The sequence below is a fragment of the Bacillus sp. FSL M8-0350 genome, assembly GCF_038593345.1.
GTDB classification, from domain to species: Bacteria; Bacillota; Bacilli; order Bacillales; family Bacillaceae; genus Bacillus; species Bacillus safensis.
On record NZ_CP151985.1, the window covers coordinates 3,795,048 to 3,837,677 of the forward strand.

40 protein-coding genes (1 of these 40 cut by a window edge) are annotated in these 42,630 nt (G+C 41.8%); 12 read left to right on the forward strand and 28 right to left on the reverse strand.

Going from position 1 to position 42,630, the window contains the following annotated elements; all coding sequences use genetic code 11:
• The 7 genes from NSS80_RS19735 to NSS80_RS19765 form a co-directional block, all read left to right on the forward strand.
• A protein-coding gene (locus NSS80_RS19735) for an amino acid adenylation domain-containing protein (RefSeq protein WP_342498387.1) crosses the window boundary here: on the forward strand, positions 1-6,683 show its 3' portion. 466 nt of this gene lie to the left of the window's left edge; only the last 6,683 of its 7,149 coding nucleotides appear in the window; its start codon lies off the left edge, out of view; its stop codon occupies positions 6,681-6,683.
• 20 nt (positions 6,684-6,703) lie between these two features.
• On the forward strand, positions 6,704-6,931 hold the full coding sequence (locus NSS80_RS19740; protein WP_211044099.1) for an MbtH family protein: 228 nt from the start codon (positions 6,704-6,706) through the stop codon (positions 6,929-6,931).
• 123 nt (positions 6,932-7,054) lie between these two features.
• Positions 7,055-8,680, forward strand: coding sequence for a helix-turn-helix domain-containing protein (locus NSS80_RS19745; RefSeq protein ID WP_211044100.1), 1,626 nt, complete (start codon positions 7,055-7,057; stop codon positions 8,678-8,680).
• A gap of 98 nt (positions 8,681-8,778) precedes the next feature.
• Positions 8,779-9,744 carry an iron-hydroxamate ABC transporter substrate-binding protein gene (locus tag NSS80_RS19750; protein WP_034283615.1) on the forward strand — a complete coding sequence of 322 codons (966 nt, stop codon included), beginning with the start codon at positions 8,779-8,781 and terminating at the stop codon, positions 9,742-9,744.
• 94 nt (positions 9,745-9,838) lie between these two features.
• Positions 9,839-10,573, forward strand: a complete 735-nt coding sequence (locus NSS80_RS19755; RefSeq protein ID WP_034283617.1) for an alpha/beta hydrolase-fold protein — start codon at positions 9,839-9,841, stop codon at positions 10,571-10,573.
• 72 nt (positions 10,574-10,645) lie between these two features.
• Positions 10,646-10,792, forward strand: coding sequence for a YycC family protein (locus NSS80_RS19760; protein WP_064498621.1), 147 nt, complete (start codon positions 10,646-10,648; stop codon positions 10,790-10,792).
• A 22-nt stretch (positions 10,793-10,814) separates the two neighbouring features.
• Positions 10,815-12,029, forward strand: coding sequence for an MFS transporter (locus NSS80_RS19765; protein WP_034283619.1), 1,215 nt, complete (start codon positions 10,815-10,817; stop codon positions 12,027-12,029).
• A 40-nt stretch (positions 12,030-12,069) separates the two neighbouring features.
• Here the strand turns inward: NSS80_RS19765 and rplI are convergent, their stop codons facing one another.
• The 3 genes from rplI to NSS80_RS19780 are packed head-to-tail and all read right to left on the reverse strand — an operon-like array spanning position 12,070 to position 15,464.
• On the reverse strand, positions 12,070-12,519 hold the full coding sequence (gene rplI, locus NSS80_RS19770; protein ID WP_008359128.1) for a 50S ribosomal protein L9: 450 nt from the start codon (positions 12,517-12,519) through the stop codon (positions 12,070-12,072).
• Complete coding sequence (locus tag NSS80_RS19775; protein ID WP_041118447.1) at positions 12,516-14,495, reverse strand: DHH family phosphoesterase; 1,980 nt, start codon at positions 14,493-14,495, stop codon at positions 12,516-12,518. Before NSS80_RS19775 ends, rplI begins: the two co-directional genes overlap by 4 nt.
• Positions 14,496-14,525: 30 nt before the next feature.
• Positions 14,526-15,464 carry a YybS family protein gene (locus tag NSS80_RS19780; protein ID WP_034283621.1) on the reverse strand — a complete coding sequence of 313 codons (939 nt, stop codon included), beginning with the start codon at positions 15,462-15,464 and terminating at the stop codon, positions 14,526-14,528.
• 303 nt (positions 15,465-15,767) lie between these two features.
• Here NSS80_RS19780 and NSS80_RS19785 point away from each other — a divergent pair, with 303 nt between their 5' ends.
• On the forward strand, positions 15,768-16,694 hold the full coding sequence (locus NSS80_RS19785) for a manganese-dependent inorganic pyrophosphatase (protein WP_024424048.1): 927 nt from the start codon (positions 15,768-15,770) through the stop codon (positions 16,692-16,694).
• Between the two features lie 54 nt (positions 16,695-16,748).
• On the opposite strand, the gene NSS80_RS19790 is transcribed toward NSS80_RS19785, so the two are convergent.
• The 3 genes from NSS80_RS19790 to NSS80_RS19800 all read right to left on the reverse strand — a co-directional run bounded on the left by NSS80_RS19790 (position 16,749) and on the right by NSS80_RS19800 (position 18,909).
• Positions 16,749-17,606, reverse strand: coding sequence for a DUF3298 and DUF4163 domain-containing protein (locus NSS80_RS19790; RefSeq protein WP_034283623.1), 858 nt, complete (start codon positions 17,604-17,606; stop codon positions 16,749-16,751).
• Positions 17,607-18,101 carry an RNA polymerase sigma factor gene (locus NSS80_RS19795; protein ID WP_034283625.1) on the reverse strand — a complete coding sequence of 165 codons (495 nt, stop codon included), beginning with the start codon at positions 18,099-18,101 and terminating at the stop codon, positions 17,607-17,609.
• 148 nt (positions 18,102-18,249) lie between these two features.
• Positions 18,250-18,909 carry an aspartate/glutamate racemase family protein gene (locus NSS80_RS19800; RefSeq protein ID WP_041118448.1) on the reverse strand — a complete coding sequence of 220 codons (660 nt, stop codon included), beginning with the start codon at positions 18,907-18,909 and terminating at the stop codon, positions 18,250-18,252.
• Between the two features lie 105 nt (positions 18,910-19,014).
• Between NSS80_RS19800 and katX the strand changes: the two genes are divergently transcribed.
• The gene (gene katX, locus NSS80_RS19805; protein ID WP_041118450.1) at positions 19,015-20,604 is read left to right on the forward strand and encodes a catalase KatX; all 1,590 of its coding nucleotides are present in this window, start codon (positions 19,015-19,017) and stop codon (positions 20,602-20,604) included.
• Positions 20,605-20,653: 49 nt separating this feature from the next.
• On the opposite strand, the gene wrbA is transcribed toward katX, so the two are convergent.
• The 10 genes from wrbA to NSS80_RS19855 all read right to left on the reverse strand — a co-directional run bounded on the left by wrbA (position 20,654) and on the right by NSS80_RS19855 (position 28,566).
• On the reverse strand, positions 20,654-21,268 hold the full coding sequence (gene wrbA / locus NSS80_RS19810) for an NAD(P)H:quinone oxidoreductase (protein ID WP_034283654.1): 615 nt from the start codon (positions 21,266-21,268) through the stop codon (positions 20,654-20,656).
• A 72-nt stretch (positions 21,269-21,340) separates the two neighbouring features.
• Positions 21,341-21,949 carry an alpha/beta hydrolase gene (locus tag NSS80_RS19815; protein WP_342498388.1) on the reverse strand — a complete coding sequence of 203 codons (609 nt, stop codon included), beginning with the start codon at positions 21,947-21,949 and terminating at the stop codon, positions 21,341-21,343.
• The gene (locus tag NSS80_RS19820; RefSeq protein WP_041118452.1) at positions 21,946-22,917 is read right to left on the reverse strand and encodes a ring-cleaving dioxygenase; all 972 of its coding nucleotides are present in this window, start codon (positions 22,915-22,917) and stop codon (positions 21,946-21,948) included. The genes NSS80_RS19815 and NSS80_RS19820 overlap by 4 nt, the downstream gene beginning before the upstream one ends.
• Before the next feature lie 191 nt (positions 22,918-23,108).
• The gene (opuFB, locus tag NSS80_RS19825; RefSeq protein ID WP_025093672.1) at positions 23,109-24,626 is read right to left on the reverse strand and encodes an osmoprotectant update ABC transporter permease/substrate-binding subunit OpuFB; all 1,518 of its coding nucleotides are present in this window, start codon (positions 24,624-24,626) and stop codon (positions 23,109-23,111) included.
• A complete protein-coding gene (locus tag NSS80_RS19830; RefSeq protein WP_041118478.1) occupies positions 24,619-25,584 on the reverse strand; it encodes an ABC transporter ATP-binding protein in 966 nt (321 codons plus the stop codon). The genes opuFB and NSS80_RS19830 overlap by 8 nt, the downstream gene beginning before the upstream one ends.
• 203 nt (positions 25,585-25,787) lie before the next feature.
• A complete protein-coding gene (gene rpsR / locus NSS80_RS19835; RefSeq protein WP_008359105.1) occupies positions 25,788-26,027 on the reverse strand; it encodes a 30S ribosomal protein S18 in 240 nt (79 codons plus the stop codon).
• 40 nt (positions 26,028-26,067) lie between these two features.
• The gene (ssbA, locus tag NSS80_RS19840; RefSeq protein WP_342498389.1) at positions 26,068-26,610 is read right to left on the reverse strand and encodes a single-stranded DNA-binding protein SsbA; all 543 of its coding nucleotides are present in this window, start codon (positions 26,608-26,610) and stop codon (positions 26,068-26,070) included.
• A 36-nt stretch (positions 26,611-26,646) separates the two neighbouring features.
• On the reverse strand, positions 26,647-26,934 hold the full coding sequence (gene rpsF / locus NSS80_RS19845; RefSeq protein ID WP_024424058.1) for a 30S ribosomal protein S6: 288 nt from the start codon (positions 26,932-26,934) through the stop codon (positions 26,647-26,649).
• Between the two features lie 108 nt (positions 26,935-27,042).
• On the reverse strand, positions 27,043-28,143 hold the full coding sequence (ychF, locus tag NSS80_RS19850; protein ID WP_024424059.1) for a redox-regulated ATPase YchF: 1,101 nt from the start codon (positions 28,141-28,143) through the stop codon (positions 27,043-27,045).
• Positions 28,144-28,359: 216 nt separating this feature from the next.
• On the reverse strand, positions 28,360-28,566 hold the full coding sequence (locus NSS80_RS19855; protein WP_008347561.1) for a DUF951 domain-containing protein: 207 nt from the start codon (positions 28,564-28,566) through the stop codon (positions 28,360-28,362).
• Between the two features lie 295 nt (positions 28,567-28,861).
• Here NSS80_RS19855 and NSS80_RS19860 point away from each other — a divergent pair, with 295 nt between their 5' ends.
• Both NSS80_RS19860 and NSS80_RS19865 read left to right on the forward strand, forming a co-directional pair.
• Entirely contained in the window at positions 28,862-30,181 is a 1,320-nt protein-coding gene (locus NSS80_RS19860) for a hydrolase (protein WP_317222438.1), read from the forward strand.
• A 15-nt stretch (positions 30,182-30,196) separates the two neighbouring features.
• On the forward strand, positions 30,197-30,607 hold the full coding sequence (locus NSS80_RS19865) for a hypothetical protein (RefSeq protein ID WP_024424061.1): 411 nt from the start codon (positions 30,197-30,199) through the stop codon (positions 30,605-30,607).
• A 25-nt stretch (positions 30,608-30,632) separates the two neighbouring features.
• On the opposite strand, the gene NSS80_RS19870 is transcribed toward NSS80_RS19865, so the two are convergent.
• Entirely contained in the window at positions 30,633-31,688 is a 1,056-nt protein-coding gene (locus NSS80_RS19870; RefSeq protein WP_080769841.1) for a hypothetical protein, read from the reverse strand.
• 72 nt (positions 31,689-31,760) lie between these two features.
• Here NSS80_RS19870 and yyaC point away from each other — a divergent pair, with 72 nt between their 5' ends.
• Positions 31,761-32,387: a spore protease YyaC gene (gene yyaC / locus NSS80_RS19875; protein WP_317222434.1), complete on the forward strand. Its 627-nt coding sequence runs from the start codon at positions 31,761-31,763 to the stop codon at positions 32,385-32,387.
• A 25-nt stretch (positions 32,388-32,412) separates the two neighbouring features.
• Here the strand turns inward: yyaC and NSS80_RS19880 are convergent, their stop codons facing one another.
• From NSS80_RS19880 to rpmH, 11 genes are all read right to left on the reverse strand, one after another.
• Positions 32,413-33,267, reverse strand: a complete 855-nt coding sequence (locus NSS80_RS19880) for a ParB/RepB/Spo0J family partition protein (protein ID WP_065215036.1) — start codon at positions 33,265-33,267, stop codon at positions 32,413-32,415.
• Positions 33,260-34,021 carry a sporulation initiation inhibitor protein Soj gene (soj, locus tag NSS80_RS19885; protein ID WP_008360890.1) on the reverse strand — a complete coding sequence of 254 codons (762 nt, stop codon included), beginning with the start codon at positions 34,019-34,021 and terminating at the stop codon, positions 33,260-33,262. The genes NSS80_RS19880 and soj overlap by 8 nt, the downstream gene beginning before the upstream one ends.
• Before the next feature lie 212 nt (positions 34,022-34,233).
• Positions 34,234-34,368, reverse strand: a complete 135-nt coding sequence (locus NSS80_RS19890; RefSeq protein WP_254964772.1) for a hypothetical protein — start codon at positions 34,366-34,368, stop codon at positions 34,234-34,236.
• A 109-nt stretch (positions 34,369-34,477) separates the two neighbouring features.
• Positions 34,478-35,353: a nucleoid occlusion protein gene (noc, locus tag NSS80_RS19895; protein ID WP_024424067.1), complete on the reverse strand. Its 876-nt coding sequence runs from the start codon at positions 35,351-35,353 to the stop codon at positions 34,478-34,480.
• A gap of 105 nt (positions 35,354-35,458) precedes the next feature.
• A complete protein-coding gene (gene rsmG, locus NSS80_RS19900) occupies positions 35,459-36,178 on the reverse strand; it encodes a 16S rRNA (guanine(527)-N(7))-methyltransferase RsmG (RefSeq protein WP_024424068.1) in 720 nt (239 codons plus the stop codon).
• Between the two features lie 13 nt (positions 36,179-36,191).
• Positions 36,192-38,078, reverse strand: coding sequence for a tRNA uridine-5-carboxymethylaminomethyl(34) synthesis enzyme MnmG (mnmG, locus tag NSS80_RS19905; RefSeq protein WP_039182934.1), 1,887 nt, complete (start codon positions 38,076-38,078; stop codon positions 36,192-36,194).
• 17 nt (positions 38,079-38,095) lie between these two features.
• On the reverse strand, positions 38,096-39,475 hold the full coding sequence (gene mnmE / locus NSS80_RS19910) for a tRNA uridine-5-carboxymethylaminomethyl(34) synthesis GTPase MnmE (RefSeq protein ID WP_024424070.1): 1,380 nt from the start codon (positions 39,473-39,475) through the stop codon (positions 38,096-38,098).
• 401 nt (positions 39,476-39,876) lie between these two features.
• Positions 39,877-40,500: an RNA-binding cell elongation regulator Jag/EloR gene (gene jag / locus NSS80_RS19915; protein ID WP_024424071.1), complete on the reverse strand. Its 624-nt coding sequence runs from the start codon at positions 40,498-40,500 to the stop codon at positions 39,877-39,879.
• Entirely contained in the window at positions 40,497-41,279 is a 783-nt protein-coding gene (spoIIIJ, locus tag NSS80_RS19920; RefSeq protein WP_087976621.1) for a YidC family membrane integrase SpoIIIJ, read from the reverse strand. Before spoIIIJ ends, jag begins: the two co-directional genes overlap by 4 nt.
• Positions 41,280-41,437: 158 nt before the next feature.
• Positions 41,438-41,797 (reverse strand): ribonuclease P protein component, encoded by a 360-nt coding sequence (gene rnpA, locus NSS80_RS19925; protein ID WP_024427652.1) that lies wholly within the window; start codon positions 41,795-41,797, stop codon positions 41,438-41,440.
• A gap of 78 nt (positions 41,798-41,875) precedes the next feature.
• Positions 41,876-42,010, reverse strand: a complete 135-nt coding sequence (rpmH, locus tag NSS80_RS19930; RefSeq protein ID WP_073208224.1) for a 50S ribosomal protein L34 — start codon at positions 42,008-42,010, stop codon at positions 41,876-41,878.
• Positions 42,011-42,630 lie beyond the last annotated feature (620 nt).

Consider the following 42,630-nt stretch of genomic DNA (forward strand, 5'->3'; position numbering starts at 1 on the left):
CTGAGGTCTATTCAGCCCTATCGAAAGGGACACCAATGCCCCCTCAAACATTTGGATCCTTACATGACGTAGTCCAAGAGGAGCTCACCTATCAACAGTCTAATCGATATGAAGATGATCAAGCGTTTTGGAAAAATCGCTTTGCTGATCAACCGGAAATTGTCAGCCTTGCTGAGCTTGCCCCAAGAACGTCGGATCATTTTATCCGAAAAACGGCTGGCTACGATGCAGAAAAGGTAAGCAAAATGAAAAAAAATGCTCAAGCCTTCGGTGGTACGTGGCATGAAATGATCCTTGCTGCATCCGCTTTATATATGCATCGTATGACTGGTGCACATGATATTGTTTTAGGGCTTCCTGTGATGATGCGCCTTGGATCGTGCGCCTTACAAACACCCGGAATGGTCATGAACCTGGTACCGCTTCGTTTAACATGCAAACCAGAAATGACGCTATCAGCACTTGTTCGCCAAGTATCTGAGGAACTAAAAGCCATTCGCCCTCATCAAAGATATCGTCACGAGGACATGCGGAGAGACTTTAAACTCATCGGAAGAAATCAGCGATTATTTGGCCCACAGATCAATATCATGCCATTTGATTATGATCTCATGTTCGATCAGAGCATGGGTCAAGCACATAACCTCTCAGCAGGACCCGTGGATGATATATCGATCAACATATACGACCGCGCGGATGGGAACGGATTTCAAATCGACTTTGATGCAAACCCTGCCGTTTACAAAGAGCAAACAGTTGACGCTCATCAGCAGCGTTTTCTTCAATTGCTGGAGGAAATAACCGGACTAGAGCAAGATCAAACGATCAGTCAATTCAACCTTCTTTTGTCTGAAGAGAAAGAGAACATCCTCAAGCACTGGAATGATACAAAACGAGAATTACCAAAGGAATCTTTACGAGAACTATTTGAAAAACAGGTGAGCAAAACACCACAAGCAAAAGCATTACAGTTTGAAGGAATTACTTTGACCTATGAGGAGTTGAATCAGCGGGCTAATCAATTAGCTCATTATTTGAAAAAACATGACATTGGACCAGAACAATTTGTCGCAATTGCTCTGCCTCGGTCCATCAATATGGTCGTAAGTCTATTAGCCGTCGTCAAAACGGGAGCCGCATATCTGCCACTAGACCCTGATTATCCTAACGATCGTGTCGCCTATATGCTAGAAGATGCCAAACCAGCGTGCTTGCTCACAGTCAAAGAGACAGCAGACGGTTTGGACCATCCGCACATCGTTCAGCTGGATGATTCAACTGTTCATCAGGACATAGCAGACAGTCCGCACATCAATCCGGCTTGGAGCGAGGGCTCTCCACATCACCCAGCTTACATCCTCTACACGTCAGGATCGACAGGCAAACCAAAGGGTGTTGTTGTAACAAAACGAAATGTGATCAACTTTATATTGTCCATGCAAGATTCATTTTTATTAGATCAAAAAGACCAGCTTTTAGCGGTAACGACCATTGCCTTTGATATTTCTGGGCTGGAAATGTTCCTACCGCTTTTACATGGGGCTGCTATTTTATTGGCAAAAAAAGAAACCATACAAGAACCAGCAAAGCTTTCAGACATGATTCGTTCTCATCATGTCACAATCATGCAGGCAACGCCAACGTTGTGGCATGCGCTAGCAGATGAGTACCCTGATGTGATCACAGGTATGCGTGTTCTTGTTGGAGGTGAAGCACTCCCTGCCTCCCTTTTGCACACATTGCAATCTCTTCAATGTGACATTACTAATTTGTACGGACCTACAGAAACGACGATCTGGTCTACGATGGAAAATGTCACAGCACATCGAGAAAATAGTGGACCGGCAATTGGTAAACCCATTTGGAATACGAGCATTTACATTTTAGATGAAGGACTAAACCCAGTCCCAGCAGGATCAATCGGTGAGCTTTATATTGCAGGTGAAGGAGTATCCAGAGGATATCTTGGACGATATGATTTAACGGCTGAACGCTTTGTCGCTGATCCATTCGGCACAAAAGGCACGAGAATGTATCGCACTGGTGATTTAGCCAGATGGCGTGAAGATGGTTCAATTGATTATATCAGCCGTGCCGATCATCAAATTAAAATCCGCGGCTTCCGTATTGAACTAGGTGAAATTGAAACCGTAATGATGCAGCATCAAGCCATAAAACATACATCTGTTATCGTTCGTGAGGATCAACCTGGGCAGCAGCTGCTTTGTGCATATGTTGTGCTGACAGATGGGTCTTCTCTGCACCCTTCAGAGCTCAGGCAGTTTGCGGCTTCATTACTTCCTGACTACATGGTGCCCTCTGCTGTTGTCGTTTTGCCAGAACTTCCACTTACACCAAACGGCAAAATCGACCGCAAAGCATTACCAGCACCAAATATGTCTTTAGTTAGTTCTGAGCGTACACCTAGAACACCACAAGAAGACATGTTATGTAGTTTATTTGCAGAAACCCTTGGTCTATCTCAAATTGGCATAGATGATAGTTTCTTTGACTTAGGAGGACATTCCTTACTCGCCGCTCGTCTGCTTCGACGTATACGCGATACACTTGGTGCAGACCTAAGTATGAGTACCATTTTTGAATCGCCTCGGGTTGCTGAGCTTGTGCAGCACATTGACAAAGCGAAGGACATTCGGCCGCCGCTTCAGGTAGAAGACAAACCAGATGAGATTCCGTTATCCTTTGCCCAAAAACGGCTCTGGTTCCTTCATTGCCTTGAAGGGCCAAGTCCAACTTACAATATTCCACTTGTCATTCAGCTGACAGGTAGACTAGATCAAACAGCTCTCATTGGTGCTTTGGCAGATATCACTGAAAAACACGAAACCCTTAGAACCATTTTTCCAAATAATAACGGCATGCCAAGACAGGTCATTTTACACCCGAAAAGTGTTCAGCCTGAACTCCATGTCACAGCTTCAAGTGATCAACAAATTGAGAATCAGTTAAACGAAGCCATTCGGTATAGCTTTCAGATTGAAGAAGAACCTGCACTTCGAGCTGAATTATTCACGCTTGATGCAAACCGTTCCGTACTGCTTCTATTGCTGCATCACATCGCTGGTGACGGCTGGTCACTTGCACCATTGACACGAGACTTAGCTGCTGCTTACGAAGCCCGTATACAAGGAAAATCCATCTCCTTGCCAGCAGAACCTGTTCAATATGCTGACTATGCTATTTGGCAGCAGAAGCTGTTGGGCAGTGAAGAAAAGGCGGATAGTCTATTTGCCAAGCAGCTCAACTATTGGAAAGGTGCCTTACATGACCTGCCTGAAGAACTTGAACTGCCTTATGACTTCCCGCGTCCACAGGAAGGAAGCTTCAACGGTGCGACGATAGACTTTACGATTGAACCCGCTTTACATCAGAACCTCCTTGAGCTTGCAAAGCAGCATCAAGTGAGTTTGTTCATGGTGCTTCAAGCATCTCTTGCGGCATTACTGACACGCCTTGGGGCCGGTACAGATATCCCAATCGGCAGTCCAATTGCTGGACGGAATGACGATGCACTTGACGATATTGTGGGATTATTTGTGAACACACTAGTATTACGTACAAATACAGCTGGTAATCCAACCTTTAGTGAGCTATTGAAGCGAGTGCGAGACGTTGACCTAGCAGCCTATGAGCATCAGGATCTGCCATTTGAAAGACTAGTCGAAATTCTAAATCCAACCAGGTCCAGATCAAGAAATCCATTGTTCCAGGTCATGCTAGCCTTCCAAAATACACCGAAGGCAGAAATGAAGCTGACACAACTTGACTCAGATCTTTACGTGAAACCAGTAGGGTCAGCTAAATTTGATCTGACCATCGAATTAACAGAACAAAGAACGGAAACTGGGTCAGCAGCGGGATTAACAGGATTGTTTGAATTCAACACAGATGTATTTAAACAAAGCACCATTCGAGCAATCGCTGACAGAATGAAGCGCTTTTTAACTGAAGTGACCGAGCGCCCACATGTGCCGATTGGCCAAGTGAATATTTTATCAGATAAAGAGCGGCAAACATTTCTCCCTGACAAAAAGACAATTGCTCAGTTAGACCAAGCACATAGTCTCCCGGCTTTATTTGAAAAAACGGCGCAGCAATACCCTGATCGAGTGGCTGTAACGTATGGCAATAGGCAGCTGACCTATGGTGAGTTAAACAACAAAGCCAATCGTCTTGCTCATTTATTAATAGAAAAAGGCGTTGGACCAGAACAGTTCGTTGCACTTGCCCTGCCTAGATCAATCGATATGCTCGTAAGCTTATTAGCCGTTCATAAAGCAGGCGCAGCCTATGTTCCGCTTGATCCAGATTACCCAGCAGATAGACTGGCATACATGATACAAGATGCCAAACCCGTTTGCAGCATCACAACAAAAGCAGATGCAGTGCATCTTCCAGCTGATTGCGATTTGATTTTGTTAGACGAAAAGGAAACGAGCGATCAATTGCTGACAATGCCAAATCACAATCCGGCTGATATAGACAGAATTGAGCCGCTATCTTCTCTGCATCCGGCCTATATTATTTATACATCCGGTTCTACAGGGAAACCAAAAGGAGTGGTCATCCCACACCAAAATGTCATCCGTCTTCTGACATCTACTGAACATTGGTTCCATTTTGATGAAGAAGATGTTTGGACAATGTTCCATTCTTATGCCTTTGACTTTTCAGTATGGGAAATATGGGGACCACTTTTATATGGCGGCCGGCTTGTCATTGTACCTCATACCATCTCTCGCTCTCCAGAAGAGATGCTGCAGCTTCTAGTCGAGGAAGGTGTGACTGTGCTTAATCAAACACCTTCTGCCTTCTATCAGCTCATGCAGATAGACAAGGAACAACAAACACTTGGTCAAGCATTATCACTCCGCTATGTCATCTTTGGAGGTGAAGCATTAGAGCTTAGCAGATTAGAAGATTGGTACAGCCGTCACTCAGACTGTAAACCAAAGCTAATCAACATGTACGGCATTACAGAAACCACCGTTCACGTTACGTATAATGTACTCAATCGAGAGATGATCACAAAGAACTCCAGCAGTTTAATAGGCGAACCGATTCCTGATTTACACGTGTACGTACTAGATGAATACCTACAGCCTGTTCCCCCTGGGACGACAGGTGAAATGTATGTAGCTGGAGCTGGCCTTGCAAGAGGTTATCTAGGCAGACCTGACCTGACATCAGATCGATTCCCTGCCGATCCTTATGGAGCACCTGGCACAAGGATGTATCGTACAGGCGACCTTGCGCGCTGGACAGAAGAAGGGGATCTTGATTACATTGGCAGAGCTGATCATCAAATTAAAATACGCGGATTTCGCATTGAACTTGGAGAAATCGAAGCCGTTCTGGCACGCCACGATGCAGTTGCACAAGTTGCCGTCATGATGCGAGAGGATCAGCCTGGCGACAAACGCTTAGTCGCCTATATCGTCACAACTGAAGAAGACCGTTTCGATACTGAAACCCTTCGTCATTTTGCAGCAGCCAGTCTTCCTGATTACATGGTTCCCGCGGCATATGTACAAATTGACACCATGCCGCTTACAGCAAACGGGAAGCTTGATCAAAAATCACTGCCAGCACCTCAATTGCATATACAGCAAGCAGATGGCCGCGGCCCAAGAAACCCGAAAGAGGAAATCCTATGTCATCTCTTTGAAGAGGTGCTTGATTTACCTAAAATCAGCATAGACGATCGCTTTTTTGACATTGGCGGGCATTCCTTACTTGCGGTTCGTTTAATCAGCCGCATTCGTGATGCACTTGGTGTCAAACTAAGCATCGGAACGTTGTTTGAAGCACCAAATGTGGCAAGTTTGGCAGAGAAACTAGAAACAGGAAGCGATGAAAACGCACTAGAAATCCTGCTGCCACTGCGAACAAATGGAGAAAGATATCCTCTCTTTTGTGTTCACCCGGCAGGTGGTCTTAGCTGGTGCTATGCAGGTCTCTTGAATACATTAGAAAAAGACATCCCTATTTATGGATTACAGGCACGAGGAATCGCAAGAAAAGATGACTACCCGCACACACTAGATGATATGGCTGCGGATTACATCAAGCACATCCAAACGATTCAGCCAAAAGGCCCTTATCATCTTCTTGGCTGGTCACTAGGCGGAAACGTTGTACAGGCAATGGCTACACAGCTCCAGCAGCAAGGTGAAGAAATCGCACTCGTTGCAATGCTGGATGCCTATCCGAACCATTTCTTACCGATTAAAGCAGCACCAGATGAAGAAGAAGCACTAATCGCTCTTCTTGCGCTTGGCGGTTATGATCCAGATACCTTAACAGGTGAACCGCTCACGATGAAAAGTGCCGTCGACATCTTGAAAAAAGACGGCAGTGCACTAGCAAGCTTAAGTGAAGATGCCATCAGAAACCTAAAAGAAACCTATGTGAATTCAGTTCGATTGCTTGGAGAATATCAGCCAAAAACTTATCAGGGGGACATATTATTCTTTAGATCTACCATTATCCCAGATTGGTTTACACCAATTGATCCCGAAGCATGGGCACCTTATATCAACGGAACAATCGAACAGCACGACATTCATTGCCGGCACAAAGACATGTGCCAGCCTAACCCCCTAGCAGAAATTGGTGTCATCTTAGACAACGCACTGCATCGGGTTAAACAAAAGCACTAAGAATAAAGGAGAGATGACAAATGACAAATCCCTTTGATCGTGAAGACGGTGTATTTCTTGTGCTGGTCAATGAACAAGGACAGCATTCACTTTGGCCATCATTTGCACCAGTGCCAGATGGATGGGGAAAGGTCTTTGGTGAAGACACTAGAAATGCCTGCATCGATTATATCCAGACACACTGGCAGGACTTGCGGCCATTAAGCTTAACAAAAGAACCTGCGCTAGCACATGGAAAAACGGAATAAATCACCGCACCCTGATCTCCATCAGGGTGCTTTTTTGACAGAATAAACATCACCATCTTTCAGCTCTTTCTGCTACAATTTAATTGAGAATGTTTATCAATCAATAAGAGATCAGGTGGTTTTATGGGAAACAACAATCAATTACGTACATTGGCAAATGCCGAACAATTCATCTACCGATTAACATATACTGAAAAAATAAATAATGCAGAGCTTCCACATACAGAGCAGCAGCTATCAGATACATTCTGCCTCCTCTTCAGCATAAGCGGCAGCGGTTTACTCACATTGAACGATCAAAAATGGCGATTGAAACATCTGACCCTCTATACAATCATGCCTGGGGAAACATTTATGTTAAAAACAGAGCCTTATCAAAAACACGAGCTCTATCTGTTTCGCTTTCAGCTCTACACGCTGCAAAATCAAAACATAGGAGAAGTATCAACGGAACATGCCCGTTCTTTACTGAATAAATGGCAATTTATCGATATTAGCTCGATTGAACATATTCATTCTTTATTGTCCGATATGACAGAGGAATGGCAAAGACCTGAATCCATTAACTTTTTTAGAAGCCAAACTCTTTTTCAGCAGCTCATTATGCAGCTTTTCACACTGCATAAAGAAGATATTTGTGACACGGCACATGCCCTTTTCAAAACAAAACAATATATCGATCAACATTCCGAAGAACCCCTCAGCCTGACAAGTCTATCTCATATGGCTGGCATCAGCGCCAATCATTACAGCGAGCTATTTAAAAAGCATTTTGATGTGAGTGTCAGTGATTATATCACCAAAAAAAGGATGGCTAGAGCCAAACAATTAATGGCAAAAGGCAACGCAAAGCTCAAAGACATTGCACTGGAAATCGGCTATCAAGATCCGTATTACTTCAGCCGCATCTTTAAGAAAAAAACGGGCATAACCCCTTCAACTTATATGAAAAGCCGTCAGCGGAAAATTGCAGCCTATGGCCATTCCATACTCGGCCAGCTCACACCCATTCATATCATCCCATATGCTGCCCCTCTTCACCCTAAGTGGACAGCACATGATTTTGAGCATCATGCAGAAGAAATTCCGATTCACCTGAGTGCACATCGGATCAACGAGCACGCTGAAGCCAATTTACAACTATTAAAAGAAACAAAACCTGAGCTGATCATTGCCAATGATCATGTGACAGAGGAAGAAAAACAAGTGTTAAAAACCATCTGTCCTGTTCACTTTGTTCCATTCACACAATTAGATTGGCGCACTCAATTCAAACAAACAGCTACGTTCCTAAATGAAGCGAACGAAGCAGAAGAATGGCTGATTCATTACGAGGAACTCGTCATTCAAGCGAAAAAGGCATGCCTTTTTGATCATCCACCAAAAACCGTCCTGCCTCTTCGTATCTTTCAAGATCAGCTCTATTTGTCTGTGAATCGCACCATGTCAGAAGTAATTTTTCAAGATATTGGCCTTCTGCCAGCTTTTCAGAATGACGGCCAGCTAATAGAAAAGAAAATCAGCATTCGCTCTATACAACAGCTAGATCCAGACGCCATCTTCCTCTTCCTGCATAAGGAGCCAAAAACCATTGCTTTTTATCAAAAGTTAAAGCAGCAGGAGTCTTGGCAAAATCTCAAGGCTGTGACGCAGCAAGCCGTCTATCCACTTACGTCTGACCCTTGGCGTGAATACACAGCAGCCAGTCATCAACGAGTCATTCAGGACCTTTTATCTTTTTTTCCGTAAAAAGTCCATCATTTGACAGATCATTGTCTATGGATAAAAGGACAAAAGACTACTACAATCTTTAATTGAGAACAATTATCAGTTAAAGGAGAAAACAAATGAAAAAATGGTTCGCATTGCTTATCCTTTGTATCATGACGATCACCGCAGCAGCCTGTGGTGCTGCAGAAAATAAACCTGCTTCAAACACGACCAAAAGCAAGTCAGCTGAAACAGCAGAAACAAATATCAACTACTTAGATCAAACGTACAAACTCAAAACACCAGTGAAACGAATTGTCATTGCTGGAAGCCTTGAATCAATGGAAGATGCAAAATTACTTGGTATCGAGCCTATTGGTGCTTCTACTGTAGGCGGCACATTCCCTGAATTATTTAAAGACATCACAGCGAAAACAGAAGGTATCGGTGAAAAAACAGAACCGAACCTAGAAAAAATCCTAAAACTAAAACCAGATGTCATACTCGGATCAACCAAGTTCCCGCCTGCAACAATTAAAAAATTGGATAAAGTCCAAACGACGATCCCAGTATCCCATGTCTCTTCTGACTGGGAAAGCAATCTATTATTACTCGGTGAACTGACTGGAAAAAGTAAAGAAGCGAAAAACATCATTTCTGATTATCAGAAAGATCTCAAACAAGCGAAAGAAACCCTGAAAGACAAAAGCAGCAACAAAACAGCTGTCATTTTGCGCATTAGACAGGGCGACCTGTACGTTTACCCTGAAGACGTATACTTCAACTCGACCTTATATGGGGACTTAGGATTTACAGCACCAAGTGATATCAAAAAAGCCAAAGCACAAGCATTGATTTCATTGGAGCGCCTAGGCGAACTCAATCCTGACTATATTTTTGTTCAGTTCTCTAAAGAGGAAAACTCATCGAATCCAAATGCATTGAAGGACTTAGAGAAAAATAAAATTTGGACAAGCCTAAAAGCTGTGAAAAATGGGCACATCAATGAAAATGCCGTTGATCCTATGCTTCAAGGAGGAACAGCACTAAGCAAAACAACCTTCCTTGATAAGGCTGTCAAATGGTTAGATCAAAACAACTAAACAGATGTGTAATCAGATTTTTGACAAAGGGCTAAATTGTTTAGCCCTTTGTCTTCTTTTCAACGCAGTTGAAAACCTTTAGGAGAGGATACACATGAACGGAACGTTTCTATATGATGAGTTTAATGGGCGTCAGCTTGATATTTACCTTCCACAGGACACCTCTATTGATGTTCCAGCTGTCTTTGTACAAGATGGCTCTTCTTTGTTTAGAACACACCTGCTAGAGATCGAAAGAATGATCGAAACCAAAACCATCTCGCCAATCATCATTGTCGGCATACACCCATTCAATCGACTTGACGAATATACACCATGGAAGGCGTCATCACTGCGATCTGGGTTTCCTGACTTTAAAGGTGAGGCACAGACGTATGTGTCATTTTTAGCGAATGACTTACTCCCATATATCAAAAGAGAATATCCAGTTCAAGAGACCTGTCATGAACATAGCCACGTAGGTGCTTCATTAGGCGGGCTGTTTGCTATATATACTTTATTCATGCACCCTGATCTTTTTAAAAACATCGCATCGATCTCCGGGTCATTTTGGTATCAAGATTTTCTACCGTTTGCTAAACAACAAAGCATTCAGTGTGTGGATCACTTTATTTATTTGTCTGTAGGCAGTGAAGAAGGGAAAGGCAAAACATCTGCTCAACAGCACATGCCTTTATTCAACAAACAACTGCATGACCTTTTATTACAGAAAGGGATGCAAGAAAGGCAGCTGCAATATCACATCGAACAAGGGGAGGGCCATCATCTGAAACAATTTCAAAAAAATTTCTTATCGGCCCTAAAGTGGTTTTATCAAAGAGAACGCTAATTTTTTATCAGCATGGCACAAAGCCGATATGATATATTGGAACGTATAGATTGAAAGAGGAGGGATTTGCGCATGAGACCTTTACAAATCTCAGCCGATACCGCACAAAAGCTTGCTGCATCACTCAATGTACCGTTAGAACAAATCATGCATATGCCGCAGCATATCTTATTAGCTAAATTAGCGGAGCTTGAACAGAAGAAAGATCGTTCTTCTTAAAGAAATAAAGGAGTTTACATTCATGGAACAACAACTAGAAAAATCAACATTACATCCTCGCAGTACAGGACAAACCATCCTGCTGATTGCTGGGATTTTGCTTATTGCATTTAATCTTCGGCCTGCCATTACATCCGTTGGCCCTGTTATCGGCGCGATTCGTTCCGATTTACAGCTTTCAAATGGACTGGCGGGTTTTCTTACGACATTACCACTGCTCTCATTCGCATTGCTTTCTCCAATTGCCCCTAAAATCGGAAAACGACTTGGCAATGAACGAACCCTCTGGCTTGGACTTGCCGTCCTTCTCTTTGGGATTGTGATTCGCTCGTTTGGCTCCATCACCTTCTTAATGATTGGAACAGCGCTGGTCGGCGTTGGAATTGCGATTTGTAATGTGCTCTTACCGGGGCTTGTGAAGCATAAATTTCCTGCACATGCAGGCTTGATGACAAGTGTATATACGACTTCAATGTCCGTCTTCGCTGCACTTGCTTCAGGTGTCAGTGTTCCGCTCAGTCATACGATGCCTGGCGGCTGGAATACATCATTCCTTGTATGGGCTGGACTTGCCCTTCTCGCCATGATGGTTTGGGCGCCGCAGCTTCTTCATCAGAATACAGCGGCCGTCAAAAGTATTTCTCTTACAGAGCAGCCAATATGGCGTTCACGTGTTGCATGGCAGGTGACCTTTTTTATGGGGTTGCAGTCATTCCTTTTCTATAGCAGCATCGCATGGTTTCCTGATATCTTAACATCCCATGGAATGAACCTGTCGACAGCTGGATGGATGCTGTCCATTATGCAGTTTGTTGGGCTGCCATCCACCTTCTTAACGCCCGTTTTTGCAGAAAAATTAAAAACGCAAAGACCGCTTGTCGCCGGCCTTGTCCTTGTGTATTTACTCGGCATGATTGGACTTCTCCTCGGAGGATCGACGCCTATCCTTGTCATCTCTGTTCTATTGATCGGCATTGGACAAGGGGCCAGTATCAGTCTTGCCCTCACATTTATCGGTTTACGTACAACCAATATGGAACAAGCAGCTGCCCTCTCTGGAATGGCGCAGTCTCTCGGTTATTTATTAGCTGCTGTTGGGCCGTTCATGATTGGTATCCTTTTTGATTCCACACATACATGGACACCAGCGATTATCATCTTTATCATCATCCTATTTTTCATGTTTTTATCCGGTATGCGTGCTGGACGCAGTGTCTATATTTCAGATCCTTCATAAAAAAAGAACCCGCCTCCTCGTGAGACGGGTTCTTTTCTACTTATGCCTGCTCTGTCACATGTACCTTTAACGTTGCTTGTACCTCTGGATGAAGCTTCACCGGTACATTTGTGTAACCTAATGCACGGATGGCGTCATTCAGCTCGATTTTACGCTTATCGAGTTTAATTTGATGATCTTTTTGCAATTTATCAGCGATTTGTTTGCTTGTAATCGAGCCAAACAAACGGCCGCCTTCACCTGATTTTGCAGTGAGTTCCACTGTTAACGCCTCAAGTGTTTCTTTTAATTGTTTTGCTTGTTCAAGCTCTTGGATGGCATTCTTTTTCTCTTTGTTTTTCTGCCCTTCCAATGCGCTTAGGTTCGTTGGAGTTGCTTCAACAGCTAACCCTTGTTTGATGAGAAAGTTGTGCGCGTATCCGTCAGCTACATTCTTGACTTCGCCTTTTTTCCCTTTGCCTTTTACGTCTTTTAGAAAGATGACTTTCATCTTTGAACCCCTCCTTCGAAATATTCGTCTATGGCAGCCTTTAATTTCCCTACCGCTTCTTCAATGGTTATACCATAAATCTGGGTAGCAGCGTTAGTCAGATGACCGCCGCCGTCTAATGCTTCCATAATAATTTGAACGTTGATTTCCCCTAATGATCTGGCACTAATGCATACTGTGTCGTCATCTCGTCTAGCGACAGCAAATGACGCTTCTACCTCACTCATTGACAACAGGGAATCCGCTGTCTGGGCAATCGTAATTTGATCATAATACTCCGACCTGTCAGATGGCAATGAAGCAATGGCCACCTGATTTTGATACAGTTCTGTATGCTGAATGAGTTTTGCTCGTTTGATGTAATGATCGACGGTTTCTTTTAAGAACTTTTGCACAAGGACAGGATCTGCTCCCTTTGCACGAAGGTAGGATGCTGCATCGAACGTTCTTGACCCCGTTCTCAGGGAGAAACTCTTCGTATCAACGATGATCCCAGCCAGAAGCGCAGTCGCCTCAATCATGTTAATCCGTAATTTCTTCGGCTGATACTCTAAAAGCTCTGTCACAAGCTCTGCTGTAGATGAAGCATACGGCTCCATATAAACAAGTAAAGGATCACGGATAAATTCCTCGCCGCGTCTATGATGGTCAATGACCACGACATTTTCAATCTTATTCAGCAGCCGTTCCTCCATGACGAGAGACGGTTTATGTGTGTCTACGACGACAAGCAATGTGTCATCCTTTGCAAGCTCCATTGCTTCCTCTGGGGTGATAAAACGTGACCAAAGCTCTTCATAATTTTTAATTTCACTAATTAAGCGTTGAACACTGTCGCCAATCTGATTGGCATCAATGACAATATAGCCTTCTTTTCCATTGGCCTGGGCGACCTTTAAAATCCCAATGGATGCACCGATCGAGTCCATGTCTGGGAACTTATGCCCCATGATCATGACATTACCGCTTTCAGATACAATTTCTTTTAAAGCATGAGAAATGACCCGTGCGCGTACGCGTGTCCGTTTCTCCATTGGATTCGTTTTTCCACCGTAGAATTTCACTTTTCCATTCGGCTGTTTAATGGCGACCTGATCCCCGCCTCGTCCGAGGGCAAGGTCAAGACTCGACTGGGCAAGTGCTCCAAGCTCTTTCAAGGAAGGAACGGACGCACCGATCCCGATACTTAGAGTAAGCGTCGCACTATGTGCCCCTGTTTTCTCACGGACCTCGTCTAAAATGGAGAATTTTGACGCTTCAAGCTCAGCTAAAATGCTCTCATTTAGAACCGCCATAAATCGTTCAGACGAAATTCTCTTCAGGAAAATACCGTATTCTTGTGCCCAATTGTTGAGCAAAGACGTCACTTCACTATTAATCGCGCTGCGCACTTGATCATCAAGGCCCTGCGTGACATCGTCGTAGTTGTCTAAAAAGATATAAGATAACACCGTTCGTTCATTTTCGTACTGTCGTTCAATCTGCACCTGTTCCGTGACATCAAAGAAATATAAAAGGCGCTCTGACCGTTTAATAATGACTTTGAATTTCCGGTCATTCAGCGTCACATTTTCGGTCTCGACCTCTTGTTTAATAAGAGGCACAATAGACTCGAATGTATCGTACAAGGATCTGCCGACAAGTGTGCTTTCATGAAAGCACGAAGCGAGAAACGGATTGGTCCATTCGATATAATACTGGTCATTAAACAGCATAATACCAATTGGCATCTCCATTAATGCTTCTTCTCCAACCTTTTTGACTCGATAGGATAATGTTGAAATATATGAATCAATCTCTTTCTGCACTTGCGTATCTGCCCACTTTAAGAAGTAGAGCACACCTGCAAGGACGATAAGACCAACTGCTCCTATGATCCAATTGAAATAAAGGTTGAGGAGGACTGTGACCACCGCAAGAACAATTAACGCGAAGATCGGATACTTGATGACAGGTTTTCTATAGAAGCTTGGCACTGATATCAACTCCTCAACATTCAGAGTGAATTATTTGTTTTTTACTTTTTCTCTTAAATCAAAGCCTATGTCAGCAATCCCTATAATTCGCACAATCACACCGATTGGCGGAAAGAAAACCGTTAACACGACAGCGAAAATGGGTACCGCTTTTGAGATGTTTTTTTCGTGGCAATAATAGAAGAGAAAAGAAAATCCCTGAATAAGCACCAGTATAAATAAAATTTGAAACGCACTCGTTTGAACGAGCCATAAAAAGCTGCCTTTTTCCGTCTGAATCAGCATCAAAAGCAATGTGAGTAAATAATACCATACCATGCTTTTTGGCAGCCGCATATCCTTAAATTTCTTCAAGGACGGCATGTCTGAAACAAACCGTTTGAGCAAAGGCCGCACGAACCAGTGATTCACAAAAGCCATCAGCGTCACCAAAATCAATAACGCTACAGGTAAAGCACTTAATGCCGTATCCTGCATCTCTTTAAACTGTTTGAGCTGTTTAGCTATGTCCTTTTCAGAAGCCCCGGATTGCTTTAAAACACTCTCTACCATCGGCATCATTTGCTCAATCGACTCTTTCGCAATATTCATAATATCGATTTGAAAGAGCTGGACACTGACAACAAAGGAGATGAGAATACTGAATAAATAAAGCAGCGCACCTGTAATGATGGCATTCCCAGGCTGCCTTCTGCTGTAGAAAACACCCATGCCCAATCCGACGGCAATTAAGATAGGTGCACTCATGAGTCCAGCCATAGACCCAATTAAAAAGCTGATCACTATGCCAATAGCGCCAGCAGCAATTCCTTTTTTCAAGCCGTGTCTGATTGTATAGAGGATGATCGGAATCGGAGCAGCTAGAAAGAAAATAATAGATAAAAGCGGCACATACAAATAAAACAGCATCATGACCGCAAAAATACTCATCATGATTGCGCCCTCTACTAACGCTTTTGTTTGTTTCACACCTTCACCTCTATCCAATCCTTTTGTCTATATCTTGCTCAATGTGTACTTCTATGTATACGTATGATGTCAGCTCCATCATGTCTTGCCCCAACCTTTATTTTACCATAGCGGTAAATCTCAAGTAAAATGCAGGCTGTCCTGGGAGCGTTTCACGTGGAACACCGATAGGGAACCGAACATGCAAGTTTTCAAACAGCATGTTACAATTTTTTAGATTATTCTTAGCTATAAACCCTGAATTCAAGGTCAAAAGCTGTTAGAATAGAAACATCATCAATAAATGTAAGAAGGAGAATTCACATGGGAAAAACACTCGTATTCGGACACAAAAATCCTGACACAGACACGATTTGTTCTGCTATTGCTTACGCTGATCTGAAAAACAAAATCGGCGTTCAGGCAGAAGCCGTCAGACTTGGAGAAATCAATGGAGAAACACAATACGCATTAGATTTCTTTAAACAAGAAGCACCTCGTTTCATTGAAACGGCTGCAAATGAAACAAAGCAAGTCATTCTTGTCGATCATAACGAATTCCAGCAAAGTGTAAGCGATATTGATCAAGTACAAGTAACTGAGGTCATTGACCACCACCGTATTGCCAACTTTGAAACAAGTGAACCTCTTTACTATCGTGCAGAGCCTGTAGGCTGTACAGCAACGATCTTAAACAAAATGTATAAAGAAAACCAAGTGACGATTGAAAAAGAAATCGCTGGTTTGCTTTTATCTGCGATCATTTCTGATTCCTTATTATTCAAATCCCCAACATGCACACAGCAAGATATTGATGCTGCACATGAGCTTGCAAAAATCGCAGGGGTAGATCCAGAAGTTTACGGCCTAGATATGCTCAAAGCAGGCGCTGATCTAAGCCAAAAAACGGTTCAAGAATTAATTACACTTGATGCAAAAGAATTCGCACTAGGCAAAAGCAAAGTCGAAATTGCACAAGTCAATACAGTAGATATTGCTGAAGTGACAGCAAGACAGGCTGACATTGAAGCGAAAATCAATGAAGTCATTGCAGCAAAAGGTCTTGATCTATTTGTTTTAGTCATCACAGACATTTTAGAAAATGACTCCCTTGCTCTTGCACTCGGTGCTGAAGCAGCAAAAGTAGAAAAAGCATTTAACGTCACGCTTGAAAACAACACAGCTTTACTAAAAGGTGTTGTATCAAGAAAGAAACAAGTCGTACCTGCGCTGACAGACGCACTTTCTTAATCAACACGACAAGACTGCTGAATCATTCAGCAGTCTTTTTTGTCTATATTCTTTTTAATGAATATACATATCACTAACGAGAACATCCTTTAGCACGCTTGTTGGAATCGTGAATTCAACAACACCCATGTAGCCAGGTGCCACATCATATTCATTAAAGGAAATCACAAGCTTTCCTTTTGAATTGATATAGAAGTTTTGATCCGGCTTAATTTTCTTAAATGGTTCCGCCATATCTTGCTTGCCAATCCAATACATTTTGTTTGAATCCTCTTTCATCTGTTTCTTCATTTGTTCTTTAATATTTTCACTAATTACATCAATATAACGGTCATCTTTAAACAGGCTTGGTAATGTAATCAGGACATGGTTTTTCTTATCAACCGTATCATATGTCATTTCCTCTGCCGCAGAAGCCTGAGTCGTCACCTTGTATCGGCCTAGTGAAAGGATTTGATCATTGTTCGTTCTCACTTCATAACCGCTCTCAACACTTAAATGACCATTTTTATACCCCTTTGTTTCCTTTTCAAAATCTTGATACAGCTTTTTGTTTTCAGCTAAATATTTTTGATTCAGGCTGTCTTGTAATGTTCCGTCCCCAAGTCCTGAAACGTGTGGTGTTTTAAGATCAATATTCGTTCCTTGATCGCTCTTTTTAAATTCTGTAAACGTTACGACTTTCACCAGCTCGCCAATGACAGGCACCTCTGAAATCGCTCTTGCTGCCTGTGGACTGACATTAACCGTTGTGACAAAAAGAGCTGCCGCCGCAACAAGTCCTATTGTCCATTGCTGAAAATGAGGTTTTTTATTTTTTCTTTTTAACGTTCGTTCAACCATCGCATCATATTCCGGTGGAATAGGGATTTCTAAATATTCATCCTTTAAATGTTCCAAATACTTATCCATTTATATTTCCTCCTGTGATAATTCTACTTTTAAAAGCCGCAGCGCCTTATATAGTCTTGTTTTAATGGTGTTTTCATTTTCATCGAGAATCTGGGCGATGTCCTCTAGTTTTAAATCTTCAAAGAATCTCAATATAATGATGACCCGATACATCTCAGGCAAATCCTCTATAGCCCGTTTGACGTCTTGATCCTCGTATACATCTGATTCGCCCTGAGATAAGAATTCAAGCGTATCATCATCTGTCACCTGCACCCGTTTCTTCTTTCGTAAAAAGTCTAGGGCAGCGTTCACCACGATTTTATAAAACCAGCTATGCATTTTGCTCGCATCCTCTAATCGGTGAACAGATTTGAGTGCTTTATGAATGGCCTCCTGAACAACATCCATAGCATCTTCTGGGTTTTTGACATAACTATAGGACAACCGATAAAAACTGTGTTTATGTTCCATGACGTAATCCGCAAATTGATCGTCTATTTTTCGTTTCTTCATTTTACAAAGAGCTCCTTTATCTTAAATGCGCATCTGTTATTTCTTACATTGGATAGACGCGCACCTTTTGAAAATAGTTTGCGCTCGATTATTTTTTAACATGTCATCACATTTACGTTCCTATACAAAAAGAGCGAACCTGAGGGGTTCACTCTTTCCAAGCGGATATTGTTTGATGAACAAACTGTTTTAGTGAAGAAAGCGGATGAATGATAGGAACGCCTGTCTCCTGCTCCATCTCCTGTGCCGCATGAACCATCGAAAGCTGCATCACACAAATGTCTTTCCCTTTTTGCTTCATACATCTTCTCAGCTGCTCCTTGATTTGTTCATCATAGGCTTGCATATCACCGTTTAGACAGAGATGAAAGGCATCCTCCATCACAACCAATTCCACTTCAACCTGTTTGCCCCGCTCTGTGGCATATGATTCAAGCCGCTGCATCGTCCCTTCCACTGTATCTGGGTTGGAAAACACCAGTTGAAGAGGCCCTTGTTTCTCACAAATCATCTCAAATAACGGTTCATCGATCGGAACAATCGGTTGTTTGAAAAGGTGCTGCTGATCACCTAGAGCAGCAATGTATTGTGTACACGTGAGCAGAATGAGATCGGCTTCACTTTCTTGCTTTAATCTTTTGATAGCATACGTTTGCTGCTTGTATTGATCAAATGCAGGATCTTGAGTGGCGCGTTCTATAAATGATGAATCGACTGTGTGATGCAAATCAACATCTGTATCACCAAAAACATCTTCTATATATGACTGATTGGACGGATGGGCGTGAAGGCAGTGTAATCGAATCATCTGGTTTGCTCCTCGTGAAAGTTTTCAATCATTATATCAATCCTTGTATGAAATAGGGAGAAACATGACCATATTGTTAGGGAGATATTGAAGGAGGGATTCGAATTGAAAGAAGATCAACAGCCTAAACCATCTTCAGAGTCAGAAGAAACGTTAACGAATCGGCAAGGTCATCCCGTAACAGACAATCAAAATATGAGAACTGTTGGGAATAGAGGACCCACTACGCTTGAAAACTACGATTTCCTAGAGAAAATCAGTCATTTTGATCGTGAACGCATCCCTGAACGTGTCGTTCATGCACGCGGTGCTGGAGCTCACGGTTATTTTGAAGCCTACGGCACATTTGGTGATGAACCCATCTCCACCTATACGAGAGCGAAATTATTTCAGGAAAAAGGGAAAAAGACGCCTGTTTTCGTTCGTTTTTCTTCTGTGATTCACGGCGGTCATTCGCCAGAAACATTACGCGATCCGAGAGGGTTTGCGATTAAATTTTATACAGAGGAAGGCAACTGGGATCTCGTAGGGAACAACCTGAAGATTTTCTTTATCCGAGATGCTTTAAAGTTCCCTGATTTGGTTCATGCCTTTAAGCCAGATCCTGTTACGAATCGGCAGGACGGCGAGCGTATTTTTGATTTTGTCTCACAATCACCTGAGGCGACGCATATGGTGACATTTCTTTTTTCACCATGGGGCATCCCAGCTACATACCGGCACATGCAAGGCTCAGGTGTCCATGCGTACAAATGGGTCAACCATGAAGGAAAAGCCGTGCTGGTTAAATATCATTTTGAACCGAAACAAGGCATTCGCAACCTGACCCAAGAACAGGCACAAGCGATTCAGGGAGAAAATTTTAACCATGCCACACAGGATTTATATGAAGCGATTGAGCAAGGAGATTATCCTGAATGGGAGGTATATGCACAGATCATGGAAGATGATGCCCACCCTCACCTCGATTTTGACCCGCTAGACCCGACAAAGCTTTGGTACAAGGATGACTATCCATGGAAACCAATCGGACGGATGGTATTAAACAAAAATCCAGAAAACTATTTCTCAGAAGTCGAACAGGTTGCCTTTGGTACTGGTGTACTCGTAGACGGCTTGGACTTCTCAGATGATAAATTGCTACAAGGCCGCACCTTCTCCTACTCTGACACGCAGCGATATCGTGTAGGGCCAAACTATTTACAGCTGCCGATCAATGCACCGAAAAAGCATGTCGCCACCAATCAAAGAGATGGACAAATGGAATACCATGTCGATCAAGGCAAAGGCCAAAATCCCCATGTGAATTATGAACCGTCGATCCTCGGGGGATTAAAAGAAGCCAAACAGGATGGAAAGGATCATACGCCTTTTGTAGAGGGTGAAGTCAAACGAGAAGCCATTGACCGTCCAAACAACTTTGGACAAGCAGGAGAAACATATCGCCGTTTTAATGATTGGGAGCGTGAGGAACTGATTAAGAACTTAGTCAACACCCTTGCCACATGTCAAAAGGACATTCAAGACCAAATGATCGAAAACTTTACAAAAGCAGACCCTGATTACGGAAAGCGTGTCGCTGACGGCTTAAAAGCCTTTAAACAAGAGCAGCCAAGCGGACCTATCGGCTCTACAGGCGCTGCCGAAGCCGTGGACGATGCCATCAACAACAGCACACCATCAGATCCTTATTAATGAAAAAAAGAATGCAGCGGCGAGGCTGCATTCTTTTTATTTACATCTATTAAGCGTTTTGACCTTTTTTGATCCATTCTGCTACATTGACTGTACGTTTTGCCTGATGTTTCACAGCTGCTTCTGCATCCTCTTGGATTTTTCCATTTTGGTCAACAGTGACACTTACGCCATAAGGGTTGCCCCCTGCACCGTATAAGGAATCATCTGTGTATCCAGGAGCGGCAATAATGGCTCCCCAGTGGAACATCGTCGTATATAGGCTGAGAACCGTCTGCTCCTGTCCGCCATTTGCGTTTTGAGCTGAAGTCATCGCGCTCACTGCTTTGTTTGCCAATTTACCTTGGAACCACAAGCCGCCTGTCGTATCTAAGAACTGCTTCATTTGAGCTGGCAGGTTACCGAAACGTGTCGGCATGCTAAAGATGATGGCATCTGCCCACTCTAAATCACTTAATTGAACCTCTGGCACATCCTTTGTTTCGTCTAAATGTGCTTTCCATGCTGGATTTGAAGCGACAACTGCTTCTGGTGCCAATTCAGCAACCTTTAATACTTTGACCTCTGCACCAGCTTCTTTTGCTCCAGCTTCAGCCCATTTCGCCATCTGATAGTTTGTACCTGTTGAACTATAATAAATAATCGCTAATTTTACGTTTTCCATTTGTTCCAGCTCCTTTTGTTTGTTTTGCCCAAAAAGCTTCTGTAAAAATCCCACCTGTATTCCCCACCTTATTTAAAATTGACGACGATACCATAAAGCCGCAGCATCGACTTCTTCTCTCGTTAGCTGATGTCCACGATTTTCCCAATGAAGTGTAACCGATGCGCCTGCACCCTGGAGCAATTGCTCCAGCTCCTGTGATTCCTCTGGACGGCACATTGGGTCATTTTCACCAGCTGCTATAAAGACTTGTTTCCCCGCTAATGAAGGCAACGAAACCCCGCGTCTTGGAACCATTGGATGATGCAGGATAGCTCCTTTTAAAGCATCCCCATAATGGAACAACAAGCTTCCAGCAATGTTTGCCCCATTGGAATATCCGATAGCCACCACATTGTGACGATCAAACCCATATTCATCAGCTGCTTCGCCGATAAATGTATATAGTTCCTCTGTACGCTCAATCAAATCCTGCTCATCAAATACACCCTCTGCCAAACGTCTGAAAAAACGCGGCATGCCGTTTTCTAATACATTCCCTCTCACACTAAGAACAGATGCATCAGGATCTATTATCTGTGCAAGCGGCAATAAATCTTCTTCCGTCCCGCCAGTTCCATGCAGTAATAACAGGACAGGTCTTTGTTCATTCTTTCCTTTTCGAAAAAGATGCTTCATCATGAATCTCCTTTCCCTTTAACTTCTCTCACTTCAATTGGCAGTACAATTTGTTCAATCTGACTGCGCTGTGCCTCATATTGCGGTGGCAGTTTCAATGCTTCACCCATTGTTTCCACTGATTCGTCGTGTGCAAACCCTGGAGGATCAGTAGCAATCTCAAATAATATGCCGCCAAGCTCTCTAAAATAAATAGCATTAAAATAATTTCGATCTTGCACAGGTGTCACTTGATACCCGCTTTGTGCAATATGTCTTTGCCAATCTAATTGATCCTGATCATCTGTTGCTCTCCATGCAATATGGTGCACAACTCCAACACCCATACGTCCTCGTGGAACAGGTGTGATGTTCACATCAATGACATTGCCTATTTCACCAAACGAACGGAATCTCACATAGTCTCCTTCTTCTCCGACTCGTTCAAGTCCCATCGTTTGCTCTAGCAGCTGCATTGTTTGCTCCGGCTGCGAAGTTAATAAAACAGCTCCGCCAAATCCTTTAATCGCTACATCTGCTGTGACACCGTTAAATGTCCACTCGTTTTGCTTTCCTTCCGCACGCTCTACTAGCTCAATCAATAAGCCATGTGGATCTTCAAATGAGAGAAAAGCTTCCCCAAAACGTTCAACCATTTCATAAGAGACATTAAACTGCTCAAGACGATCCTTCCAGAAAGAAAAAGCGCCTGTCGGTACGACATATGTCGTCACGCCTACTTGCCCTGCACCAATTTGACCTTTTTGTGCCCCCGGCCAAGGGAAAAACGTAATAATGGTCCCTGGAGAGCCGCCTTCATTTCCAAAATATAAATGGTATGTGCCCGGATCATCAAAATTTACGGTCTTCTTCACGAGACGAAGTCCTAAAACACCTGCATAAAAATCAACGTTCTCCTGAGGATGACCGACAATAGCTGTAATATGGTGAATTCCTTCTGTTTTTTTCACTTCTAATGACCTCCTAATCATGAAGTAATAAGCCTCTATTCATTATGTCTTTACTGACGTCTTTATATTATCTCGAATTCGAGATATTAGATCAAAAAAATATATTTATCTCGAATTAAGGATATGATGTTTTTAAGTAAATGTCAATGATTTTTGTTTTTCTTTTAAAAAGGCAGAGCTGTTTTGCATGAAACAGCTCTGCTTTTCCTTGATTATTGCAGCAATTTTTTCTTTTTTAAATAGGCTTTCGCTACCTGGAATGCATCCTTCCCCTTCACATTGACTTCATAATTCATTTCTCTCATCTCTTCGTCTGTAATTTGACCCGCAAGCTTATTGAGAGAGGTCTCAATCTCAGGGAATTCAGTTAATGTCTCCTGCCTGAGCAGTGGTGCTCCTTGATATGGCGGGAAAACATGCTGATCATCATGAAGCACCTTTAATTTGTATTGTCTCAATTCACTGTCTGTCGAATACGCATCGACTAAATTGATATCTCCTTTTTGAATCGCTCGATACCGTAGCTTCGGCTCCATCGTCACAACATCGTCAAAGGAAAATTGATAGGCTTTTTGAATGCCTCGATACCCATCCTGACGATCAGAAAACTCTAAGGTGAATCCAGCTTTTATGCGGTTTTTGATCTTACCTAGATCTGAAATGTTGGACACTTCATATTGATCAGCCAGTGACTGCGGCACGGCTAAAGCATACGTATTGTTGTATGCCATGGGCTCAAGAAGGCGAAGCTGAAAGGACGATTCCAATCCACGCCGCGCTTGCTCATACACTTTTCTTTTATCTGTGCTTTTTGCTGTTTCTTTGAGGAATTCAGAAATCGCTGTACCCGTAAACTCAGGATAAATATCGATATCACCAGAGCGTAAAGCCTGGAAAACAAAGGACGTCTTACCAAGACCGGGCTTCAGGTTCACTTGAATATCTGTATCCTGTTCAATTAAAAGCTTATACATCGAGATCAAAATCTCAGGCTCTGATCCTAACTTCCCGCCAATAGTGATTTCTTTCTTTTCTTGCTGAAACAGCGAGGGGGCAGCGACAACTGCTCCTGCAATCAGAGCAAAAACAGTCACAGAGATCACAGTCTTTTTAAAGGAAATTTTCTCAAAGGTACGCAACACCACATCAAATAATAGAGCGAGTAAGGCAGCTGGTATCGCACCAATGACAATGAGAGACATATCATTTCGATCAATTCCCAGCAAGATTAAGCTTCCTAATCCCCCAGCCCCGATCAGTGCTGCCAGGGTGGCGGTCCCCACAATGAGTACCATCCCGGTTCGAATACCCGCCATGATGACTGGCATGGCAAGAGGAAGCTCCACCTTTAATAACCGTTTGCGATGATTCATCCCCATAGCAAGCGCCGCTTCTCTCAGAGAAGGATCAACCTCCTGAATGCCTGTATATGTATTTCTTAAAATAGGGAGTAGGGCATAGACCACAAGCGCAATAATCGCAGGTACTTGCCCAATCCCCACTAGAGGAATCAACAAGCCAAGAAGTGCGAGCGACGGAATCGTTTGTAAGACGGCCGTCACCCCGATGACCCACTCCGCTAACTTTGGAACCCTCGTTAAATAGATACCTAATGGAATAGCAATCAAAATCGCTAAAAATAAAGCAATAAAAGAAATTTGAATATGCTCAAGTAAGGCGTGTCCCAATTGTTCTTTGCGTTCCCATAACACACGGGTCCAATCATTCATGTGACTCGCCCCTCTCTTTAGGAGAATCAGCTAAATACTGAATCACTGCTTGACGATTCACTAGTCCAATCCGCTCTCCATTCTTTTCAACAGCCAACTCCTCGTGCTTTGCCAATAGAGACAAGGCTTCATCCAGTGTGGCATCTGCTGAGACCACCTCATAGAGGAAAAGAGCTTCGTGAGCCATCGGTTGGGCCAATGTTTCCAGCTCAAAAGCTTGATGTCCCACATGGCGGGCAGCCCCTGAAACAAACTCCTTTACAAAGGCATTGGCTGGATGTTGAACCAATTCCTCAGGACGTCCGATCTGCACTACTTTTCCTTCATTCATCACACAAATCCGATCACCCAGCTTCATAGCTTCCTGCATATCATGCGTCACAAAAACAATGGTTTTTTGTATGCGGCGCTGCAAATCAAGCAGATCATCCTGCAATTTCTCCCTCGTTAGTGGATCTAACGCACTAAAAGGTTCATCCATCAGGACAATCTCAGGATCAGCTGCAAGTGCACGTGCCACACCGACACGCTGCTGCTGTCCACCAGAGAGCTCTGCTGGCTTTCGATGCCGATACATAGCAGGATCAAGCCCGACCATCAACATGAGTTCATGGACACGCTGATTGGTCTCATTCCGGCTCCATTGTTTAAGCTCTGGCACCACAGCAATATTTTCTTCTATGGTCATATGAGGAAAAAGCGCAATTTGCTGCAAAACATAACCGATATCCCAGCGCAGCTCATACATATCATAATCACTTATTTTTTGGCCCTTTATGTAAATCTCACCTTCTGTAGAAGAAATGAGACGATTGATCATTTTCAATGTCGTCGTTTTCCCGCTGCCACTAGGTCCAATCAATACAAAAAACTCACCTTGCTGAATCTCCAAATCAACTGATTGAACGGCATAGCGCTCATCAGAAAATTGCATCGATACCTTATTAAATTCAATCATCTTCCCACGCCCTGACTGCAATTATTTTCTAGACTACCAATATGACAGATCAACCTCATATTTGTATAGAATAAACTGTCACTTTTACATACTTCCCCTAGGTTGACTGTCAAAAACAACTCTAGCAAAAATAGATGAGATTCACAGTGAGGAAAATAAAAAAAGCGAAGAGCTCGGGGCTCTCCGCTTTTTAAGTCAACGACTTACTCACCAGTAACGTATGGAAGTAATGCCATTTGACGTGATCTTTTGATCGCTAAAGTCAATTTACGTTGATACTTAGCGCTAGTTCCTGTTACACGACGAGGTAAAATTTTACCACGTTCAGAAACAAACTTTCTAAGAAGATCAACATCTTTGTAATCGATGTGCGTGATACCGTTAGAAGTAAAGAAACATACTTTACGACGTTTCGCACGACCGCCTCTGCGTCCACCTGCCATTTGTTTTCACACCTTTCCTTTAGTCATTTTTTCAGATCAATTAGAATGGCAAATCATCATCGGAGATGTCAATCGGTTTACCATCGTTCTCAAATGGGTCATCATTAAAGCTATTTCCCTGATTACGATTTTGGTTGTTTTGATTGCCATATGGATTTTGACTTGGTTCATTTCCAAATGGATTCTGATCGTTTTGGCTACCGCCATAATACTGGCCTCCGCTATTGCCACCGCCGCTGTATCCACCTGAACCAGCACCGCCGCTCTTAGGCTCAAGAAATTGAACACTTTCAGCTTGAACCTCTGTCACGAAGACACGCTGTCCTTGCTGATTTTCATAGTTTCTTGTCTGCAAACGACCGTCTACACCGGCAAGACTTCCTTTTTTCAAGAAATTAGCCACGTTCTCGGCTTGTCTTCTCCAAGTAACACAGTTAATGAAATCGGCTTCACGCTCTCCAGATTGATTCGTAAACGTACGATTCACAGCTAGAGTAAACGTGGCTACAGCCGCACCATTAGGCGTGTAGCGAAGCTCAGGGTCTTTTGTTAGTCTTCCGACCAATACAACACGGTTTAGCATATTGAAAGACCACCTTTAAATATATATTTCAATGATTTATACTTCTTCTTTAACAACAATGTGTCGAATGATATCGTCACTGATCTTAGCTAAGCGGTCAAATTCTTGAACTGCTGCAGCGTCAGATTGAACGTTTACGATTTGGTAGAAACCGTCACGGAAATCATTGATTTCGTATGCAAGACGACGTTTACCCCAATCCTTTGTTCCAGTGATCTCCGCACCGTTAGAAGTTAACACGTTATTGAAACGCTCGATAACTGCTTTTTTAGCCTCATCGTCAACTGTTGGGCGGATGATGTACATAACTTCGTACTTTCTCATCTGATTGCACCTCCTTTTGGTCTAAGCGGCCCTAAACGGGCAAGGAGCAATAAATTATATTACTCACAATTGTATATTATAACAAATCACTTGGCCTATGACAAGAACCTATACATTAAAACGGAAATGAATGACGTCTCCATCTTTCACTACATATTCTTTGCCTTCTAGACGAACTTTTCCTGCTTCTTTAGCAGCAGACATGCTTCCGCCAGCTAGTAAATCCTCATACGCAACCGTTTCAGCACGAATAAATCCACGCTCAAAGTCTGTGTGGATGATTCCAGCACATTCTGGCGCTTTCATTCCTTTTTTAAATGTCCAAGCACGTACCTCTTGCTCACCTGCTGTGAAATACGTAGCTAATCCTAGAAGAGAGTAAGATGCTCTAATTAGCTGATCAAGCCCTGACTCATTAATACCAAGCTCTTCAAGGAACATTTGCTTCTCTTCTCCTTCAAGCTCTGCAATTTCAGACTCGATCTTCGCACAAACGACGATAACTTCAGCGTTTTCACCAGAAGCAAACTCACGGATTTGCTGCACATATTCGTTGCCCTCATGATCCGCTACTTCATCCTCACTCACATTTGCTACATAAAGGACTGGTTTAGATGTGAGTAAATGAAGCTGTTTCACAAGCTTTTGCTGCTCATCAGTAAATTCTACAGATCTTGCCGATTTCCCAGCTTCAAATGCGTTCATTAGCTTCGACAAAATCTCAAATTCAGCTACTGCTTCCTTGTCCTTTTGTTTTGCAAGCTTACTCACACGAGCTAAGCGCTTTTCAACTGTTTCTAAATCAGCCAAAATCAATTCGAGATTAATCGTTTCAATATCTGCCACAGGATCAACCTTACCAGCTACGTGTGTAATGTTATCATCTGCAAAAGCTCTGACCACGTGACAAATCGCATCTACTTGTCGAATATGAGAAAGGAATTTATTCCCTAAACCTTCACCTTTAGATGCACCTTTGACAATACCCGCAATATCAGTGAATTCGAAAGCAGTGGGAACTGTCTTTTTCGGCTGCACCAATTCTGTTAGCTTTTGTAAACGCTCGTCAGGAACTTCTACAATTCCGACGTTTGGATCAATGGTACAAAACGGATAGTTAGCAGACTCCGCTCCAGCCTGTGTAATTGCATTAAATAGCGTTGACTTCCCGACGTTAGGTAAGCCAACAATACCAGCTGTTAAAGCCATTCTTTCATCTCCTCTATATCAAACGTGCTCGTTATACTGCGTAATATGAACCTAGAGCAATTATAAGTAGGTTTACATGAAAAGACAAGCTAACCATCATGCATTTTCAATAGAAGAAACATCGTTAAAAAGAATAAATCAATGCTTCAAAACGAGATAATGCACCTGGCTTTGCTGTAGAAAAGACAAATTTAATAAAAAAAGCATGAGGCCTACTTAAGCAGTTGGCTCCTCATGCTTGACGAGAATTTTCTTCATTTTTCGTTCAAAATCTCTTCTTGGGATCATCACGCTGTGTCCGCAGCCTTCACATTTAATACGGATATCCATGCCCAAACGAATGACCTTCCACCGATTGGCACCACATGGATGGGGCTTTTTCATTTCTACAACATCATGTAACCCAAACGCTTTGTCTGCCATCAGCCTTCACCTCTCCTTGCTCACTTCATTGAATCTATTGTACAAAAAAACGGCGATGAAGGGCAATGCACAAAACAAAGAGTCTCTTTCAATCGTTCATCCTATTCTTTTTTAGAGAAAAAACCCTTCTTTTAGATCATTTTATTTGTGACCAATAGTTACTTAAACTCCGTTTTTTTTCAATATTGTCACAAACACTGTAGGTCAAAAGGTTTTTATTGGTAGAACGCGGTGGTTTTTCCATATTTTTTGATTTATGATATCTGCATAAATGTTATGTGAGGGAGCAGGTACGATGGTCAATCGAAAGGATAGATTAACTGATAAAGAATATAAAATCATATCCGATCATGCTGGAAATATCGACAATTACCAGCAGCACCATACGATAGAAATTGGTCAGCAAACACTCACTGTCCACGATTTTCTAAAGATCGACCAAAAATTATATGGTTTAACGATGCAGCCGGAACAATCAGATGAATTCATCGTCGCTTTTCACTGTCCACTGCCAAACCAAACGACGGTGACATCGCCGCAAGATGTACACAACGCAGCACAGACATTGCTCAAAACAGATTATGCCTATCCAATTGAAAGAAAGTCCCTTGACGGCAATCAAGACCATGTCTTTTTTAAAGGGAAGGAATACATAGAGAAAGTCTGTCAGAAGCATCCGAATGCAGGTATCCATCTCACTGGACAAGCACTTGCCGGTGCTGTTTGTGCTTATATTGCAACAGAACAGCCAGCTGTCAAAAAAGCCGTTACCTTTGACAGCCCAAATATATGGAGCAGCCTATCGCCTTCGATTCAGCAAAAGGCGCAGCAAGGTCAATATAAACGCATGTTGACTGAATATATTCAGCCTAGTCATTACGTCGGTTTACTCAATCGTCATGATCAAGGAGTTGGGCAAGTCAAGTACACCGTACCGCCACGGCAGCAAGACTCAGTCCAAGAATCCGTTAAATACAAAAAAAGGGAAATTGACACCTTTTTAAAATCAGCTTTTGCATCTATGAATATAGAATGGAACGAATCCTTTGATACAAATGCTTTTTTAGCTCTCGTTTCAGGTGAATTCAAAGCAAATGGATATTCATTCCATCCAAATGGATATGCCCGTATTTTAGATGAACAGCTTGATCATAATACAAGTTTTACAGCCATGCTGCTGCAAGAAATTCATTCTGGACGTGCATATGCACAAAGCGGACTTGAAATTATCATAAAATCCCATTTACTAAAAAATTCATCCTATGATCTGCAAAGCATTATTGAACATGAAGTGCACACTGTATTTGAAAAAATCGATGGAATTGATGAAAGTGTAAAAGACGCCGTCCATCATGTAAAACAAGAGCTTAAAGGACTCGTAGGCTTTGGCCACTATGATTTATTAAGTCATAGTGATGTGGAAGCACTGGTAGACGAAGTGAGGATGGAACAGTCGCATTCCTCTTTTTATTCACACGAAAAACAGCTGAATGCCTTGTACACCCTGAGGGATTACGAACAAGAGCTTTCTGCTCTTTCAAGACATATGTACACAATGGGTGAGGACTACGCCAAGGCAGATAGACGCCTTGCAATGCAAATGGGTATTCATTAAGAAAGGAGTCATCGCATGATCAATCAAAATAAGCCTCCTAGTGACGCCCAGCGTTTCTTACAAAATGTGAGTGCCCGCCGCTCCATGTCTGTATTCGAAAATCAATCGGCACCCCACACACAAACACAGTCTCCAGAAGAAATGGCCGCCATTCAGGCCATGCGCAGAGAAGGACAGCGAAAGGATCTAAAACGGCTGCTCAAAATGCGGCTGCACGACGAATTAGCAAATACTCGCGTGCACTTGGAGTATCAATTGGCTAAAACAGAAGACATGATAAACCAGACGACCATTGTCAAACAACACATTTCCCAGCATTTAAAGGGACAGGCCATTTCAGAATTAGAGGATCGTCTCCAGCGTCTCAAGCAAATGCCTGTCTATGATGATATCAAAGAAGCTATTGATTCAATTCAGATCAAATAAGCACAGCTCTAAAAAAGAGAGGTGCTTATTTTGTTTTATCAATATAATTTTTAGGACGAGAAAATATCTTTTTACTTAAAATCGGATACAGCATTAAACAGACGAGCAAATAAAGATTCAACAAACTATAAATTGGATACAAGAAAGCAATCAAATCAGCAAATCCAAGAGATGTCAAAGGGGCCATCAAAAGAAGCATCACCAATACAACCAGCCAGCGGGGCATTCGTACAAAAGAAAGCATTCGGCTGGATAAGCCAAATAAACCTGCTGCCGTCGTCGTATAAATCGCTAGACAAAGGACAATGGTCATAAACACAAACAAAGACGTCGGCGCCCCTTCTAATACTGTAAACAAAGGAATTCCCTCTGCTGAAAGGCTTCCAGAAATATCAACCAGTATTTCGTTATACACATACGAGATCACACCAAAGATGAGACCGCTTAATATACTCGCCACTTTGGCTTCCCCCAGCCCCTTCATTTCTTTCCCAACCGAAGACAGCACTGCCACAACAGATAATATATTCAAAGAAGCAAAAACAATGCTGGCAGGCCAATTGTACTGCTGCCCAAAATCAATACGCCACATATGATCATGATTCATATAATAAAAAACAAACGCATAGATGAGCCCCGCCACCAAAATTGGTATAATGAAAGCATTCACAGATAAAAGCCCTTTCACATCCCAGAAAAAAATCATAAATGAAAACAAACAGAACGCGCCGATGCCAACCCAAAAAGGCACATGATACATCTCAAGAGTCACCCCGCCGCCAGCAATCATGACCGTCGTTGTCGTGAATAAATAAAGGACAATTAACACGTCATACACCTTAGCCAGCCATGGACCGACAAGCCGTTCCAGTACTGGCACAAAGTGATCGGCACGCACCTCATAACTGATTTTTAACACCACATAAGTAGACAGCATAAACATCAATGTAAACAGTAGAATGGCTAGTCCGCTATCAATGCCAAAAAACTGCCAAATTTCCTGGCCGGAAGCATATCCCGCTCCTATTAAGCTTCCTAAAATTAAAAGCGTCCACCTTGAACCAGCCTTCCACACAATCATCACCTCATAGGTATAGAATTAAGCTTGTTTCCGTATACTGTTACTAACTACTATGACAAGGAAGTGAGACCTATGAATAGCAAGAACGGTCTTTTTTTTAGAAATAGGGTGAAAGAATACGTGTCCCATACGGATACAAACGCCATTCAACAGCTTAAAAGTATTTTATTCTCGCATCTTCAGAAAGCAGGAAAAAGACCCGTTGCCATCGTTTGTATTGGAACAGACCGCTCAACTGGCGACTCTCTAGGTCCACTTGTTGGTTCAAAGCTTTCAGGTCTGGATTTGAAAAAGCTTCATGTATATGGAACACTCTCTGACCCAGTGCATGCGGTCAATTTAAAAGAAAAACTCGCTGAAATTGAACAAGCTCATAAACACCCGTTTATTGTAGCGGTTGATGCCTGTTTAGGAAGAGTAAAAAGTGTCGGTTCTTTCCAAATTGGAGATGGACCGTTAAAGCCTGGAGCTGGTGTGCAAAAAGAGCTTCCAGAGGTAGGAGATATTCATATTAATGGGATCGTCAATGTGAGTGGTTTCATGGAATACTTCGTCCTCCAAAACACACGTCTTCATCTTGTCATGTCTATGGCCAATACACTTTCTGAAAGTCTATCTCACATTGACCAAATGGATTGGACGAGAGAAAAAAGCCGGTCTCTCTTCAACCCTATTCAAAATATCACTGGAAGAATATAAAAAAGACCATCTCATATCAAGATGGTCACTCTGATGATTCCCTCGTAGAAAGCAATTCAAGGATTCTTTCTAAATCTTCATTCGAGAGGAATTCAATCTCAATTTTCCCTTTTTTCTTCTGTTTCTTGATCGTCACTGAAGTACCAAAGTAGTTTTGTAAGAAAGACTCTCTTTCTTTCAACACTCGATCCTTTGGTGCTTCTTTTTTCTTTGTTTCACGTGGAACATTTTCGTTTAACTGCTGAACAAGTTTCTCAACTTGTCGTACGTTTAACCCCTCATCCACGATTTTCTTTACCAAAGGCGCCAGCTTCTTTTTGTTCTTTAAGCTAAGCAATGTCCGGCCATGTCCCATTGATAACGTTCCATTTGCAATCAGCTTTTGGATCTCATCCGGTAAAGTCAACAGACGGAGATGGTTCGCAATATGCGGTCTGCTTTTCCCTAATCGCTTCGCTAATTCCTCTTGCGTCACACTTAGATGATCCAGCAAGGAAGCATACGCTTCCGCTTCCTCTAATGGAGAGAGATCCTCACGCTGCAGGTTTTCTAAAAGGGCAATTTCTCTCATCAGCGTTTCTGAAAACTCTCGAACGATCGCAGGAATTGTTGTCAGACCAGCTTGTTGTGCTGCGCGAAAACGGCGTTCTCCTGCTACTATGTCATATCCTTTAATCGATTTACGAACAATGATCGGCTGTAAAACACCGTGCTGCTGAATGGATTCTTTCAGATCAGACAATGCATCATCATCAAACGTTTTCCTTGGCTGGTAAGGATTCGGGCGCAAATCCTTTAATTTAATTTCTTCAACCGTTTCTTCATTTGAGTCTACGTTGTTAAATAGTGCATTAATACCCTTTCCAAGACCTTTAGCCATTCGCATCCACTTCCTTTGCTAAGTCTAAATAGACATCTGCACCTCTTGAACGTGGATCATACAAGATAATCGGCTTTCCATGACTTGGCGCTTCACTCAGCCTCACATTTCTCGGAATGACGGTTTGATAGACTTTATCTCTAAAGTACTTCTTCACTTCTTCGATAACCTGAATCCCAAGATTTGTTCGGGCATCAAGCATTGTCAGCAAGACACCTTCAATGGCAAGATCGGTATTTAGATGTTTCTGCACGAGACGAACTGTGTTTAACAATTGGCTCAATCCTTCAAGCGCATAATATTCGCACTGAACTGGTATTAAAACGGAATCGGATGCAGTTAACGCATTAATCGTCAGCAGTCCAAGTGATGGCGGGCAGTCAATAATCATATAATCATAATTCTGCTTAACAGATTCAAGTGCTCTCTTCAGCCTCACTTCACGTGAGATTGTAGGCACAAGCTCTATTTCAGCCCCTGCAAGCTGTATCGTCGCAGGAATGACATCAAGATTTTCGACCTCTGTCGTCTTAATCACATCAAGAACATCTGCATCATCAACTAAAATATCGTACACACACTTTTCTACGTCGGCTTTCTCAATCCCAATACCACTCGTGGCATTGCCCTGCGGATCAATATCAACTAACAACACTCGTTTGCCTATGTATGCTAAACACGCACCCAAATTAACAGAAGTTGTCGTCTTCCCGACGCCGCCCTTCTGGTTGGTAATCGCTATGATTTTTCCCACGATGTCACCCACTTTCAACTTAACAAGTTTCTCATTCATTCATACTTTCTATTCTATCAAAAAAAGTATGAAACGTTTGCTTTTTTTGTTTCCCTATTATAAATTCGTCGGTGAATGTGCCTTTTCGTACATAAAAGGAAGAATGAAAACGCACCGAAAAAGTATATTGATATATCTTTTTGGATGTCTGAATTCAATTGGACGGCATTTGCTCACAAGGCTGGGTTATTGTTTGTCCACAAGTCATAGTTCTTCGGATCAGCTTCAGCAATCATCAAGTGGATCGTTCCCTCTTGGTGCGAATGCTGTACAGTCACTTCTTTAGACATACCGCTTTGTTTCATCATGTTTTTATCATTTCATTTGCAAAAGCAAACAGTAAATAACAAATGATAACAAAATGATAATAAAAAGATTTACAAAAAAAGCTGACGAGAGGCGCTCATCAGCTTTTTTCTATTTAGGAATTCGAATCGTTAATTGGATATATTCCTCAAACTCTTCTTCCTCGGTATTTATTTTAAGTCCGCTGTCTTCTACCATGTGGAGAGACTGACGAATGGTATTCATCGCAATTCGTGTATCACGACTAAACGCCTTACGTTTTGGCTTCGGTTTGCGATCCGTTTTTTGTTCAAGCATCTTCACTACACGCTCTTCAGTCTGTTTCACATTCAACTGCTTTTCGATGATTTCCTGCAATAGCGCGATTTGTAATTCTGGAAGCTTTAGGGGCACAAGTGAACGTGCATGCCTTTCAGAGATTTTTTTCTCTAAAATGGCTTGTTGTACCTCTTCAGGCAACTTTAAAAGTCTTAATTTGTTTGCAACAGTTGATTGTCCCTTGCCTAAACGCTGAGCAAGCGCCTCTTGTGTTAAATCATGAAGCTCTAAAAGACGTGCATAAGCATGAGCCTCTTCAATAGAAGACAGCTCTTCTCTTTGCAAATTTTCAATCAATGCCACAGATGCCGTTTCCGTATCAGTAAAATCTTTTATAATAGCGGGGATTTTCTCCCATTGAAGAGTCTGTACCGCCCTCCAACGTCTTTCGCCGGCGATCAGTTCATATTTTCCTTCTTCTTCTGTTGGTCTAACAACAATCGGTTGGATAATGCCATGGGTATGAATCGTCGTGGCCAGCTCTTGTATCTTTTCTTCTGAAAAAATGGTGCGTGGCTGAAAACGGTTTGGCATAATTGTGTCGACCGGGAGCTCCTGTATCTCTTCCTTTAATGTATCATGCTCAGCAATCTCTGCCTCTATTTCGGTTTCACGCTCAGGATGTTCTTTGTCACCAAGCCCGAAGAAGCGTGAGAGTGAATGCTTCATGAACCTACACCACCTTTAAAAACTACCTTTTTATAATTCTATTTTCTCATGTTTTTTCCTTCTGTAAAATCATAAATATTGAAGAAAAACCGACCTTTTACATGATCAACCTTCTATTGGTGATTTATTAGGTGTTCCTGGTTTTCTAGGATATTTTTTTGGTGTTTGCTTTTTCTTTTCAATGACAATGATGTTCCGTTCGCTTTCTTCTAAAGGAAGAACAAAGGAATGCTTTTCAACAACCTCTCCTCCGAGAACTGTGACAGCTTTTTTCCCTGCTTGCATTTCTTCATCAGCGGCAGATGCTTTTAAGGCAACAAACAATCCTTCCTTTTTCACTAGAGGCAGACATAGTTCGCTCAAGACGGATAAACGTGCAACTGCTCTAGCAGTGACAAGATCATAGCTTTCACGCTTTTCCTTACGTTGTCCAAACGTTTCCGCACGATCATGATAAAAAGTAGTATCTTGTAAGTTTAATCCTTTTGCTAACTCATTGAGAAACGTAATTCGTTTCTGAAGAGAATCAACAATGGTCACATGTAGATGAGGGAAACAAATTTTAAGAGGAATGCTTGGAAAACCAGCACCAGCTCCAATATCACAAATCGTCGTCACTTTGTGAAAATCAATAAAAAATGCTGCTGATATTGAATCATAAAAATGCTTTAAATACACTTCTTCCTTTTCAGTAATGGACGTTAAATTCATTTTCTCGTTCCATTCTACAAGCATGCGGAAGTAGGTTTCAAATTGTTCAAGCTGCACAGGAGAAAGAGTGATCCCTTTCTCCTCTAGTGCTGCTGTAAATTGTTCAATGTTCATGCCGACATCCTTTCTATTCTGCTATCTTCGCAATACGCCCCTGCTCTAAATATACTAAAAGGATAGAAATATCAGCAGGGTTAACGCCTGAAATACGAGAAGCCTGTGCAACAGAAAGCGGTCGGACTTCTTTCAGCTTTTGTTTCGCTTCAGTTGCAATTCCTTTGATGGCGTCATAATCAATTCGGTCAGGAATCTTTTTGTTCTCCATCTTTTTCAGTTTTTCAACTTGCTGGAGTGACTTTTCAATATAACCTTCGTATTTAATTTGAATCTCTACCTGCTCACACACATCAGAAGGAAGCGGTGTTTCAGCAGGAGCTAATTTCACAACAGATTCATAGTTCATTTCTGGACGCTTCATCAAATCGCTTGCACGAATACCGTCCTTCAGCTCACTTCCACCGAGTGAACGAATAAATTCTTGAGTCTCTGCTGTTGGTTTAATGATGACAGAATATAAACGTTTTTTCTCTGCTTCGATGGCTTCTTTTTTCTGCTGGAATGACTGGAATCTTTCTTCAGAAATTAATCCAATTTGATACCCAAGTTCAGTTAATCTTAAATCAGCATTGTCATGACGTAGAAGTAGACGATACTCAGCACGTGATGTCAAGAGACGGTACGGTTCATTTGTTCCTTTTGTGACAAGGTCATCGATGAGAACACCGATATATGCATCAGATCGGCTTAAAATGACTTCTTCTTTACCTAATGCTTTTCTTCCTGCATTAATACCTGCCATAATCCCTTGACCTGCTGCTTCCTCATAACCAGACGTACCATTAATTTGGCCGGCTGTATATAGTCCAGAAATTTTCTTCGTCTCAAGTGTAGGCCACAATTGAGTAGGTACAATCGCATCATACTCGATGGCATAACCCGCTCTCATCATTTGTACATTCTCGAGTCCTGGGATGGTTGAAAGCATGCGCTGCTGTACATCCTCCGGAAGACTTGTAGACAATCCTTGAACATAAACTTCCTGTGTATTACGACCTTCTGGCTCTAAGAAAATTTGATGTCTCGGTTTATCATTGAAACGAACCACTTTATCTTCAATGGACGGGCAGTATCTAGGGCCAGTTCCTTTAATCATACCTGAATACATTGGAGAACGGTGTAGATTCTCGTCAATAATTTGATGAGTCTCTAAACTCGTATATGTTAACCAGCATGGCAGCTGATCAGTAATATATTCAACCGTTTCATAGGAGAATGCCCGCGGGACATCATCACCTGGTTGAATTTCTGTTTTACTATAGTCAATCGAGTGGCTATTCACTCGAGGAGGTGTTCCTGTTTTAAAGCGAACCAAATCGAATCCTAGTTCTGCTAAATGATCCGATAATTTAATGGAAGGCTGCTGGTTATTTGGACCACTTGAATACGATAAGTCTCCTAAAATGATGCGGCCTTTTAAGAAAGTTCCTGTCGTTAATACAACAGACTTTGCACGATAGTTCGCCCCCGTTTGAGTAACAACACCTTTACATTCATCATCTTCTACAATTAAATGATCTACCATACCTTGCAGCATTGTCAGGTTTGGTTCATTTTCCATTGTTTTTTTCATTTCATGCTGATATTGGAACTTATCTGCTTGCGCTCTTAACGCACGGACAGCAGGTCCTTTCCCCGTATTCAGCATGCGCATTTGAATATGCGTCTTATCTATATTTCGTGCCATTTCTCCGCCTAGAGCATCAATTTCTCTGACGACAATCCCTTTTGCGGGGCCGCCTACGGACGGATTACATGGCATAAAAGCAACCATATCGAGGTTGATAGTCAATACAAGTGTTTTGGCGCCCTGTCTTGCAGAAGCAAGAGCAGCCTCAACTCCAGCATGACCGGCACCCACGACGATTACGTCATAATTGCCAGCTTCATAACCCATTTCTTATGTTCCTCCCTTTACTTTCCTAAACAGAATTGAGAGAATAACTGATCAATCAAGCTTTCATGAACAGCATCCCCAATAATTTCACCCAGCTGTTCCCAGCAGCGTGTTAAATCTATTTGAACTATGTCGATCGGTACATCCATTTCAATTCCTTCAAGAGCATCCTCAATGGATTGTTTTGCTGCCTGAAGAAGGGCAATATGCCTTGTGTTACTTACATACGTTAAATCTCCACTTTCAATTGAACCCGTGAAGAATAATGATTGAATCGCAATTTCGAGCTCATCAATCCCCTTTTCTTGTAATAATGATGTAGTAACCACCGGACGATCCTTCGCTAACTGCTTGACCTTTTCGATATCAAGCTTAGGCTCAAGATCTGTCTTATTCACGATCACGATGATATCCATGCCTGAGACGGCCTCAAATAGTTTGATATCCTCTTCTGACAATTCCTCGCTATAATTGAGCACAAGCAAAATCAGGTCAGCTTCTTTTAAGACCTGTCTAGATCGTTCAACCCCTATACGCTCAACAATGTCCTCCGTCTCACGTATACCCGCAGTATCGACTAAACGAAGCGGTACACCTCTAACATTTACATACTCCTCAATGACATCTCTCGTTGTTCCAGGAATATCCGTTACAATCGCTTTTGTTTCCTGTACAAGACTATTCAACAAGGAAGACTTCCCAACATTCGGTCTTCCAATAATGACAGTGGATAAGCCCTCGCGAAGTATTTTCCCCTGCTGAGAAGTCGTTAGCAGTGACTCAATTTCCTTTTTCACTGATGTTGCCTTTTCAACTAAAACTCGATGCGTCATTTCTTCAACATCGTCATACTCAGGATAGTCAATATTAACTTCAACATGAGCCAGAGTTTCCAATATCTCACCGCGAAGTCGTTTAATCAAACCGGAGAGTCGTCCCTCCATTTGAGTAATCGCTACATTCATCGCACGATCTGTCTTTGCACGAATCAAATCCATTACCGCTTCAGCCTGTGAAAGATCAATTCTTCCATTTAAGAAAGCTCGTTTTGTAAACTCACCTGGCTCCGCTAATCTTGCTCCTTCTCTTAAAGCAAGCTGCAGTACTTTATTGACCGTTACAATTCCGCCATGGCAGTTAATCTCAATAACGTCTTCTCTCGTAAATGTTTTTGGTGCTCGTAATACTGACACCATGACCTCTTCTATGACTTGCTCAGTGCTAGAGTCCACAATATGACCATAATGAATCGTATGTGAATCCACCGATACAAGTTTTTTCTCCTTAGGACCTTTATACATCCGATCAGCAATCTGTACCGCATCAGGCCCGCTTAAACGAATAATCGCAATTGCTCCTTCACCCATCGGTGTAGAAATTGCTGCAATTGTATCCATCACTCATTCACCTCTTTCTCTACTTAATAAACAGTCTGTTATCTATTAAATGGACATTGTCCATCTCTATATCAAAAACGCTTAATCCAAAATTTAAAGATACCATAAATGAAAGCGAAGTGAAAGTATCCCATATCTAATTATCCACAGCTTTGCATCTTATCTATTTTAACACTTAACTTATCCACATGTGAATAACGACGTTTGAAACTTGTCTTCACATCTTACACCTAAATCCAATAAATTTAAACGCCCTGATCCCTATACTTACTTGTTAAATTGGCGTTTTGCACCCATACCACACACTCATTTTTTAGAAATAGAGGATGAATCCTCTATAAAAAGCAATTTTTCAATAAAAAAAGACTAAAATCCAGCTTTGCTGAATCTTAGCCTTTCTGCTATTTTTTATACAGCACCACAACATGACGTTTGCTGCCTGTATCTTCAGATGCCGTTGCAAGTTCTTTAGAGAATGCAGCAATCGCATCATGAACAATTTTTCGTTCATTCGAAGGCATTGGTTCTAAATGAACCTTTCTCTTCGTTTTTAAAACCCGATTTGCTGTTTTGACTGCATATTGTTCAAGTGCTTCTTGTCGTTTCTTCCTATAATCGCCAATATCAATTGTTATATGATGATACTGATCAGAATAACGATTAAACACTAGCTGTACCAACGTTTCTAAAGAGTACAATGTTTGGCCTCTTTTTCCAATCATTAATGACGTTTTATCTCCATCAATGTGGTAAGAAATCTTTTTCGGTTCCTGTTTGGAAATAATCTTTGCTTTAGGATCAATAGACTTAACAATTTTATCTAAATACTGTGTAGCTAATTTAAATGCATTTATCTTTTCTACTAACTTGACCACAGCTTGTCTTTTACCAAATAATCCTAAAAATCCTTTATTTCCTTCATCTACTATTGTGATTTCTACTTCTTCTTGTAGTAGCTGAATTTGTTTAAGTCCGGAATCTACTGCTTCTTCGATTGTGCGACCGACAGCAGTTATTTCCTTCATTTTTTATTCCCGCCAGCTTTTTCTTTTGTATCAACTTTTACTTGAGGTGTTTTAATCACCAATGTTTGAATGATCATGAAAATGTTACCTACAACCCAGTACAATGAAAGTGCTGCTGGGAAACTAATTGCAAACACAACGATCATAATCGGCATCACCCATAACATGATAGCCATTTGAGGGTTGTCCGAAGGATTTCCAGCCATCATCAGCTTTTGCTGAATGAAAGTAGCTACACCCGCAATAATCGGTAATAGGAACAATGGATCTGGGCTGCCTAAGTCAAACCATAAGAATGTATGCTTTTTAATTTCTGCTGTTCTCATAATTGCATGATAGAAACCAATAAGGATTGGCATTTGAATTAAAATTGGGAAACAGCCTGCTAATGGATTGACGCCATTTTTTTGAAAAAGGGCCATTGTTTCCTGCTGAAGCTGCTGCTGTGTTTTTTGATCTTTAGAGCTATATTTTTCACGAAGCTTTTTCAATTCAGGCTGTAATGCTTGCATCGCTTTTGTACTTCTTAACTGTTTAATCATTAATGGTAAAATAAGCAAGCGAATTAATAGTGTCACAATAATAATCGCTACACCATAGTTTTCACCAGTTAAGTTTGCCATGTACGTGATTAATTGAGATAGCGGGTAAACAATATAAGAATTCCAGAATCCCTTACTATCTGATGTAATTGGTTCATTGATCTGTGTACATCCTGCCAATAAAACCAATACGCCAATCAAGCTAAATATTAGTAATAATCGCCTTTTCAACAAGATTCCTCCCATTACTTCAAACTTTATTTAAGTTGGAATTGATTAAGAAAGTGACTCACCTAATCAGTATGGTAACATTTTTTCTTTGCAAAGTGGTGGTTTCATTTTAATTCACTAGATGAAGGAAGCGCTTTTAAAAATTGATTCAACGAAAGTTTCTATTACGAAGACTTTTTCGGTTGTTGTTGATAAACAGCGGATTTTCTAAATAAATGTTGGAGAGACTTCTTTGTTTCTTCAAAGGTCAATTCACTCGCTGGTTTTCGTGCAATGACAATGTAGTCTTTTTCTTGCTTTAACTTATGGCCTTCCTCTAAAAACACCTGACGGATCAGACGTTTAATTCGGTTTCTAATCACTGCATTACCAATCTTCTTACTGACAGACAATCCTAAACGCAGTTCAACTTGATTTGGCTGATCCAGCTGGTAAATAACGAATTGGCGATTTGCCATTGATTGACCTTTTTTGAACACCTTTTGAAACTCTTCATTTTTTTTTAGCCTGTTTCGCTTCTTCATGTTTTCTTCCACTCCGATAAAAACTGACAGTTCATTTACGATTTTATGTAAAAAAGACCACTGACATTATTCAGTGGCCTAAGCTGATAATTTTTTTCTACCTTTGCTGCGGCGTCGCTTTAAAACTAGACGTCCGTTTTTAGTACTCATACGGCTGCGGAAGCCATGAACTTTACTACGCTTACGGTTATTTGGTTGAAACGTTCTTTTCATTTATGACACCTCCCTGAGGAATAGCTGTTTAAGACAGTCTAACTCATTATATTTGTGTAACCCATCGATTGTCAATATCAATGATAAAACTCTTATTATCAACCTTATAAGCATAACATAAGTTATCAAACGAAGAAACCTTCTTTTTTAGTTTCCAGCATTTTATTCTTTTTTTCCTCCTAAAAGACCTTCAAAACAAGAATGTGGATATTTTTCCGGCATATTTAGACTATCCACACCCATTATCGACATTTTTTTCACACAAATAACCGATGTGGATAATTATTTTTCAACAGGATGTAAAGTGTGTGGATAAGTTTGTGACACCCATTGCACCATCTTGTTTATTTTGATATTATATTTGTGTTTTAACTCTTAATTACTTATCTGGCCCATTAATATTATCCACAATTTGTGGATAACCTGTGGAAAGTTATTACACAGCCTGTTGAATTGTTTATCCACAGCTTGTGTAATTTGTCGAAAAGACGTTTTTCTACTATATTAATTGTTTTCAACAATGTATGTGCACGAATGGTGATGACCATTTGCTCTTTTTCGTGTTCTATAACAGTTTGATACTGGTCATTTTAAAAAGAAAAGGAGGGGGGAGAGGCCTT

What these genes read in the sequence shown, in the direction of transcription:
- NSS80_RS19785 (WP_024424048.1), top strand. Translation starts at nt 15,768, where the DNA reads ATGGGAAAAACACTCGTATTCGGACACAAAAATCCTGACACAGACACG.
- NSS80_RS19765 (WP_034283619.1), top strand. Translation starts at nt 10,815, where the DNA reads ATGGAACAACAACTAGAAAAATCAACATTACATCCTCGCAGTACAGGA.
- NSS80_RS19800 (WP_041118448.1), bottom strand. Translation starts at nt 18,909, where the DNA reads ATGATTCGATTACACTGCCTTCACGCCCATCCGTCCAATCAGTCATAT.
- wrbA (WP_034283654.1), bottom strand. Translation starts at nt 21,268, where the DNA reads ATGGAAAACGTAAAATTAGCGATTATTTATTATAGTTCAACAGGTACA.
- NSS80_RS19740 (WP_211044099.1), top strand. Translation starts at nt 6,704, where the DNA reads ATGACAAATCCCTTTGATCGTGAAGACGGTGTATTTCTTGTGCTGGTC.
- opuFB (WP_025093672.1), bottom strand. Translation starts at nt 24,626, where the DNA reads ATGAATGATTGGACCCGTGTGTTATGGGAACGCAAAGAACAATTGGGA.
- NSS80_RS19750 (WP_034283615.1), top strand. Translation starts at nt 8,779, where the DNA reads ATGAAAAAATGGTTCGCATTGCTTATCCTTTGTATCATGACGATCACC.
- mnmE (WP_024424070.1), bottom strand. Translation starts at nt 39,475, where the DNA reads ATGGATACAATTGCAGCAATTTCTACACCGATGGGTGAAGGAGCAATT.
- NSS80_RS19755 (WP_034283617.1), top strand. Translation starts at nt 9,839, where the DNA reads ATGAACGGAACGTTTCTATATGATGAGTTTAATGGGCGTCAGCTTGAT.
- NSS80_RS19815 (WP_342498388.1), bottom strand. Translation starts at nt 21,949, where the DNA reads ATGATGAAGCATCTTTTTCGAAAAGGAAAGAATGAACAAAGACCTGTC.
- NSS80_RS19890 (WP_254964772.1), bottom strand. Translation starts at nt 34,368, where the DNA reads ATGATGAAACAAAGCGGTATGTCTAAAGAAGTGACTGTACAGCATTCG.
- NSS80_RS19790 (WP_034283623.1), bottom strand. Translation starts at nt 17,606, where the DNA reads ATGGATAAGTATTTGGAACATTTAAAGGATGAATATTTAGAAATCCCT.
- mnmG (WP_039182934.1), bottom strand. Translation starts at nt 38,078, where the DNA reads ATGGGTTATGAAGCTGGCAATTATGACGTAATCGTCGTGGGTGCCGGT.
- NSS80_RS19865 (WP_024424061.1), top strand. Translation starts at nt 30,197, where the DNA reads ATGATCAATCAAAATAAGCCTCCTAGTGACGCCCAGCGTTTCTTACAA.
- rsmG (WP_024424068.1), bottom strand. Translation starts at nt 36,178, where the DNA reads ATGAACATTGAACAATTTACAGCAGCACTAGAGGAGAAAGGGATCACT.
- NSS80_RS19870 (WP_080769841.1), bottom strand. Translation starts at nt 31,688, where the DNA reads ATGATTGTGTGGAAGGCTGGTTCAAGGTGGACGCTTTTAATTTTAGGA.
- rplI (WP_008359128.1), bottom strand. Translation starts at nt 12,519, where the DNA reads ATGAAAGTCATCTTTCTAAAAGACGTAAAAGGCAAAGGGAAAAAAGGC.
- rpmH (WP_073208224.1), bottom strand. Translation starts at nt 42,010, where the DNA reads ATGAAAAGAACGTTTCAACCAAATAACCGTAAGCGTAGTAAAGTTCAT.
- NSS80_RS19745 (WP_211044100.1), top strand. Translation starts at nt 7,055, where the DNA reads ATGGGAAACAACAATCAATTACGTACATTGGCAAATGCCGAACAATTC.
- noc (WP_024424067.1), bottom strand. Translation starts at nt 35,353, where the DNA reads ATGAAGCATTCACTCTCACGCTTCTTCGGGCTTGGTGACAAAGAACAT.
- NSS80_RS19880 (WP_065215036.1), bottom strand. Translation starts at nt 33,267, where the DNA reads ATGGCTAAAGGTCTTGGAAAGGGTATTAATGCACTATTTAACAACGTA.
- NSS80_RS19795 (WP_034283625.1), bottom strand. Translation starts at nt 18,101, where the DNA reads ATGAAGAAACGAAAAATAGACGATCAATTTGCGGATTACGTCATGGAA.
- yyaC (WP_317222434.1), top strand. Translation starts at nt 31,761, where the DNA reads ATGAATAGCAAGAACGGTCTTTTTTTTAGAAATAGGGTGAAAGAATAC.
- rpsR (WP_008359105.1), bottom strand. Translation starts at nt 26,027, where the DNA reads ATGGCAGGTGGACGCAGAGGCGGTCGTGCGAAACGTCGTAAAGTATGT.
- ssbA (WP_342498389.1), bottom strand. Translation starts at nt 26,610, where the DNA reads ATGCTAAACCGTGTTGTATTGGTCGGAAGACTAACAAAAGACCCTGAG.
- NSS80_RS19820 (WP_041118452.1), bottom strand. Translation starts at nt 22,917, where the DNA reads ATGATTAGGAGGTCATTAGAAGTGAAAAAAACAGAAGGAATTCACCAT.
- rnpA (WP_024427652.1), bottom strand. Translation starts at nt 41,797, where the DNA reads ATGAAGAAGCGAAACAGGCTAAAAAAAAATGAAGAGTTTCAAAAGGTG.
- jag (WP_024424071.1), bottom strand. Translation starts at nt 40,500, where the DNA reads ATGAAGGAAATAACTGCTGTCGGTCGCACAATCGAAGAAGCAGTAGAT.
- rpsF (WP_024424058.1), bottom strand. Translation starts at nt 26,934, where the DNA reads ATGAGAAAGTACGAAGTTATGTACATCATCCGCCCAACAGTTGACGAT.
- NSS80_RS19760 (WP_064498621.1), top strand. Translation starts at nt 10,646, where the DNA reads ATGAGACCTTTACAAATCTCAGCCGATACCGCACAAAAGCTTGCTGCA.
- NSS80_RS19855 (WP_008347561.1), bottom strand. Translation starts at nt 28,566, where the DNA reads ATGGCAGACAAAGCGTTTGGGTTACATGATGTTGTAGAAATGAAAAAG.
- NSS80_RS19830 (WP_041118478.1), bottom strand. Translation starts at nt 25,584, where the DNA reads ATGATTGAATTTAATAAGGTATCGATGCAATTTTCTGATGAGCGCTAT.
- NSS80_RS19860 (WP_317222438.1), top strand. Translation starts at nt 28,862, where the DNA reads ATGGTCAATCGAAAGGATAGATTAACTGATAAAGAATATAAAATCATA.
- ychF (WP_024424059.1), bottom strand. Translation starts at nt 28,143, where the DNA reads ATGGCTTTAACAGCTGGTATTGTTGGCTTACCTAACGTCGGGAAGTCA.